This window comes from Pseudomonas alcaligenes (assembly GCF_041729615.1).
In the GTDB taxonomy this organism is placed as follows: domain Bacteria; phylum Pseudomonadota; class Gammaproteobacteria; order Pseudomonadales; family Pseudomonadaceae; genus Aquipseudomonas; species Aquipseudomonas alcaligenes_B.
This window is the reverse complement of sequence record NZ_CP154874.1, coordinates 1,288,956-1,340,384: the sequence shown is the minus strand read 5'-3', so window position 1 is coordinate 1,340,384 and position 51,429 is coordinate 1,288,956. Positions and strand designations below refer to the sequence as shown.

Below are 51,429 nucleotides of genomic sequence, written 5' to 3'. Positions count from 1 at the left end.
CGCCGGCTTCCAGGGCCTGGAGGAAGGCCTGGGTGTTGTGTTCCACGCCGGGGCTGCCGGCGGCGAAGGCGTTACCGATGGCGGCTGCGAGAACAGCGCCGGAAAGCAGTTTGCTGACGTTTTTCATGATTCTGTTCCTCGTAGCTTGGGTTATCGCGGCGGGCACTGCCGTGCAGGCCCGCCCGGTTCGGTTCAGACGGCGACGTTCAGGCGCACGTCGATGTTGCCGCGGGTGGCGTTGGAGTAAGGGCAGACCTGGTGAGCGGCGGCGACCAGCTCTTCGGCGACGGCGCGGTCGATGCCCGGCAGGCTGATGTTCAGCTCCACTTCCAGGCCGAAGCCGCCGGGGATCTGGCCGATGCCGACCTTGCCGGTGATCGAGGCGTCGGCCGGGAAGGCCTGCTTCTTCTGGCTGGCGACGAACTTCAGGGCGCCGATGAAGCAGGCGGAGTAGCCGGCGGCGAACAGCTGCTCGGGGTTGGTGGCTTCGCCGCCGGCGCCGCCCAGTTCGCGCGGAGTGGTCAGCTTGACGTCGAGGAAGCCGTCGGAAGAAACGGCGCGGCCGTCGCGGCCCCCGGTGGCGGTGGCGGTGGCGGTGTAGAGGGCTTTGATGGTTTGCATGGCGATGTCTCCGTTTGATTTGCTGTCTAAAGTTTTGCGCGCTAAGTAAGTGCGTGATGCAGAATCTAGTGCGATTTATTTTTGCGCGCAAGATAATTTTTAGATGAATTCAGCCTAGAGCTGCGGCGATTTGGGTATAAGCGAGGCGGCGTGCCGCCCGCGGCGGGCGGCGGCGGGGGTCAGGCGGACTTCTGCAGCTGGTCGCGCAGGGCGACTATCTGCTCCTTGAGGGCGCCGATCTGCTCCAGGGTCATGCCGCTGGCTTCGAGTATGCAGGCGGGGAAGCGCTCGGCCTCCTGCTGCAGGTTGCGGCCCTTGTCGGTCAGACGCAGCTCCACCACGCGCTCGTCGGCGCTGCTGCGGGTGCGGGTGATCAGACCTTCGGCTTCCAGGCGCTTGAGCAGGGGGGTAAGGGAGCCGGGATCGGTGAGCAGGCGCGCGCTGATCTCGCCCACGGTGATGCCGTCGCCTTCCCATAACACCAGCATGGCCAGGTACTGCGGGTAGGTCAGGCCGATGCCCTGCAGCATGGGCTTGTAGGCCTTGGTCATCAGCAGGGAGGTGGAGTGCAGGGCGAAGCACAGCTGGTTGTCCAGCTGCAGGGCAGCACAGGATTGCGGCTGTTTCATGACGGGGACCTCTGCTCGGTATCTGCACAACAATTTATCGCGCAAATTAACGCTGAGCAAATTTTGCACAGCGGAAATGATAAAGGCGCCTTGCGGCGCCTCGTTCAAACGGGATTCAGGGGCTGTCTAGGATCTTGCGAGCTAGAGCCGGGCCAGGCGTTAAGGGCCGAAGGCGCGGAGTTTACACAGAGTAGATGAGCGGACCCGCTGCGCTTGGCCCTACGGGCGTTCAGTGGCAAGGCACTTTCCGGGCCTTTTCCAACCACGGCTGATCGCCGCGCAGCAAATCGTCAGGGGCGGATCTCGATCAGCGTGCCGTCCTGCACCAGGTTCCACACCTCGCGCATGTCGGCGTTGCGCATGGCGATGCAGCCTTCGGTCCAGTCCAGGGTGCTGAAGAACCACTCGGGATACTCATCGTCCAGCGGGGTGCCGTGGATCATGATCATGCCGCCGGCGGGCACGCCCTGCTTGCGCGCGTTGGCAGCATCGCGGGCGTTGGGGTAGGAGATGTGCATGGACAGGTTGAATTTCTCGCTGGTCTTGCGCCAGTCGATCCAGTAGAAACCTTCCGGAGTGCGCAGGTCGCCTTCACGCACCTTGGCGCCGGTGGGCTGCTTGCCGAGGGAGATGCGGTAGGACTTGAGGACCTCGCCGCGCCCCATCAGGTGCAGCTTGCGCTCGGATTTGACCACCAGCACCTTGTCCACGGCCTTGCCGCGGAGCGTCGGCGCGGTCGAGGCCTGGGCGAGGCCGATGAGGGTGCAGCAGAATAGGGCGAGCAGCCAGCGCATTGCGATGTTCCGAGGTGTTTCTGTGTTGGCCCTGATACTTCAGGTTGTTATAGCGCGAGAGTCTGCCTATGCCGAGGGGTATGTTCAATCCTCGCCAGCCGGACGGAGCGCCGCGCGGGCTTATTTCTACTCCCCAGGAGGCCTGTATGTCGCAACCCAAGCTGCTGCGTGAGCTGACCCTGGCGCCCGCCGAGCATCCGCACGGTCGCGCCCACCTCAGCGCCGCCAGTGCCCTGGTGCGGGTCGCCGAGCGCCTCTACGTGGTGGCCGACGATGAGCTGCAGCTGGGGGTGTTCGGCGTCGACAGCGGGCACGGCCGCCTGCTGCCTCTGTTCGATGGCGAGCTGCCGCTGGACCAGGCTGCGCGCAAGGCGGCCAAGCCGGACCTGGAGACCCTGGCCCTGCTGCCGGCCATGCCCGGCCATGCGCAGGGCGCGCTGCTGGCGCTGGGCTCGGGTTCGACCCCGCGGCGCCAGCGTGGTGTGCTGCTGGGCTTGGAGGAGGGCGCGCGGCCACGACAGATCGACCTGGCCCCCCTGTACCTGCCGCTGCGCCAGCATTTCGCCGATCTGAACATCGAGGGCGGCTTCCTCCTCGGCGAGGAATTCCTCCTGCTGCAGCGCGGTAACCAGGGCGGCTCGCCGAATGCGGCGCTGCGCTACGCCTGGGCGCCGTTGCGCGACTGGCTGCTGGGCATGGGGCCGCTGCCGCAGCCGCCGGGCATCCAGGCGCTCGACCTCGGCGAGCTGAGCGGCGTGGCGCTGGGATTCACCGACGGCGCGGCGCTGGGCGAGGGGCGCTGGCTGTTCAGTGCGGCGGCAGAGAATACCTCCGACAGTTACAACGACGGTGCCTGCCTGGGTTCGCTGATCGGCCTGGTGGAGGCCGATGGTCGACTGCAGCGTCTGGCCGAGCTGGAGGGGCACTGGAAGGTCGAGGGGATCGCCCTGGCGGCCGATGGCAGCCTGCTGATGGTTACCGATGCCGACGATCCGGCGCTGGCCGCCAGCCTGCTCGAACTGCGCCTCACGGCGATAGCAGCAGCGCCAGTTCGTCGGCCAGCTCCGCCCAGTCCGAATCCTCCTCCAGCGCTTCGCTGAGAAACTGCGCCTGGGCCCTGTTCCAGAAGGGGGCCCTGGGCAGAGCCTGGCCCTCGGCCAGGCGGTGCTCGCGCAGGAAAGCTTCGATCTCGGCCCTGCCGGCTGGCAGGCCGAGCTGCTTGAACAGGCCGCTGAGACTGTGTTCGCTGGTATCCATGGTTCCTCCTGCTGGCCGGTCAAGGGTGCAGGAAGACTATAGACCTCATCGGCTGTGTGGGCGCAGTGGCGCGATGCCCTCGTTGCGGATCGGATAGCGCTGCTCGCGGCGGTCGGCGAAGTAGCACCTGAGGGTGCGCCCGACGGTGGGGAAGGCCAGTTCCTGCCAGGGGATCTCGTGCTCGTGGAACAGTTGCACGTCGAGGCTCTCCTCGCCGGCGCGGAAGTCCAGGTCGATCAGTTCGGCGCGGAAGAACACATAGAGCTGGCTGATGTGCGGCAGGTCGAACAGGGTGTAGAGGTGCAGGTCGCGCACCCGTGCGCAGGCTTCCTCGTCGGTCTCGCGCATGGCCGCCTCGGCCATGGTCTCGCCGTTCTCCATGAAGCCGGCCGGCAGCGTCCAGAAGCCACGCCGTGGCTCGATGGCGCGGCGGCACAGCAGCACCTGCTCGCCCCACACCGGCAGGCAGCCAGCGACGATGCGCGGGTTCTGGTAGTGGACGGTCTGGCACTGCGGGCAGACGAAGCGCAGGCGATTGTCGCCCTGGGGAATGCGCTGCTCCACCGGACCACCGCACTGGCTGCAGAATTTCATGCCGCTCTCTCCTGATTCGTTGCCCATGTTGGCGCCGCAGGGCGAGCTCGGCAAGCCGGTCGATGCAGGGTGGGTATTGGGCGGGCCGCGCCTTCGTGCCATGATGCCGGGCAGAAGAAAAGAACCCTGAAGAACCGAGAATCATCATGCTCGACGAGCTCCTGCAGCGCGTGCGCGGCCACAGTCCACGCATCCTGGAGACCGACCGGCAGCACCCGCAGGCGGCCGTGCTGGTGCCGCTGACCCGCAGCGACGACCCGGAGCTGGTGCTGACCCTGCGCGCCAGCGGCCTGTCCACCCACGGTGGCGAGGTGGCCTTCCCCGGCGGCCGCCGTGATGCCACCGACCCCGACCTGGCCTTCACCGCCCTGCGCGAGGCGGAGGAGGAGGTGGGCCTGCCGCCCGGCCTGGTGGAGATCGTCGGCCCGCTCAGCCCGCTGGTGTCGCGCTTCGGCATCCATGTCACGCCCTATGTCGGGGTGGTGCCGGACTATGTCGAGTACCGCGCCAACGACGACGAGATCGCCTCGGTGTTCTCGGTGCCGCTGCGCTTCTTCCTGGAGACCCCGCGCGAGGTCACCCACCGCATCGACTACGAGGGGCGCAGCTGGTATGTGCCCTGCTATCACTACGACAACTACAAGATCTGGGGCCTGACGGCGGTGATGATCGTCGAACTGGTCAATGTCGCCTTCGGCGCCGGCATCGACCTGACGCAGCCGCCGCAGCCGTCGGTCCGGGTCATCAAGGTCTGAGAGGATTCGCCATGAAGTACCGCCTGGGTGACGCACGCGTCGAGGCCCATCCCGAGAGCTGGATCGCGCCGACTGCCGCGGTGATCGGCAAGGTGCGCCTGGACAAGGGCGCCAGCGTCTGGTTCGGCGCCGTGTTGCGCGGCGACAACGAGCTGATCCACATCGGCGAGAACAGCAACGTGCAGGACGGCAGCGTGATGCACACCGACATGGGCTTCCCGCTGACCCTCGGCAAGGGTGTCACCGTCGGCCACAACGTGATGATGCACGGCTGCACGGTGGACGATTACAGCCTGATCGGCATCAACGCGGTGATCCTCAACGGCGCCCGGATCGGCAAGTACTGCATCATCGGCGCCAACAGCCTGATCCCCGAGGGCAAGGTGATCCCCGACGGCAGCCTGGTGATGGGCAGCCCGGGCAAGGTGGTGCGCGAGCTCACCGAGCAGCAGAAGAAGATGCTCGAAGGCAGCGCCGCCCACTACGTGCACAACGCCCAGCGCTACGCCCGCGACCTGGCCGAGGACGAAGCGTGAGCGACGAGCGCCCGGTCAAGTCGCCCTGCGTCAGCGTCTGCGCGCTGGACGAGCAGGACATCTGCATCGGCTGCCAGCGCACGGCGGCCGAGATCACCCTGTGGGGGCGCATGAGCAACGACGAGCGGCGCGAGGTGCTGCAGCGCTGCGCCGAGCGTACCCGCGCCGCTGGCCAGTTCCTGCAGCAGCCCGCGCGCCCCTGAATTCCCTTTCTCTATTTTCCGAGGACATCCGCATGCCCCGTATCGGCACCCCCTTGTCGCCCACCGCGACCCGCGTCCTGCTCTGTGGCTCCGGCGAGTTGGGCAAGGAAGTGGTGATCGAGCTGCAGCGCCTGGGCTGCGAAGTGATCGCCGTCGACCGCTACGCCAATGCCCCGGCCATGCAGGTGGCGCACCGCAGCCATGTGCTCAGCATGCTCGACGGCGCCGCCCTGCGCGCGGTGATCGAGGCGGAGCAGCCGCACTACATAGTCCCGGAGATCGAGGCCATCGCCACCGACACCCTGGTCGAGCTGGAAGCCGAGGGCTTCACCGTGGTGCCCACCGCCCGCGCCGCCAGGCTGACCATGAACCGCGAGGGCATCCGCCGCCTGGCCGCCGAGGAGCTGGGCCTGCCGACTTCGCCCTATCACTTCGCCGACACCTTCGAGGCCTATGTCGAGGCGGTGAAAGCGGTCGGCTACCCCTGTGTGGTCAAGCCGATCATGAGCTCCTCCGGCAAGGGCCAGAGCGTGCTGAAGAGTGACGCCGATCTGCGTTCTGCCTGGGACTACGCCCAGGAAGGCGGGCGAGCCGGCAAGGGTAGAGTGATAGTGGAAGGCTTTATCGATTTCGACTACGAGATCACCCTGCTCACCGTGCGCCACGTCGGCGGCACCTCGTTCTGCGCGCCGGTCGGCCATCGCCAGGTCAAGGGCGACTACCACGAGTCCTGGCAGCCGCAGGCGATGAGCGCCAAGGCCTTGGCCGAGTCCGAGCGGGTGGCCCTCGCCGTCACCGAGGCCCTCGGTGGCCGTGGCCTGTTCGGCGTGGAGCTGTTCATCAAGGGCGACCAGGTGTGGTTCAGTGAAGTCTCGCCACGTCCGCACGACACCGGTTTGGTCACCCTGATCTCCCAGGACCTCTCCGAGTTCGCCCTGCACGCGCGAGCCATTCTCGGCCTGCCGATCCCGGCGATCCGCCAGTTCGGCCCCTCGGCCTCCTCGGTGATCCTGGTGGAAGGCACCTCGCAGCAGGTGGCCTTCGCTAACCTCGGTGCCGCCCTGGCCGAGCCGGACACCGCGCTGCGTCTGTTCGGCAAGCCGGAGGTGGACGGCCAGCGGCGCATGGGCGTGACCCTGGCCCGCGACGAAAGCATCGAGGCGGCTCGGGCCAAGGCGGTGCGCGCGTCCGAGGCGGTCAAGGTCGAGCTGTGAGCCGCCTGCGCGCCGGACTGTGGTGGGGCCTGGCGCTCGCCTCATTGCCGCTGGCCTTACCGCTGGCGCTGCACACCCGGCGCACCGCGTTGCGCCTGCCGCCCGCCGCCGGGGCGCAGAGCGGCCTGGCGGGCGCGGGGCTGGTCGGTGCGCCGCTGCGCCTGCTGCTGATCGGCGAATCCACGGTCGCCGGCGTCGGCGTCGAGGCCCAGGAGGCGGCGCTGGCCGGCCAGCTGGCCCAGGCCCTGGCGACGCGCCTGCAGCGCCCGGTGGCCTGGCGCGCCTGCGGCGAGAACGGCATCACCGCGGGCGAGGCCTACGAGCGCCTGTTGCCGCTGGCGCTCAGCGAGCCGGCGGACCTGGTGCTGCTGGTGTTCGGCGTCAACGACACCACCCACCTGAGTTCGCTGGCGCGCTGGGAAGACTCGCTGCGTGCGCTCAGTCGGGCTTTGAGTGCGCGCGGGGAGCGGGTGGTGTTCACTGGCGTGCCGCCGATCCAGCACTTCAGCGCCTTGCCCTGGCTGCTGCGGCGTCTGCTGGGGCTGCGTGCGGCCTTGCTGGATGCCGAGTTGCGCCGCATCAGTGCGCAGGAAGGCGCGCAGTATGCGCGGCTGGAGCTGGAGTTCGCCGAGGAGTACCTGGCGCGCGACGGCTATCACCCGTCGGCGCTGGGTTACCGGGTGTGGGGCGAGGGCCTGGCCGAGCGGCTCAGGCCGTCGCTCGATTGAGCCGGCCCTGCCAGATGCGCACGCTCTTCACCCGGTTGTCGCCGGATTCGAGGATTTCCAGGCGGTAGGGGCCGATCTTCAGGCACACCGGGCTGTCCGGGATGCTTTCCAGGGCCTCGGTGACCAGGCCGTTGAGGGTCTTCGGGCCCTCGCTGGGCAGATGCCAGCCGAGCAGCTTGTTCAGCTCACGGATGCTGGCGCTGCCGTCGATGATCTGGCTGCCATCGTCCTGGGGCTGGATATCGGCGTGCTGCTGCTGATCCTGGCCGCTGAGGTCGCCGACGATTTCTTCCAGCACGTCCTCCAGGGTGATCAGCCCCTGGATGTCGCCGTATTCGTCGACCACCAGGCCGAGGCGGCGCTTTTCCTTCTGGAAATTCAGCAGCTGAGTGGCCAGCGGGGTGTTTTCCGGCACGAAATAGGCGGGCTGGCAGACCTGCAGCAGCAGCTCGTGGGTCATCTGGTCATGGGCCAGGCGGCGCGCCAGCTGGCGCATGTGCACCATGCCCTCGATCTGGTTGATGTCCTGGCGGTACACCGGCAGGCGGGTGTGGCGGGTGTTCTGCAGCAGCTCGACGATGCGCTCGATCGGCTGTTCCAGATCGATGCCGATGATCTCGTTGCGCGGGATCATGATGTCGTTGACCGACACGGTTTCCAGGTCGAGCACGCCGAGCAGCATGTTCTGCCGGCTCTCCGGCAGGGCGTGGGCGGACTCGCGTACCACGCTGCGCAGTTCCTCGGTGGTCAGGCTGTCACTGCTGCGGCTGCTGGGGTCGATGCCGAACAGGCGCAGCAGCAGGTTGCTGATGGCGTTGAGCGCCACCACCAGCGGATAGAACAGCTTGAGCAGCACCTGCAGCGGCAGGCTGGCGGGGTAGGCGATGGCTTCCGGGCGCAGCGCGGCCAGGGTCTTGGGCGTGATCTCGCCGAAGATCAGCAGGATGATGGTCAGCGCCACGGTGGCGATGGCGATGCCGGCCTCGCCCCAGATCTGCATGGCCAGCACGGTGGCGATGGCCGAGGCGAGGATGTTGACGAAGTTGTTGCCGATCAGAATGGTACCGAGCAGGCGGTCCGGGCGGCTCAGCAGGGCGCTGGCGCGTTTGGCGCCGCGGTGTCCCTCGCGTGCCTTGTGCCGCAGGCGATAGCGGTTGAGGCTGATGATGCCGGTCTCGGAGCTGGAGAAGAACGCCGAGCAGATGATCAGGAAGGCGAGCAGGCCCAGCAGGAAGCCAGGGTGGAGTTCGGCCACGGGGATCGCCTCAGATGTGCAGGATGAATTCGCGGACCAGCTTGCTGCCGAAGTAGGCCAGCATCAGCAGGCAGAAGCCGGCCAGGGTCCAGCGAATCGCCTTGTGCCCGCGCCAGCCCAGCTGGTGGCGGCCCCACAGCAGCACGGCGAAAACCACCCAGGCCACGCACGACAGCACGGTCTTGTGCACCAGGTGCTGGGCGAACAGGTCCTCGAAGAACAGCCAGCCGGACAGCAGCGACAGCGACAGTGTCACCCAGCCGGCCCAGAGGAAGCCGAACAGCAGGCTCTCCATGGTCTGCAGCGGCGGGAAGTTGCGGATCAGCCCCGACGGGTGCTTGTGCTTGAGCTGATAGTCCTGCAGCGACAGCAGCAGGGCCTGGAACATGGCGATGGTCAGCAGGCCGTAGGCCAGGATCGACAGCAGGATATGGGCAAGGATGCCGGCCTCCTCGTCGATCGGCTGGCTGGTGCCGACCGGGGCGAACTGGGCCAGCAGGGCGGTCAGGGCGCCCAGCGGGAACAGCAGGAGCAACAGGTTCTCCACCGGGATGCGCGTGGTGCCCAGCAGGATCAGGGCGATCACCGCGCAGGCGATCAGGCTGGCGGCGTTGAAGAAGTCCAGGTTGAGGCCGCTGCCCGGCAGCAGCTGCAGGTGCAGGGCCAGGGCGTGGGCGATCAGGGCGAGCACGCCGAGCAGGCCCAGCAGGCGCTTGTCCGGCACCTGGCGATGGGCGAGACGCAATCCCTGGTAGAGGGTGGCGCCGGCGTACAGACCGGCGGCGGCGAGGCTGGGCAGCAGAGGGTGCATAAATCCTTGTAACGCAGGGCCCGAAAGGCCGTGAGTGTGGCACACAAGAAGCGTTCCACGAAAGACCGCCGGCGGTGTCGGCGGCACCTGCTCTTGGTTATACTCCGCGGCCTGCTGCAAGCCCCCGTTCAAAGGATCGCGCATGTTCGAGAACCTAACCGACCGCCTGTCACAGACGCTGCGCCATGTCACCGGCAAGGCCAAGCTGACCGAGGACAACATCAAGGACACCCTGCGCGAGGTGCGCATGGCCCTGCTCGAGGCCGACGTGGCCCTGCCGGTGGTCAAGGACTTCGTCAACAAGGTCAAGGAGCGTGCGGTCGGCACCGAGGTGTCGAAGAGCCTGACCCCGGGCCAGGCCTTCGTGAAGATCGTCCGTGCCGAGCTGGAAGAGCTGATGGGCGCGGCCAACGAGGACCTCGCCCTGAACGTCGCGCCGCCCGCCGTGGTGCTGATGGCCGGCCTGCAGGGTGCCGGTAAGACCACCACCGCCGGCAAGCTGGCGCGCTTCCTCAAGGAACGCAAGAAGAAGTCGGTGATGGTGGTGTCCGCGGACGTCTACCGCCCGGCGGCGATCAAGCAGCTGGAGACCCTGGCCGGCGACATCGGCGTGACCTTCTTCCCCTCCGACATCAGCCAGAAGCCGGTGGCTATCGCCCAGGCGGCGATTGCCGAGGCCAGGCTGAAGTTCATCGACGTGGTGATCGTCGACACCGCCGGTCGCCTGGCCATCGATGCCGAGATGATGGCCGAGATCCAGGCCGTGCACGCCGCGATCAAGCCGGCCGAGACCCTGTTCGTGGTCGACGCCATGACCGGCCAGGACGCCGCCAACACCGCCAAGGCCTTCGGCGAGGCGCTGCCGCTGACCGGCGTGGTGCTGACCAAGGTCGACGGCGACGCCCGTGGCGGTGCCGCGCTGTCGGTGCGCCAGATCACCGGCAAGCCGATCAAGTTCATCGGCATGGGCGAGAAGAGCGAGGCGCTGGAGCCCTTCCACCCGGACCGCATCGCCTCGCGCATCCTCGGCATGGGCGACGTGCTCAGCCTGATCGAGCAGGCCGAGCAGACCCTCGATCGCGAGAAGGCCGAGAAGCTCAGCAAGAAGCTGAAGAAGGGCAAGGGCTTCGACCTCGAAGACTTCCGTGACCAGCTGCAGCAGATGAAGAACATGGGCGGCCTCGGCGGCCTGATGGACAAGCTGCCGTCCATCGGTGGGGTCAACCTGTCGCAGATGAGTGGCGCGCAGGGCGCGGCGGAGAAGCAGTTCAAGCAGATGGAGGCGATCATCAACTCCATGACTCCGGCCGAGCGCCGTGACCCCGAGCTGATCAGCGGTTCGCGCAAGCGCCGCATCGCCCTTGGCTCCGGCACCCAGGTGCAGGACGTCGGCCGGCTGATCAAGCAGCACAAGCAGATGCAGAAGATGATGAAGAAATTCACCAGCAAGGGCGGCATGGCCAAGATGATGCGTGGCCTGGGCGGCATGATGCCGGGCGGCCTGCCCAAGCTGTGATGTCCGCCGCCGATGGGTGGCGGAAAAAGAGATTTGCAAACGGCCGGATAATCCTTAGAATATGCGGCCTTTCGGGCCTTGGCCCCTCAAAGTGTGTGCCTCAAGTTAGCACCGATTACAGGAACGAAGTTCAATGGTAACCATCCGTCTTGCTCGTGGCGGCTCCAAGAAGCGCCCCTTCTACCACCTGACCGTGACCAACAGCCGCAATGCGCGCGATGGTCGCTTCGTCGAGCGTATCGGCTTCTTCAATCCGGTCGCTACCGGTGCCGAAGTGAAGCTGTCCGTCGACCAGGAGCGCGCTGCCTACTGGCTGAGCCAGGGCGCCCAGCCGTCTGAGCGCGTTGCTCAGCTGCTGAAGGAAGCTGCTAAGGCCGCAGCCTAAGCGATATGAACGCAACGCCGACCGCCGAGGACCTGGTCGTTCTCGGCAAGATCACTTCGGTGCACGGCGTGCGTGGGGAAGTGAAGATCTATTCCTTCACCGACCCGATTGACAACCTGCTCGACTATCGGCACTGGACGCTCAAGCGCGATGGCGAAGTCAAGCAGGTGGAGCTGGTCAGCGGCCGCCTGCAAGGCCGGGTGCTGGTAGCCAAGCTCAAGGGGCTCGATGACCGCGAGGTGGCACGCACCTACGCGGGTTTCGACATTTGTGTGCCCCGCGAGCAGCTGCCCGACCTCGAGGACGGCGAGTTCTACTGGCATCAGCTGGAAGGACTGAAGGTGATCGACCTGCAAGGGCAACTGCTCGGGCGCATCGACCATCTGCTGGAAACCGGCGCCAATGATGTGATGGTGGTCAAGCCCTGCGCGGGCAGCCTGGATGACCGCGAGCGTCTGCTCCCCTATACCGAGCAGTGCGTACAGCAGGTCGACCTGGCCGCCGGCGAGATGCGGGTGGACTGGGACGCGGATTTCTGAGCCTCGGCCCATGCGCGTTGAAGTCATCAGCATCTTCCCGGAGATGTTCGCCGCCATCAGTCAGTACGGCATTACCAGTCGTGCGGTGAAGCAGGGGCTGCTGCAGTTGAACTGCCGGCAGCTGCGTGACTACACCGACGACCGTCACCAGACGGTGGACGACCGCCCCTTCGGCGGCGGTCCGGGGATGGTGATGAAGATCGAGCCCCTGGAGAAAGCCCTGGCCGCGGCCAAGGTGGATGCCGGTGGAGCGGCGAAGGTCATCTACCTGTCGCCGCAAGGCCGCCAGCTGAACCAGCAGGGCGTGCGTGAACTGGCTAGCGAGCAGGCGCTGATTCTCATCGCCGGCCGCTACGAAGGCATCGACGAGCGTTTCATCGAGACGCACGTCGATGAGGAATGGTCGATCGGCGATTACGTCCTCTCCGGCGGTGAGCTTCCGGCGATGGTGCTGATCGATGCTGTTACGCGGCTGCTCCCGGGTGCGCTCGGGCATGCAGATTCCGCCGAGGAGGACTCGTTCAGCGACGGCCTCCTCGATTGCCCGCACTACACCCGGCCCGAGGTGTACGAAGGCAAGCGTGTTCCGGACGTGCTGCTCAGCGGCAACCACGAACACATCCGGCGCTGGCGTCTGCAGCAAGCCCTCGGGCGGACCTGGGAACGTCGAGCCGATCTTCTGGATAGCCGCTCGCTTTCTGGAGAAGAGAAGAAGCTGCTGGAGGAATACATCCGCCAGCGGGACGATAGTTAAGGTATCGATGGCAGACCGCGTCTGTCTTAGGAGCACAGCATGACCAACAAGATTATCCAGATGCTCGAAGCCGAGCAGATGAACAAAGAAATCCCGGCTTTCGCCCCGGGTGACACCATCATTGTTCAGGTGAAGGTGAAGGAAGGCGACCGTTCCCGTCTGCAGGCCTTCGAAGGCGTGGTGATCGGCAAGCGCAACCGTGGCCTGAACAGCGCCTTCACCGTGCGCAAGATCTCCAACGGCGTGGGCGTGGAGCGTACCTTCCAGACCTACTCCCCGCTGATCGACAGCGTCAGCGTCAAGCGCCGCGGCGACGTGCGCAAGGCCAAGCTGTACTACCTCCGCGACCTGTCCGGCAAGGCAGCGCGCATCAAGGAAAAACTGTCCTGATCGGACGGTCTTCCGACTTGAAAAAAGCAGCCTCCGGGCTGCTTTTTTCGTTTCTGGGCCCGTCGACCGGTGGGTCCGCAGTCCTGCCGAGCCATGACAAGTACAACAGCGCAGCACAGGCAGCCACATTTTCAGCAGAGCAGTAGTGGCATGACCCCGAGAGAGCAAGAAATCCAGCGCCGTATCGAGCTGTCGGAAACCCGTGTGACCAAGGCGGTTTTCCCGCCCTCGACCAACCACCACAACACCCTGTTCGGCGGCACTGCGCTGGCCTGGATGGACGAAGTGTCCTTCATCGCCGCCACGCGCTTCTGCCGCCTGCCGCTGGTGACCGTGTCCAGCGATCGCATCGACTTCAAGCATGCGATCCCCGCCGGCTCCATCGTCGAGCTGGTCGGCCGGGTGATCAGGGTCGGCAACACCAGCCTCAAGGTCGAGGTGGAGGTGTATGTCGAGGGGATGTACTGCGGTGGTCGCGAGAAGGCCATCAGCGGGGTGTTCAGCTTCGTCGCCATCGGCGAGGACAAGAAGCCGGTGGCGGTGTTGCCGGGCTTCGCCTGAGCTCCGCGGTGGCGCTTCCGGGGCGGGCCCGCTTGTGGAAAACTGGGTCGCCTTTTTTGCGAGAACGCCCATGCCCGTGCTGGATCACCCGCTGATCGACCGTTTCCTCGATGCCCTGTGGCTGGAGAAGGGGCTCTCGCCGCATACGCGGGCGGCCTATCGTAGCGACCTCGGGCATTTCCATGCCTGGTTGCGGGAACGCGGCATCGAGCTTGCCAGCGCCGGGCGCGAGGCCATTCTCGATCACCTGGCCTGGCGCCTCGAGCAGGGCTACCAGGCCCGCTCCACCGCGCGCCTGCTGTCCGGGTTGCGTGGTTTCTATCGGCACCTGCTGCGCGACGGACTGATCGTCGAGGACCCGACCCTGCAGGTCGAGTTGCCGCAGATCGGCCGGCCGCTGCCCAAGTCGCTGTCCGAGGCGGACGTGGAGGCGCTGCTGGCCGCGCCGGAGCTGGACGATCGGATCGGCCTGCGCGACCGCGCCATGCTTGAGGTGCTCTACGCCTGCGGCCTGCGGGTGACCGAGCTGGTGTCGCTGACCTTGGAGCAGGTCAACCTGCGCCAGGGCGTGCTGCGGGTGTTCGGCAAGGGCAGCAAGGAGCGCCTGGTGCCGCTGGGCGAGGAGGCCATCGCCTGGGTCGAGCGCTACCTGCGCGAGGCGCGGCCCTTTCTGCTCGACGGCAAGCCCAGCGACGTGCTGTTTCCCAGTCTGCGCGGCGAGCAGATGACCCGGCAGACCTTCTGGCATCGCATCAAGCACCAGGCTCGGGTGGCCGGCATCGCCAAGCCGCTGTCGCCGCATACCCTGCGCCACGCCTTCGCCACCCACCTGCTCAACCACGGCGCTGATCTGCGCGTGGTGCAGATGCTGCTGGGCCATAGCGACCTGTCCACCACGCAGATCTACACCCATATCGCGCGCGCCCGCCTGCAGGAGCTGCATGCGCGCCACCACCCCCGCGGCTAACCGTTACGTCTGCAGCCTGTCCGCCCGTGGCGCCCACCCGGCGTCTGCGGTCGGCGGCGCGGACCCGCTGTGGTAGGCTTGGGCCACTGTTCATAGGAGTGCCTCATGTCCGTTTTTCGTGTTCTGAGCGGTACCGTTCTCAGTCTCTCGGCTGCCGTCGCCCTGGCCGCCGATCCCGACCAGGCCATTCGCGCCAGCCTGACCAAGCTGCAGCCCGACATGCCCATCGAGGCCATCGCCGAGAGCCCGATGAGCGGCCTGTATCAGGTGCACCTGAAGGGCGGCCGCCTGCTTTACACCAGCGCCGATGGCCAGTTCGTACTGCAGGGCAACCTCTACCAGGTCGAGGGCGCCGAAGCCGTCAACCTGACCCGTCAATCCGAAAGCAAGGGTGTGGCCAAGGCCATCAACTCCATTCCCGCCAGCGAGATGGTGGTGTTCTCGCCCAAGGAACCGGCCAAGGCACATATCACGGTGTTCACCGACACCGACTGCGGCTACTGCCAGAAGCTGCACAGCGAAGTGCCCGAGCTCAATCGTCGGGGTATCGAGGTGCGCTACGTGGCCTTCCCGCGCCAGGGCGTCGGCAGCCATGGCTACAACACCCTGGTCAGCGTCTGGTGCGCCAAGGATCGCCAGGACGCCATGAACAAGGCCAAGGCCCGCCAGGAACTGCCGGCGGCCAGCTGCGCCAATCCGGTGACCAAACAGTACGAGCTGGGCCAGATGATCGGTGTCAATGGCACCCCGGCCATCGTGCTTGGCAACGGCGAGCTGATTCCGGGCTACCAGCCGGCGCCGCAACTGGCCGAGATCGCCCTCAAGGCCAAGTGATCCGGCCGTCGCGCCGATTGACCTGGAGGGCTGGCGCTTCGTAAAGTGCGGCTCTTTTGTGCGGCCGGGGCATGCCCCGGCCGTTTCGTGCAGTGCAGATGGGGAAAACAACGTGAAACCGGTGAAAGTGGGCATCTGTGGGCTGGGCACCGTCGGTGGCGGTACCTTCAACGTACTCAAACGCAACGCCGAGGAGATTGCCCGCCGTGCCGGGCGTGGAATCGAAGTCGCGCAGATTGCCGCCCGTCGCCCCAACCCGAAGTGTGAAACCGGCGCTACCCCCATCACCGCCGACATCTTCGACGTGGCGAACAACCCGGAAATCGACGTGGTCATCGAGCTGATCGGCGGCTACACCCTGGCCCACGAGCTGGTGCTCAAGGCCATCGAGAACGGCAAGCACGTGGTCACTGCTAACAAGGCGCTGATCGCCGTGCATGGCAACGAGATCTTCGCCAAGGCGCGCGAAAAGGGCGTCATCGTCGCCTTCGAAGCCGCCGTGGCCGGCGGCATCCCGGTGATCAAGGCGATCCGCGAGGGTCTGGCCGGCAACCGCATCAACTGGCTGGCCGGCATCATCAATGGCACCGGCAACTTCATCCTCACCGAGATGCGCGAAAAAGGCCGTGCCTTTGCCGATGTACTCAAGGAAGCCCAGGCCCTGGGCTATGCCGAGGCCGACCCGACCTTCGACGTCGAGGGCATCGACGCCGCGCACAAGCTGACCATCCTGGCCTCCATCGCCTTCGGTATCCCGCTGCAATTCGACAAGGCCTACACCGAGGGCATCAGCCAGCTGACCAGCGCCGACGTCAACTACGCCGAGGCCCTGGGCTACCGCATCAAGCATCTCGGCGTGGCCCGTCGCACCGAGGCCGGTATCGAGCTGCGCGTGCATCCGACCCTGATCCCGGCCGATCGCCTGATCGCCAACGTCAACGGCGTGATGAACGCGGTGATGGTCAATGGCGATGCCGCCGGCAGCACCCTGTTCTATGGCGCCGGTGCCGGCATGGAGCCGACCGCTTCCTCCGTGGTCGCCGACCTGGTCGACGTGGTGCGGGCGATGACCGCCGACCCGACCAACCGCGTGCCGCACCTGGCCTTCCAGCCGGATTCGCTGTCCGACCACCCGATCCTGCCGATCGGCGAGTGCGAGAGCGCCTACTACCTGCACATCCAGGCCAAGGACCACCCGGGCGTGCTGGCCCAGGTGGCGAGCATCCTGTCCGAGCGCGGCATCAACATCGAATCGATCATGCAGAAAGAGGCCGAAGAGCACGACGGTCTGGTGCCGATGATCCTGGTCACCCACCGCGTCAAGGAAGCCCGCATCGACGACGCCATCGCCGCCCTCGAAGGGCTGGCCGATGTGGTCGGCAAAGTGGTGCGCATCCGCGTCGAGCAACTGGTCTGAGGTAGAAGAGTCATGCGTTATATCAGCACCCGCGGCCAGGCCCCGGCCCTCAACTTCGAAGACGTCCTGCTCGCCGGCCTGGCCAGCGACGGCGGCCTCTATGTGCCGGAAAACCTGCCGCGCTTCACCCAGGAGGAGATCGCCTCCTGGGCTGGCCTGCCGTACCACGAGCTGGCTTTCCGTGTGATGCGCCCGTTCGTCGCCGGCAGCATCGCCGACGCCGACTTCAAGAAGATCCTCGAAGAGACCTACGGGGTGTTCGCCCACAACGCCGTGGCGCCGCTGCGCCAGCTCAACGGCAACGAATGGGTGCTGGAGCTGTTCCACGGCCCGACCCTGGCCTTCAAGGATTTCGCCCTGCAGCTGCTCGGCCGCCTGCTCGATCACGTGCTGAGCAAGCGCGGCGAGCGCGTGGTGATCATGGGCGCCACCTCCGGTGATACCGGATCGGCCGCCATCGAAGGCTGCAAGGCCTGCGAGCACGTTGACATCTTCATCATGCACCCGCACAACCGCGTGTCCGAGGTGCAGCGCCGGCAGATGACCACCATCCTCGGCGAGAACATCCATAACATCGCCATCGAAGGCAACTTCGATGACTGCCAGGAGATGGTCAAGGCCAGCTTCGCCGACCAGGGCTTCCTCAAGGGCACCCGCCTGGTGGCGGTCAACTCGATCAACTGGGCGCGGATCATGGCCCAGATCGTCTACTACTTCCACGCGGCCCTGCAGCTGGGCGGTCCGCTGCGCTCGGTGGCCTTCTCAGTGCCGACCGGCAACTTCGGCGACATTTTTGCGGGGTATTTGGCTCGCAATATGGGCCTGCCGATCAGCCAGTTGATCGTCGCCACCAATCGCAACGACATCCTGCACCGCTTCATGAGCGGCAACCAGTACGTCAAGGACACCCTGCACCCGACCCTGTCGCCGTCGATGGACATCATGGTGTCCTCCAACTTCGAGCGCCTGCTGTTCGACCTGCACGGCCGCAATGGCGCCGCCATCGCCAGCCTGATGGACACCTTCAAGCAGGGCGGCGGCTTCAGCGTCGAGCAGGATCGCTGGACCGAGGCGCGCAAGCTGTTCGACTCGCTGGCGGTGAATGACGAGCAGACCTGCGAGACCATCGCCGAGGTGTATGCCGAGTGCGGCGAGCTGCTCGACCCGCACACCGCCATCGGAGTGCGCGCCGCGCGCGAATGCCGGCGCAGCCTGGCCATCCCCATGGTGACCCTGGGCACCGCGCATCCGGTGAAGTTCCCGGAAGCGGTGGAGAAGGCCGGCATCGACGCGGTGCCGGCGCTGCCGCCGCACCTGGCCGACCTGTTCCAGCGCGAGGAGCGTTGCACCGTGCTGGCCAACGACCTGAAGACCGTGCAGCAGTTCGTCGCCGCCCACGGCAATCGCGGCAAGCCGCTCTAAGCGGCCCGGCTGTGCAGAAAAGCCCCGCCCAGTGCGGGGTTTTTCGTTTCTGGCGGGCGCTGTAGTAGCCAGCTGTTACCCTGAATGAGGCGAGGCGGCGCAGACTGGCGCCACATTCACCCAGAGGAGGCCATTGCCATGGCGGCGAAGAAGATCCTGATGCTGGTCGGCGACTACGCCGAAGACTACGAGACCATGGTGCCGTTCCAGGCCCTGCAGATGGTCGGCCACAGCGTGCATGCGGTGTGCCCGGGCAAGAGCGCCGGGCAGACCGTGCGTACCGCGATTCATGACTTCGAGGGCGATCAGACCTACAGCGAGAAGCCGGGGCACAACTTCGCGCTGAACTTCGACTTCGCCAAGGTGCGCGCCGAGGACTACGACGGCTTGCTGATCCCCGGTGGCCGCGCCCCCGAATACCTGCGCCTGAATGCCGAGGTGATCGCCCTGGTGCAGGCCTTCGCCAAGGCCGCCAAGCCGATCGCCGCGGTCTGCCACGGTGCCCAGCTGCTGGCCGCCGCCGACGTGCTCAAGGGCCGTGGCTGCAGCGCCTATCCGGCCTGCGCGCCGGAAGTGCGCCTGGCCGGTGGCGAGTATGTGGAGGTGCCGATGGATGGTGTGCATGTCGACGGCAACCTGGTCACCGCCCCGGCCTGGCCGGCGCATCCGGCCTGGCTGGCGGCGTTCCTGAAAGTGTTGGGTTAAATAAAAAAAGAGAATCTCGCGAGCTAGAGCCAGGCAAGGCGAGAAGGGGCGAGGGCGCGGAGTTTACGAACGGTAAATGAGCAGCCCGAGCCACTTCTCAACGTGTGCAGGTGTGAGAAAGATCAGAGTAGGAAAGCGAGATAATTGCGGGATATAGCGAGCGAGGGCGGGAAATAGCGGGACGGGTAATGAAACGGTGTTGCCATGATGGAAACAGCGTCGGCCCGATCAGATCAGGCCGTCACCGAGGTCGAGGGAGTGCTGGTTTTCGTCGATGCGACGTTTCTGGTGCTTGCGGATGACCGAGTAGATCCAGCCCTCGGTGACGCCGTACTTCCGCACCAGGTGGTCGGCGTTGGTGCCGTCGTACTCCTCCATGATGTGCAGCTCCAGGCGGGCCATCGCCAACTCGTCCTTCACCGGGAACGTGAAGGTAATTCCGGCCCAGCGCCGATGGAGCTGGTACGCCAGCTCCTCGGCTTCGTTGGTGGCCTTCTCCTCGGCCACGCCGTGCTTCTGCAACGATGCAACCACCATCTCGGAGAGTTCTCGGAGCATTCCATTGCGCCGGCGGATCTGCTGTGGGCGAATCTTCGCCATGGCTTACCCCCTTGCCTTTGCGCGCCGTCGTTCGGCTTCTTCTTGATCTATCAGGCCCAGACGCAGGTCGGCGTCGATCCGACCGAACTCTTCCTGGAGCACCTGCATGGCTGTGGGCATTGAGGCCCTTCCTGGTTTCGCAGCGCCAACCTGGGCGGCCTGGGCCGGGTCAGAGGCGAGCCCCCACACCACCGCGCGCAGATAGTTGTGGTTCTCCAACGGCAGCTGCAGGCGCTCGCGGGTCAGCACCATCTGCTCGATACCGGCCGCCCATAGACGAGGCGCCGCTGGCTTGCTGTCGAATGTACGGGAATCCCGCTGCACCTGGCCGGCCTCGACCAGGGCGAGCAGCTCCTCCACCAGCCTGATCGCCTTGACCATACGCAAGCCGCGCTTGGCCGGGCTGAACAGGCGCAGGTAATTCAGCACCGCCTTGCCCAGCCGCGGCTCCATGGCTGCCAACAGCGCTGCCAGGCGCTTGCCATCGGCATCGGCGAAGCCAGCCTCAACCGGAAACTGCTCGCCGCAGCACGGGCACTGCAGCTGCATCAGGCCTCCCTCCGCGCTACCAGCGCTGCGCTCAGGGCTTCCACAAGGGCCTTGAGGATTGGACGTTGCCGCTGCCAACCCTTCGGCAGCTGTTCCAAGCCAGCCACCACTTCTGGGCCAGCCACCCCCAGCTCTTTGCAGAGTTCTTCCACCTGCATCAGGAGCCCACGCTTTTCCTGCTCGACGTGGAGCGCAGCCAGCACCGCCTTGAACTGGTCGGGCTTCTTCAGCCACGCCACCTTCTGGATGCCGTACATCTGCTTGGCGATCGAGTCGGCGTAGCTCCAGGACAACTTCATGTCGGCCAGCAACGCCTCGATCTTCTCGACCTCGCCAGGCAGCTGGTTGAAGTTGTGCGGTTTGCCCCTGGTACGCTTGCTCGGCAGCGGTTTGAAACCGAGCCGCTCGAACTCGCGCAGCACCGCGCCAGCCTGGCGATCATTCAGCTCCTTGGCCGAACGGACGCCAGCCACCCGAGCCAGCAGCCCTCTATATATGTCGTCATCCATGGCAAGCTGCTGCTTGGCGATGTGGATCTTGCTGAGCGTGCCCTTGTTGATAGCCATGGTCACCTCACGCATGGAATTGAACGTGGTACTGCTTGGCGATCGCCCGGCAGCGCGGCAGTGGGATCTGCAGGTTGCGCGCGATCACCCGGGGCGATCCGCCCAGGGCGGCCTCGATGATGATCTTCACCGCCAAGCGTTCATCGCTCTGCTCAGCCTCTACTGACTCAACCGGGGCAGACTCCTGTAGGAGTACTTCAGGCTGCGGGGCGGCAACCTCAACAGCCGGTGAAAGCGGCTTTGGCGCTGGAGCAGGCTTGGCCTGAGCCTTGGCAGGCTTAGCCTTGGCCGCTGGCACCTTCGCTGGCCCTTGCCGGGCCGGGTGGATCGATTGGGAGCACCACGGGCTGCTCTCTACCGGCCGAGAGAAGTTGTCGAACGCCCTGATCTCGCCGCCCTTGGCCAGGAAGGCTTCGATTGCCGCATCCAGCTCAGCCTGGCGCTCCTGGGCCAGCGTCATGTCCCTGGAGGGAGCATCGGGGAAGATGGAGTGTCCCATGGCTATACCTCCCGACCGACAATCAGCCACCGGCTCATGCCCGGCTTGTCGCCGGGCTTGAGGTCGATGCGCTCGACATGGTCGAGTTGGTCACCGAACAACTTGGCGCCCAGGTGGCGCGCCGCCTCGTCTTCGGCGTGGCTGCAGCTGGCGCGCTGGCCGCGCACGGTGTTGGTCTGGTAGGCACCGGTGGTGTACTGCACGGTGCATTCAAGGGTTTGCATGTCACACCCCCTGAGTCAGTCGGGCGACTGGCTTATGGCCGAGGCCGTGGTGTAGTTGGGCGCTCTTGCCTGCGCGATAGCCGGCGTCACTGGCCACCTCGTCGCGGGCCTTGAGCTTGCGGCGCTTCATCTTGGCGGTACCCAACTTTGGATAGTGCTTGGCCATGTAGGCCTGGATGGCCTCGGCGATGCTGTCCTCAACGCCGGCGAACTCCTGTACTTTCAAGTACACGGCATCAATCCAGCCATGGGCGAAGGCATCACCGCGGGCGACCTTGGTCGATCGCTTGCACCGCTTCTGAGTGGCCAGGAATTCCTTGCGCGCCTTCTGCAGCTGGCGCTCCAGCACCTGGTAGGCGTAGCCGGAAAGCTCCGGGGCTGCACCGCAGCCGATGAACTTGAACGCGGCCGGCTCCAGCCAGTGGGTGGTGATGATCAGATGGCTACCGAACGCATCACCGCAGACGCCGGCCAGGCGGGTGCGCCAGGCCGGTGGCTCACCGTCCGAACCCGCCGGCACCTTGGCCTCGCCTGCCATGCTGGCCAGCACATCACCCATCTCCAGGTTGTAGGACTCCATCAGCTTGTGCGCCTGGCGAAGCGCAATCTCAGCCTCGTTCGGGTTGGAGCCCTTGCCCTTGGCCATTTCCAGGCATTTCTTGATCTTTTCGAGGATGCGGTCCTGGTCCATTTCACACCGCCGCGATATTCAGGTTGATGGGCTGGTACTGGTCGGTCTGGCCGATGCGCTGGTACACGCGGATGTACACCGCGGTACCGTTGACCTGGATGGAGTCCTTCAGGGCCTCCATGGCGCGCTTCCAGTCGGGATCGTCGATCTCGACGCGCAGCAGGCTGAGCACGTCGCCTGTCTTGATCTGACCCTGCCGGTTGGCGCGGAAGGCGCGATCGACGAGCACGCGCAGATGGTTATTGGCGCCTTCGCTCCACTTGCGGATGCACTGGTCGATCAGTTCCTTGGCCGCGAGAATCTCCTCGGTGAAGGTGATCCGTTCGGCCATGGCGCGCTCGATCTTGAACTGGCCGTCGTAGGTGGTTATCGAGGCGTTGCCCTTCTTCCCGCCGATGGTCACGCCGTAACGGGCGCTGGAGATCGCGATCAGGTCGTCGATATCGGCCAGGGCCTTGGCCTTGAATGCAGCCAGAGCCTTGTTGATGTCCAGCGCGATGGTGGAAAGATCACGCGCCACGCTGTCACGCAGCTTGTCGTGCTCGCGCACCTGGTGCTCGGGCACCAGGTGGCCAACAGCGTTCTTCACGAACCCGGACGGGATCTGAATTTCTTGTGCTTCAGCCATGGGGTTGCTCCTCGCGCGGGTGCCGAACTTCAGTCATCTCGTCCAGAGAGATGAAGGCGTTGAGGGTGTGGCCGCAGTGCTCGCAGGTGACGACGATGTCGATCAGATCGGGATTGTGTGCGGCAGAGCTAGCTGTGATGGTCGGGTACGGCGTGTTGCAACGCCGGCAGACGGTGTCGAGTTCATCCATGGGTTTCTTCCTCCAGGATCAGGTCGGCGGAGCGGACGCGGTGGTCGTAGTCGGCCAGCAGCACACGCAGGTGCTGCATGGCCTCGCCCCAGAACAGCGTCGGGTTCTCGCTGTTGGCGGCATCGCGGAGCACGGCCAGGGCGTGCTCGACTTCAGATGCATGGGGCACATCGGCCTCTTGGTGGGCCAGGGTCTCGGTGATGCGGACGCTGAGCTGCTGGGCGCCGATGCTGGTGCAGCGCCCAACGAACACCTTGGCGTCACGCAGCAGCGCCTCGAGGCACCGCACACGGGGTACTTGGCTGGTCATCAATGGACGCTCCCGCCAGCAGGCTTGGTGAAACGCTTGTAGTTGGCGGCGAGCTGACCGAGCTTGTGCAAGGCCAGCACTGTGTCGTTGGCCAGGTAGGCTTCGCATGCGATAGCCACCTCCATGCAGAGTGCGTTTGTCGCCCTGGTGGTGTGCTCCAGCTGGAGCATCGCCTGGTTGTAGCGATCGTCAGACCGCTGCAAGGCCTCCTGCAGCTCCTGGATGGTTTGTTGAGCGTCCATCAGCCTTGCTCCTGCAGAACGGAGTGCCAGACCACGTCGATGCCGCGGATGGTCGCGGTGCGGCGGGCAATGCGCCCGCCGGTACCGGCCTTCGTGCGAACCGAGCGGATCTCGTGACCGAAGGCGCGTGAAAGCAGGTCGGCGTGCTCCTCCTCGATCACCAGGCAGTTGTCCGGGAAGTCGGCGCCGACCACGGCAATACCCTTGGCGCGCATGTCGCGGGTGAGCTGGTTGAAGCGCTCCAGATCGGGTAGGAACGTGTCGGCCAGGATGCTCAGCGGTGCCTTGACGATCGGCGCCGAGGCGCCGACCAGGTAGAGACGGGCTACTTGGGCCATGTCACACCTCCGCGAAGATGTCAGGGGTCAGCCTGGGGGCGCCCACGGAGGCGGCCAGGTTGATGGCGGCGGTCACCACGTTGTGAACCGCCAGGGGATACAGCACCGAGAAGGCGCCGTTGGCGCCGTTGCCGGTGAGCTTCTTGCGCAGGGCCTCCACGGCCGGCTCGTCCATCAGGCTCTCCAGCTCGATGCCGGCATTCTTGAAGCGGTGCTTAAGGTATGGCCCCAGATGCTGATCCAGCGGCTGGAGGTGGACCACCTCGCAGCGCTGGACCACCTCGCGCACATCGGCGCGCTTCTCGCTGAGCTTGTTGCCCAGCTCGGGCTGGCCGATCAGGACGATGGAGAGCAGCTTCTCGAAGCCGTCCTCCAGCTCGAAGAAGCGCTTCAGATGCTTGAGCGTCGGAACCGGGATCGCGTGGGCCTCTTCGATGATCAACACGTGACGGTTGCCGGCACGGTGGGAATCCCGGAGCGCGGTATGGACTGCACGGAAGCGTTGCTCCTGGCCGCGCGGCATCTTGGCGCCCGGCGTGACGGTGGCCAGAATCGCCTCACAGATGTGAATTGCCTTCAGGGTCTTGCCCTTGAAGTCGTCATCCTCCATGCCGAGGATGTAGGGCTCGATGATGATCACGGCCTTGTCGTCAGCATGTAGGCGCGCATGCAAATCCTTGCGGATCGTGCTCTTGCCCGAGCCGGACTCACCGACGATCGCCATGAAGGTGCCGTAGCGGGTGACCTGGTAGAGGTTTTCCCGCACGTAGCGGATCTCCGGGGAGATGAAAAGCTCGGCGCTGCTCCGAACCTCGGCGAAGGGGTCGCGGGTCAGGCAGAAGGCCTGCCGGGCCTGGGGTGTGAGGTTCTGCTTTCGTAGTAGCATGTTGTCGGGCTCCTCGATGGTCCTATCGTTGTGGTGCTCTGCTCGGCGGGCGTTGCCGCGCCCGCCGGGCGTCTTGTGTTCTCGTTTCTCGGTACCGGGGGACTCCTCCTCGAAAATGCCGATCAGGCGCATCCCCTCGACCCCTTCCTTCTCCAGCCAGGCGACTATCCGCGCGCGCAGATCAGCCTGGTCGATTGTCTTGGGCCACATGCTGTGGTTGATCAGTTGGGAAATGGTTGGTCGGCTGAGCTTCAGCGCGCGGGCTAGATCCGCCTGGCCGAGGTTGTGGTAGCGCAACAGTGCCTTGAGCTTGAGCATCAGGCTCCCCCCTACGACGCTGAGCGTCGGGCGTTTGGTAAAGGCTGCCCGCAGGGCGGCCTCAATATCGTTGAGTTCTTCCTCCGGCACGCCGCCGGGCCGGTGCTGGCTCAGCCAGGCGTAGTGCTCCGGGCTCCAGTCGGCGAAGCGCGGCTGCAGGCGCTTGACCACCGCCACGACGCTGAGCGGCGGGCTGACCACCGTGGGCGTGACCAGGTCGTGCTGGGTACCGCGGCGCGGCATGAAAGTGGGCAGCTCGGCCTCGTCCATCTGCTTGTAGGGCTGCAGCTTGCCGCCGAAGGGCACCTGCTTGGCCTTGCGGGCAGCGGCCACCTCCTCCTCGGTCTCGGCGCCCATGGCCAGCTTCGCCGCGTCCTTGCGGGCGGTCTGCGCCGGGGTGTCGGCCTGTCGCTTGAACGCCTGCCCAATCACTGGCGCGCTGATCTCGAAGCCCAGCTCGTTGCGCTTCACCTCGGGCACCACGTAGAACACTTCGTGCCCGGCCGAGTCGGTGGCCACCACCTGGGCGGCGTCGCTGGCCCAAGGGTTGCGGGTGACCATCAGTCGATCGCCGACCATCACATTCGGCACCATCGACACGTCGTACTCGTTGCCCTGGAAGGACACGCGCAGCTTGGTGTTGACCTTGCGGCTTTCTGGCTCGGCCACCGCCAGCTGGCGGCAGACCTCGACGCTCGGCACTTTGATTAGCTGCTCCTGGCGAATGGTCATCCAGGCGGCGGTGCGGTTCTTGCCGTGGCGGCTGTGGATGGCGGTGGCGTTGAACCATTCCCGCCAGCGCTTGGCCAGGGCATTCAGCTCTATCAGGTCGGCCACCGGCTGGAAGCGCAGACCAGCCTCGAACTTGCGCTCGATGATGTTCCGCGCGTTCTCCACCTGGCCGGTGACGCGGGCAGCGCCGGGGGCGTGGACAATCATCTGGATGCCCAGCGAGCGGCACAGGTTACGGGCCATGGCCGAGGTGTTCGCAGAACCGGGGTCCATCATCAGGATCTCCGGCCGGCCGTGCATCACGTCGGCGCCGCCGCGCTCCTGCATGGCGTTGATCAGCACCGAGCAGAGGTTTTCCCCGCTCTCGGCGCCCATCACGTATTCCAGGTAGATCCAGCCGGACGAGTGCGAGGTGATCTCGTAGGACCACACGCGGTCGGCGGCAATGCGCGCCAGGTTCTTCGGCTTGTTCTTGTAGAACTGGTCAGCCTCCATCACCTGCAGGCCGTTGGCCCGCGAGTCCGGGCCGGGCTTGAGGTAGTAGAGAACGCAAAGCGAGGCGTCAATCTGCCAGACGTGGTTCGGGTGCAGGCTCGCCAGCTCGGTGACCGGCGCCGGCGCCAGCAGTTGGTCCGGGTGCAGCTTGTAGCTGCGCAGCGCGCGGCCGATAGCGCTGATGGACATGGGGCGCAGCTCGCCGGTGCCCTTGTCGACGGCCTCGGCGCGGACCATGCCGCTGGCGCGAAGCGCCTCCACGGCATCCTCCAGGGAATACAGACGCTTCTCGTTGCGGCGGGCCGACTCCATCAGGGCGGCGCTGATTGTCAGCGCCTCCTCACGGGCCAGGCCACTGGTGCCGGCATCGGAGCGACGTTTGCGGGTGGTGGTGGCCACGGAGACCTCCTCCAGTCGGCGGTAGATGGTGGCAAGAGACAGGCCCAGCTCCTGCGCCGCGGCCTGGCACAGCGCGGTACGGCGGCCCTTGCCCTCGCGCTGAAGCGCGCGGGCAAGGTCGACGAGGCGCTGGGTGATCACGGCGCTCATGGATCAGGCCTCTCCCGGTTCCTGCTGCAGCCAGGGGAAGTTCTGGATGCCGTCGCCAGCCTCCACCTCGGGCAGGTGGAACTCGCTCTTGATGGCCTTGAGCATCCGCTCCAGATGCGCCACCAGGCTGGCCTTGAAGCTGGTGTGGTCGGCGCCATGCGCCTCGCCATGCTCCTGCAGCTTGGCGAAGCCCTCGCGCAGCTTGCCGGTGATGTCCGCCTCGGCCTCGAAGGCCAGCGCGACCACCTCCTGACGCAACGCCTTGGCGTGCTGGTCGGGGGTCATGGCCTGCACCTGGTGGCGCAGCTTCTCCATGCTGGTTTCCAGGTCGTTGACCCGTGCCGCCTTGGCGCTGAGTACTTGGTCCTTGGCGCGCAGGTCCTCCTTCGCCTCGCGCAGGGCCTTGCGCAGCGTGCTTACCGGCATGCGGTCGATGTCATCCAGTTCCAGGCCGGCGACGGTTCCGCCGTCGTTGAGCGCCTGCAGGTCCTCGTCGTCCAGCACCATCAGCTCGAACAGCTTGGACTTGGACTTGGCGGCCTCAATCAACTTGGTCGGAGGCTCGATGCCACCGAACTTCAGTGCGGCCTGCATCATGCGTTGAGCGAGGCGCGGCTCCAGGCTGAGCTCGCCCAGGATGTGCATCCACTCGCCATGCGGCTCGGCTTCCTTCATCACCAGCAGGCAGCGCCCGGCATGCAGGGCCTCTTCGGCGCTACGGGCCATGTGCTTGCGGGTGTTGTCGATGTAGCGAAGGCGGTCATACGGCAGGCCGTCCCCGAAGGTGGCCATCACCTCCTGCAGGTGCTCGCCCATGGCATTCTGGCTCTGCTGCAGGACCTCGCCATCCAGTGGAGCATCCGGTGCCAGCTCGGTGCCGGCTTGTGCACGACGAGCCATTACGCAGCCCTCCGATCGATGCCGGCCAGTTGCTGAAGGCGGGCAATAGCCTCGGTACGGTCACCATTGGCCTCCACCAGGGCATTACGGAACTCGTCCGCCCCACGACGGCAGCCGTAGAAATAGGCATCGAACTCCAGGCTGCCCTGTGGGTAGGTGCAGACGGAGGGCTCGTTCTCGATGCGCAGGCGCAGGGCGGCACACATCCCGTCGACATAGACAGGGCTGTGTCGATCGCCGCCACGCAGCAGGCGTTGGGCCAGTTTGCGGTAGTCCATCTGGTGCTCCTTGTTGTCAGCGGCCGGCACCGGCCAGCACGCGTTGGTTGATCTCGTTGATGCGCGCCTGGGCATTGGCCATCTCGTTGGCATGGGCCTGGGCGATTTGCAGGAGGGCGATACCCGGCGCAAAACGCCCAGTTTCCAGGCGAGTGGCCAAGCCGGCTTCGATCAGGGTGTCCATGCAGCGAGTGATGTTGGCCGGGCTCTCGCCCAGGGCCTTGGCCAGCTCCCCATTGCTCAGGCCGTGCAGGCTGTGGCCCTTCAGGGCCTTCATGACGCGCAGCACGCGCAGGGCGCTCTCGCTGGTGCGGGGTTTGCTCATACGCTCTGCTCCTGGCTGTGCTGGAGATATCGGTACTGGCGCAGTCCTTCCTCGCATCCCGCTATCCAGGCGTCGGCCTGGGCGCTGGGCATGTGGTAAGGGCAATCCTTCTTCCCTATGCCATCGAGCTTGCGGCGGAGGATGTACAGGCAACCTTCCTGGTACTCGGCACTGCGCGGGTCGCGCGGGCCGTCGAATAGGGTCTTGAACAGTGCTAGGGCCTTACTCATCGCCAAGCTCTCCAAGTTCGAGTTGTGGGTGGGCGTGCTGCGCGACATTCCCGCGGTGCCAGGCCAGTGCCTCCAGGCCGCTCTGCAGGGCACCGAGGGTGGCGTCCGCATCTGCGGTGCCGTTGTAGAAGGCCATCAGGGCGCCGGTGGTGTGATGCAGCACCACCTGCAGCTCCTGCATGTCGTCGGCGGTGCAGTTGCGGCCGGTGGGCAGATCCACCAGCAGCTTGCCGCTGGTGGAGGCCAGCCAGCGGCTGACCATGTTGATGCCGCAGGCGTGCTCGAACGCGGGGATCAACACTGCCGGCATGCGCCCTTCGCTGGCCCACTTGTAGATCACCCAGTGACTGGGCAGCCCCATCCGCTCGGCAATGCGCTCGGCGTTTAGCCGGTGCTCCAGGGCGAACTCCAGCGACCACTCAACCGCCTGGCACATCGTCCGCGGCTGGGCTCTTTTCCAATTGCGCTTCCTCATTGGAGGGCCCTCAGGCGCAAGCCAGAGCGGCCCGCCAAATAAATTCCCGTTTTGCTGCTGGGCAAAACCGTTACCAATTGGCCACCATGGCGGTGTACATTCTCGACAGGAGCCATGGTCATGACCGATCAGGCAGGAAATCTGATGGCGCAGGTGAATGCCCTGTCTCAGGCATGGCTTCACCTGGCCGCAGCTGTTGAACAGGCCGGCGTTGTTCGGCCGGGCCAGTTGCAGGAGTCGCTGCAGGCCCTGAGCTGGGATGCAACGTGGGATGCAGATGCACGCGCCTTGACGAGCTGGCTATGTGATCAGCTGGATGAATCACACCGGCGGCGCGCTGTTGATCCAGGCGCTGGCCAACCAGCTTCCCGGCACCAATCAGCATCAGGCGGTCGATCAGCTTCACTTCGCCTTGTGTGGCCGAGAAGGAGCGGCACACCAGAGTCTTCTCGCGGGCATCCTTGAGGTGCCAGGCGATATCGACCGCAGTGCCGGGTGCCACGGCGATCAGCGCATTAAGCGCCATACGCCAGGCTTCGAGCGGGTGCGGGATGAGTTCGATCTCCTCGAAGGAGATCTGCGGCTTGTTGGACATGGCGGTGTCCTCAAGCTGCAGCAGCTGCGGGCTTGAGCCCCAGCTTGACCGCGATTTCATGGGCTTTGCCATAGTTGGCTTTGGCCTGGCCGTTGAGGACGCGGTACACCTCGTTACGGGTGTAGCCGTTCTCCTCGGCCCATGCGGTGAAGGTTTTTCCGGCTTGGCGAAAGCGCTCTTTCACCTGGTCGGCGGTTAGGGCTTTGGTTGCAGTGGCCATGGCGGTGGCTCCTGTGATGCAAAGATATTTCGGGTTTGTGTGAAGGATGATGGTGCCAAATATTGCACCTGTCAAGGTATTTAAGTGCCAGATATTTCACTAGGAGAAAGGCTGAAAGCGGAGCGCGAACGGCTGGGCTACAACCAGACGGATTTCGCTGCATTCGTTGGGGCCTCAAAGCGGACCCAGATCGGCTGGGAGCAAGATCGCTCTGCGCCTGATGCGAGGGCTCTGGCTGTATGGGTTGGAGAAGGCCTTGATTCGAACTTCTTGCTGACCGGGGAGCGATCAAATGCGGCGACGTCGACGCATTTGCCTGCCGACGAGCAGCTGCTGCTGGAGGCTTACAGAGGAATGGCTGCACCGGCTCGCAAGGCACTGCTGGCCGAGCTGCTGATGGGCGGCAAGAAGGCCAAGCCCAAGGCGCCGACCGCGGAAGCAGGGATCAAGGTTTCTGGAAGTGGCCACCGGGTTGCAGGCAGGGATTTCAAGGAGCGCAAGGAGTAGTTCGTGAGTGACATTGAAGTAGATGGAGATCGCAATCGGGTTGCCGGCCGGGACTATATCGAGGTGCATGTCTCGCCAGACCAGGAGCCTCTATCCCCGGAGCAGCGTCGGCGCTTAAACCGGCTAGTGACGGAAATCAGCACCGATTATGGGGTTGATCCGCGCCTGCTCTGGAAGGATGTCGTCCACACGCAGACAGGCGTCAGCAAGATCGACGAGATCCCGCGAGAGAAGTTCTCCTTGGCCGAGAAGGCCCTGCTCGACCATGCGGAGCAGCTGCATGCACATGCCCATGCCAAGCGGCTGGTGGCCGAAGTGCTGGAGGTGGCGAACCAGCGGGGCGTCTACCAGGAGATGACGCGCTTCTGCTCTCGCGAATTCGGCAGCGCAGTGCTGAACAAACTAAGCCCCGAGCAGCTAAAGGGCGTACTGCGCTTTGTCGAGGAGCGTGAGCAGCCGAAGCCCGCTCGCTCCGCCTCTGCTTTCAGCTGGTGGGAGCAGATGGTGCAACTGTGGAAGCGCTATCCATCGCATCTGATCACGCTGATCATCGTGTCCGCCATCGCAGGGCGGATTTTCATCTAACTGGGAGCGCCGCAGACGGCGCAGGGATGGCCAAGATGCTCAAACAGTTCGGAGTTGCAGCTGCAGCGTTGATGATGGTGGGCTGCAGCATCAAGCAGACGGTGGATGCTCCTGACCTCAATCCCCAGCTGGCTCCAGATATCTGTCTGATCCCGGCCAAGGGTGTGCGCCAAGGGTTCACGGATGTGTACACCGCCAACCTGGAGTCCAAGGGTTTCACCGTTCACCTGCTGCGCGCGGGCGCCAGCCCCTCGCGCTGCCCTCTGGCGACCACCTACATCGGCACCTGGAACTGGGATGCTGCGCTCTACATGAATTTCGCCGACATCCGCGTGTACGAGAACGGCCGCAAGGTCGGCCAGGCACTGTACGACTCGCGTGACGGCGGTGGCCGCCCGGACAAGTTCATCAGCGCTGAGAACAAGATCAACGAGCTGGTGGATCAGCTTTTCCCGAATGGGGCCGCCGGCCTGGGCCAGAAGCCAGTCGCCAAGACGCCAGAGGAAGCACAGTCGCTATCCGTCCAGGAAAAGCTCCAGGAGCTCGACAGTCAGTCGCTGAGCTACGAGGAGTACATGCGGCGGTACAAGCAGATTCAACAAGGGCAGTAACTGCCGAAACAATAGAGGTAGAGCTAGGAATGAAGTCGGAATTGGATGCGCTGTTTGCAGCCAGAGAGCAGCAGCGTAAGAGCGAGGAAGCGGCAGCGCGACAAAAGGCTCAGGCAGCGTCTGAGCGTAAAGAGCGGGTCATCCGCATTTTCCAGACTCAGGTTGAGTCGGTGCTCGGCCAAACGGTAAACGAGCTTTTGCAACGAGGGGAAGAGGCGAATATCTCGCACAGTTTCGACGCCCCCAATCCATTCGTTACTCTGGAGGTGCGAATTGGGAACGGCTCCCGGCCGAGCTACCAGCATTCCACTCTCAAGTTCCAGATGCTCATGAATGGATACATCCAAGTGACCTACGTGGTCTGGGGCGTCAAGGGAAAAAACGAGTCCTTCGAGCCGAATGCTCCGACCATTAGCTCGGAGGAAATCTCTCAGGAGTGGTGCAAGAAGCATGTGCTGAACTTTATCGCAGAAGTGCTGAGTCGAATCTGAGCGTGGCAGAAGGCACCCCGGGCGCCTTCTTCTCTCGATTGATTTTTCGCCCCCCAAAAATACTTTCCGCGCGCGCGTGACGATGATCGTCCTGCCTGCTGATGCAGGACGGACCATCAACCCGGCCATGGACGGCCACCAGCGCGGAGAGCCCCATGTCTCGTTCCCCCCATTCCCGCCGGCGCCTGCGTGCGCCGCGCATGACGCTCTGGACCATCATCGCCCTGTGCCTGCTGCTGGCCCTGGCGGCGGTGCGCCCGGAGCAGCTCCAGGTGGTGCTGTACAAGGCCGGCCTGGTGACCCTGGCCGCCGTGATCGGCTACTGGATCGACCGCAGTCTGTTTCCCTACCCCGAGGACCGCCCGCATGAGTGCATCGGCGGCATCCACATCGTCGGCGCCTGGCTGCGCCGCGCCCTGATCGTCCTGGCCGTAGTGCTGGGCATGACGCTGGGGCTCTGACTATGCGCATAATGATCGTCAGCTGCGCTGTAGCCCTGCTAAGCGGCTGCCATCCGGCGTTCGCCGCCGACGAGATTCCGCTCGCCGCCGAACAGCACCACCGGCTCCTGGTGCGCGCCGCCCATGCCGAGTGGGGCCTAGGCGCACCGGTGGCCACGCTGGCCGGCCAGGTACACCAGGAGAGCCGCTGGCGCAGCCAGGCGCGCTCGCCGGTAGGTGCCCAGGGGCTGGCCCAGTTCATGCCGGCCACGGCCGACTGGATGGCCGAGCTGTACCCCAGCAGCCTGGGCCCCGCGCAGCCTTACAACCCGGGCTGGGCCCTGCGCGCCATGGTCACCTACGACCGCTGGCTGTATGAACGCAACCAGGCATCCAGCGACTGCGATCGCTGGGCATTCGTGCTCTCGGCCTACAACGGCGGGCAGGGATGGGTGAATCGCGACCGCGTGCTGGCCTCGGCTAAAGGGGCCGACAAGCTGGCCTGGTTCGATTCCGTCGAGCGGCACAACGCCGGCCGCTCGACTGCCAACTTCCGTGAGAACCGCCACTACCCGCGCGCCATCCTGCTGCGCTGGGAGCCCATGTACGCGGCTGCCGGCTGGGGCTCTGGCGTGTGTGCCGAGAGGTACCACCGTGAAAGTGCCACTGCTCTGCCTGGCGATGAGCATCGCCACCACGTCACCTGCCGCGTGTTCCCTGAACTGGCTCGCTGCCAGCGAGCTGTACGCCTCGCCTCCGCACCGAGAACCGCCGCCGCGGCTGGACGCCCGCAGGCACAGGCGTAAGGGGCAGCGCAGATGAGGACCTTCTTCGGCTGGCTCGGCGAGAACATCTGGCTACTGCTGATCCTCCTCTTCGCAGTGGCGTTCTGGCTGCATGGCTCCGGCATGTACGACAGTGGCTACGGCAAGGCCCAGGCCGAAGGTGAATCCGCCCTGCAGAGTCTGCGCCTGGAGTACGCCGAGCAGAGCCTGCGTGCCTCCCAGGAGAACCTGGCGAGCTACCGCCTGCAGGTGCAACGCGCCAACGAGGCCGAGCTGCGGTACCTGGACGCCCAGGGCGAGATCCGCCAGCTGCAGCAACAACTCACCAGGGAGCGCATCGCTCATGTCTCGACTCAGTACCGCCCAGCGCCAGGCACTGCACCTGTGCCTGCTCCTCGCTTCGTTATCACTTGCGGCTGGCTGCGCGACTTCAACGCCGCCCTCGGCGCCCGTATGCCCGCCCCAGCCGGATGCCGAGGTGCCGCCGGCGCTGCGCCGGGAGCCTGGCCCGCCGCCGGCTCTGACGCCGAACTACTGGAAAGCGGCGTCAGCGCGGCTGACATCCTGGCCCATGCCCGCGACTACGGCGCCTGGGCCCTCACCAACCTGGCGCAGCTGAACGGGTTTCGCCGCCTGCACAAGGAATCTCCCTGATGGATTTGGACTTCGCGCTGCGCGCCGGCCAGTTCGCCTTCACCGCCCTGGTGGGCCTGTACTCCCTGATGGCCGCCAGGCGCTCCAGCTCGAAGGCCGAGGCCGAGCAGCTGGCCACCCGCCTCACCGGGCAGGACAACCGCATCCTGGTGCTCGAGCAAAGCATGAAGCACCTGCCTGACAGCGAGCAGCTGACCGAGCTGGCTGGTGAGCTCGCCGATCTGGCCGGGGACATGAAAGCGATCAAAGTCGAGCTCGCGGGGGTGGCCAAAGCGCTCGACCCTTTGACCCGCAGCGTCGACCGCATCAATGACTACCTGCTGAACAACGCGAGGCCGTGATGAGCAACCAACAATTCGCCGACTACCTGCGCCAGGACCAGCGCCTGGTGATGCTGCGCATCCTCTCGGAGCTGCCGCAGTACCGCTCCAACTCTTCCGTGCTGACCAGTCTGCTGGGCGAGTTCGGGCACCACCCGAGTCGCGACCAGGTGAAGGCCGAGCTCACCTGGCTCGGTGAGCAGGGCCTGGTCAAGGTCGAGGATATCGGCTCCGTCCTGGTAGTCACCCTGACCGAGCGCGGCGCCGACGTAGCCGCCGGCCGCGCCTCGGTACCGGGCGTCAGCAAGCCGAGGCCCTGACCATGGGGCGCAAATCCAGCATCGACAAGCTCGACCCGGCGGTGCGCTCGTATATCGAGCGCAGCCTGCGCGAGAACCGCCTCACCCTGGACGAGCTCATCGAGGAGCTGCAGTCTCGCTTCCCCAGCGAGGACCGGCCCAGCCGATCGGCGATCGGCCGCTACAAGGTCAGCTTCGACGAGATGACCAAGCGCCTGCGCGAGCAGCAGGCGATGGCCAGCCTGCTGGTGGAAGAGCTGGGCGAGAACCCGGACGATAAGGCCGGCGCTCTGATGGTGCAGTCCATCACCACGCTGACCACACATGCCGCTCTGGGCGCGCAGGTGGATGAAGAGACCACCGTTGACGACGTGCGCAAACTGGCCCGCGCCGCCAAGGATGTGCTGGCTGCCCGCAAGGTGAGTCGCGAGGAACGCCGCGCCATCGAGAAGGAAGCCCGCGAGGCCCTGCTGGCCGAGCAGGAGCAACGCCTGGAAGAGCTGCGCGGCAGCGACGGCATGAGCGAGCAGCTCGAAAACCGCATTCGCGGCATCCTGCTGGGGAAAGCCTGATATGAGCCTCAAGGCCACCAGCCCGGCCCGCAAGATCGATCTGCAGGAAGAGATGGCCCTGCACGGCGTGGAGGTTCCGCAGGATATCGCCCAGGCCGTGCCGGGCAGCGATGCGGTGTTCCTGCCGTACCAGCAGAAGTGGTTCGAGGACGAGAGCCAGATCATGATCGCGGAGAAGTCCCGCCGCACCGGCCTGACCTGGGCCGAGGCCGGGCGCAACGTGATCAACGCCGCCAAGCCGCGCCGCCGTGGTGGCTGCAACACCTTCTACGTCGGCAGCAAGCAGGAGATGGCGCTGGAGTACATCGCCGCCTGCGCGCTGTTCGCCAAGGCCTTCAACGAGCTGGCCGAGGCTGACGTCTACGAGCAGACCTTCTGGGACTCGGGCAAGAAGGAAGAAATCCTCACCTACATGATCCGCTTCCCCAAGTCGGGGCGGAAGATCCAGGCGCTGAGCAGCCGGCCGAGCAACCTGCGCGGCCTGCAGGGCGACGTAGTGATCGACGAGGCGGCCTTCCATGAGTCCCTGGAGGAACTGCTCAAGGCGGCCCTGGCGCTGACCATGTGGGGCAACAAGGTGCGCCTGATCAGTACCCACAATGGCGTCGACAATCCCTTCAACACCTACATCCAGGACGCCCGCGAAGGCCGCAAGGATTACAGCATCCACCGCATTACCCTGGACGATGCGATCGCCCAGGGCCTCTACAGGCGGATCTGCTATGTCACTGGCCAGGAGTGGTCGCCCGAGGCCGAGAAGAAGTGGCGAGACGGGCTGTACAAGAACGCCCCGAACATCGAGAGCGCCGACGAGGAATACGGCTGCGTGCCGAAGAAGAGCGGCGGTGCCTACCTGACCCGTGTGCTGATCGAGCAGGCGATGGTGGCCGACCACTCCATCCGCATTTACCGCTACGAGGCCCCGGAGGGCTTCGAGAGCTGGACGCCGGAGATGCGCACGGCCGAGATTCGCACCTGGTGCGAAGAGAACCTGCTGCCCGAGCTGGCCCGCCTGAGCGACCGCAACCGCCACACCTTCGGCGAGGACTTTGCCCGCCGTGGCGACCTGACCGTGTTCACCCCACTGCAGATCGATCCGCTGCTGCGCAAGCGCGTGCCGTTCCAGGTAGAGCTGCGCAACCTCACCTACGAGGCGCAGCGCGACATCATGTTCTTCATCTGCGATCGCCTGCCGCGTCTCACCGGCCTGGCGTTCGACGCCACCGGCAACGGCGGCTACCTGGCCGAGCAGGCGGCGCTGCACTATGGCGCTGGCCTCGTCGAGCAGGTGCAGCTCAACCTGGCCTGGTACGCGCTGTGGATGCCCAAGCTCAAGGGCGAGTTCGAGGCGTTCAACCTGCAGATCCCGCGGCACCAGAACACCCTGGACGATCTGCTCTCGATCAAGGTCGAGAAAGGCGTGCCGGTGATCGACAAGGGCCGGACCAAGGATCTGGAGAGCACCAGCGCCAAGGCCAAGCGCCACGGCGACTCGGCCATTGCCCTGGTCATGGCCGTGCGCGCCAGCTTCATGGAGGGCGGCCTGATCGACTTCACCGCCTTGCCCCGCCACAGCCGCGGCTTCGACAACGTGGGCAGCAACGACAGCGACATCGAACTACCGGAGTCTTCAGCATGGTGACCACTTCTCGCATCCTTGGTCCCGATGGCCAGCCCATCCGCATCGGCGAGCTGCGCGAACCGCAGACCGCCCACCTGACCAGCCTGCACCATGAGGTCGGCAATCACCCGTCCCGTGGCCTTACGCCTAGCAGGCTTGCCCAGATTCTGGATGCCGCTGAGCAAGGCGATATCGTCGGCCAGTACGAGCTGTTCGAGGACATGGAGGAGAAGGACGGCCACATCCACGCCGAGATGGGAAAGCGCCGCCGCGCGGTGCAGGGCCTGGAGTGGCAGATGGTGCCTCCGGCCAACGCCACCAAGGCCGAGAAGGATGCCGCTGTTGCGCTGGCCAGCCTGCTGGAGGGCCTGGACGACTTCGATGATCTGCTGTTCGACGTCACCGACGCCATCGGCAAGGGCTTTGCTTGCCTGGAGTACGATGGCTGGCACCGGGTCGATGGTAGCTGGTTGCCGCGGGCCGCCATCCACCGGCCGCAGTCCTGGTTCCAGCTGGTGCGTGGCCAACAGCAGGAAATCCGCCTGCGCGGCGCGGCCGGCGGCGAGCCGCTGCAGCCGTTCGGCTGGCTCGTGCATACCCACAAGGCCAAGAGCGGCTATCTGGAGCGCTCGGCGCTGTTCCGCGTGCTGGTGTGGCCGTACCTGTTCAAGAACTACAGCGTGGGCGACCTGGCCGAGTTCCTGGAGATCTACGGCATCCCCATGCGGGTGGGCAAATACCCCTCGGGTGCCACCGAGAGGGAGAAGCTGACCCTGCTGCGCGCCCTGGCCGCGCTGGGCCACAACGCGGCCGGCATCATCCCGATCGGCATGGAGCTGGACTTCCTGAACGCCGCCGAGGGCGACCCGGCAGCCTTCCAGCTGATGATCGACTGGTGCGAGCGCACCCAGAGCAAAGCCATCCTCGGCGGCACGCTGACTAGCCAGGCGGACGGCAAGAGCAGCACCAACGCCCTGGGCAACGTTCACAACGAGGTGCGTCAGGAGCTACGCAACTCGGACGCCAAGCAGATCAGCCTGTCGATCAGCCGCCAGCTGGTCTACCCGATCGGCCTGCTCAACAACCTGGTCAGCGACTGGCGTCGCTGCCCGCGACTCCAGCTCATCACCCGCGAGCCGGAGGATCTGGCGCACTACGCCGAAGCGCTGCCGCCCCTGGTGAAGATGGGCGTAAAGGTACCGCGGCAGTGGGCCCAGGAGCGCCTGGCGATTCCCGAGCCCGAAGGTGATGAGGACGTCCTGGTGCTCGCCGCCGAGCCGGCAGCGCTGCCGCCCGCCGCTCCACCGGCGGCCAAGGCGGTGACCACCGCCCAGCGCCCCGCGGCGACCGCCGCCGAGCAGCTCGACGATCAGCTGCAGCCTGCGACAGGGGCCTGGATCAAGCAGATCCGCGACCTGGTGCAGCGGGCCGAGTCCCTAGAGCAGATCCGCGACGGCCTCGAGCAGCTGCTGCCGGACATGAGCCTGGAGCAGTACGCCGATGCCATGGCCCAGGCCCTGGCCGCCGCTGCGCTGCAGGGCCGGCTGGAGATCCTGCAGGAGGCCGCCGGTGGCCGTTAGTGCCGTGTCGCTGCCGTTCCAGGAGCAGAACGAGTTCCTGCGGCGCAAGCTGAACCTGCCCACCGATGGCTGGACGGACGTTTACGGCCGCGAGCACGACTGGGCCTTCGTCGTCGCGGGCGCCAACCGCGACGAGCTGGTGGCCGACTTCCGCCTGGCGGTACAGCGCTCGATCGAAGAGGGCCGCACCCTAGAGGATTTCCGCCGGGACTTCGACCGCATCGTGGCCAAGCATGGCTGGAGCTACAACGGCGGCCGCAACTGGCGCTCGCGGGTGATCTACGACACCAACCTGCAGAGCAGCTACATGGCTGGCCGCTATGAGCAGCTGATGGCGGTGCGCGAGCAGCGGCCGTTCTGGCAGTACATCCACAGCGATGCGGTGGAGCACCCGCGGCCCGAGCATGAGGCCTGGAACGGCATGGTCCTGCGCTGGGACGATCCCTGGTGGCAGTACCACTTCCCGATCAACGCCTGGGGCTGCCAGTGCAGCGTGCGCGCACTGAGCATGAATGATCTGGTGCGCATGGGTAAGACCGGACCGGATACGGCGCCGGCCATAGTTTGGGAGCAACGCACCATCGGCCAGCGCAGTGCCACCGGGCCGCGCACCGTCACCGTACCCCAGGGCATTGACCCCGGCTTCGAGTACACCCCAGGCCGGGCCAGGCTGGAGAGCGCGGTACCGCGTCCGCGCCCTGACGAGGAGCTGATCCCTGCACCCGCGCCGGGCCTGCCCAATCGCCTGGCCGGCGACCCGCTGCCGCCGCCCAGGGTGACCCCGGTCGAGCGCCTGCTGCCGGAGGGCTTGACCGACGAGGCCTACGCCAGCAGCTACCTGGCCGAGTTCGGCGCCACCCTGGAGCGCCCTGCGGTGTTCCGCGACGTGCTGGGCGAAGGCTTGGTGATAGGGAAAGAGCTTTTCACGGAGCGCAAGACTGGCCAGTTGAAGGCCAACAAGAACGGCCGCGGTTGCTGGCTGCGCCTGCTGGCGGATGCCCTGAAGGCCCCGGACGAGGTGTGGACGCGCTTGGAGTGGCTCGGCGCTCTTGGCCAGGCGGTGGTGCGCCGCCGCTACGTTGCGCGCTTCCTGGTTGAAGGCTCGCAGGTGCCGGCCGTGGCGGTGTTCGAGGTGGGTGCGGATGGCTGGCTGGGCGTGACCACCTTCCCGCCGCACAAGGATGAGTACCTGGAGACGGTGCGCCAGGGCGTGCGGCTGTATCGCAGGCAAAACTAAACCCGGCGCTGCCACATCGGGTTTCCCGCGAGCGTAGGGTCGGAGGCCCTGGCAGGGGCTCTCTCGCTCGATCAGGTGATTTCAGTATAGGAGCAGAACATGGCCGGAGCCACACTGGAGTTCGATGCCGCCGGCGCGCTGGCGGTGATCAACGAGGCCGCGCAGGCGATGGGCCGGCCCGAGCCGCTGCTGCGCGATATCGGCGAGTACCTGCTGATCGCCCACGACCAGCGCTTCGCCAGCCAAACCTCGCCAGACGGCACACCGTGGCAGGCCTTGTCGCCGGCCTACCAGCGGCGCAAGCGCAAGAACCAGGACAAGATCCTGGTACTGGACGGCTACCTGAAGAACACCCTGCGCTACCAGGTGAGCAACGACGAGCTGCTGTTCGGCACCAACCGCCAGTACGCGGCGATCCATCACTTCGGCGGCACAATCGATGTCGCGGCGCGCAGCCAGCAGACCTATTTCCGCCAGGGCAAGAATGGCGAGGTGGGCAACCTCTTCGTCAACAAGCACAAGAGCAACTTCGCCCAGTGGGTGACCATCGGCGCCTACCAGATCCGTATACCGGCTCGTCCATTCCTGGGCGTGAGCGACTCGGACGGTTACGCCATCGCCGGAGTCGCCATGAGGTACCTTTTTCCCACCCGCTGAAAACGGCCGCAGAAGGCCCTTATCTAGGGTTACCCGCGGCGGATGTTCGTCCTTGGAGCGATACCCCCCGTTTTTAGCGTTTATAAACACGCCTAGCGGCATTGCCATTGCCCCCCTCGGCGTGCTTCTGTAGAAAAGGCCCCACCGAACACCCCGCCTGCGATTTTTCGCCAGCCAAAAAGACTCCCCCCTCCTGCCGCCCCACTCTGGCGGCATGAAGACCAAGACCCTCTCTCTCGCCGTCGCCATCGCTGCCTGCTCCTTCGAGCTGGGCCAGGCTGATGCCGACAACACCATCTGGCTGCAGGTAACCCCTGCCGGCCACTTCAAGCCGTCCGATGGTCGTGAGATCAAGGTGCCGAGCTGGCATATCAACGCGGCGGTCGCCACCAAGGTCATCGAGCGTTTCCATGCGCGCAAAAACAAGCGCGTGGTCGACTACGAGCACCAGACCCTGCTCAAGGAAGAGAACGGCCAGCCAGCTCCCGCTGCTGGCTGGTACATCGACCTGGAGTGGCGCGAGGGCGAAGGTCTGTTCGCCAAGGTGCAGCTGACTGCACGCGCGGCTCAGTACATCGCCACCGGCGAGTACCAGTATTTCTCTCCCGTCTTCCTTTACAACCCGACCACTGGCGACGTCCTGGACGTACAGATGGGCGCGCTCACCAATGCCCCGGCTATCGACGGCATGCAGGAACTCAGCCTGCGCGCTGCGGCGTCGTTCGGCTTGTTCGATGAACCCTCAGAGGAAAAACCCGTGAACCCACTGCTGCTTGCGGTATGCGCCGCGCTCGGCCTGGCCGACACCACCACCGAAGAGCAGGCGGTCGCCGCGCTCTCCGCCCACAACACCGATCTGCGCAAGCTGCTGGGCCTGGATGACAAGGCTACCGGCGAAGCGCTGCTGGCCGCCTGCACCGGCCTGAAGGCCAAGGCCACCGCCGGCGCCCCCGATCCGTCGAAATTCGTTCCGGTATCGGTCGTCGATGGCCTGAAGGGCGATATCGCCGCGCTCACTGCTCGCCTCGGAGAGCGTGACCAGAAGGACCTGGACGCCGAGATCGCTGGCGCTCTCGAAGACGGCCGCCTGCACGCATCCATGGAGACCTGGGCGCGTGACCTCGGCAAGTCCGACCGAGCCGCCCTGACTGCCTACCTGGACAAGGCTGCGCCGATCGCGGCCCTGCTCGGCAGCCAGACCAATGGTCAGCGGCCGGTGCCTGACGAGAAGACTGGCCTGACCCAGGAAGAGCAGGCCGTGTGCTCGCAAATGGGCCTGACCCCGGAACAGTTCAAAGCCGCGAAGGAGGCCTAAGCCATGACCGCGCTCGCCAAGGATCGCAACACCAAACGCCGCGACGCCAAGGTCTTCAGTGACCCGGTCGCGGCCACCACCAAGATCTACGCCGGCTCGCTGGTGTGCATCAACGCCTCGGGCTACGCCGTTCCGGGCAGCACCTCGACCACCCTCAAGGCGCGCGGTGTTGCCCAGGAACAGGTGGACAACTCCACTGGCGCCGCTGGTGACAAGCGGGTGGAGACCAGCCGCGGCTGCTTCCCCTTCGCCAACAGCTCGGCCGGCGACGAAGTCACCCGCGCCGACATCGGCGGCACGGCCTACATCGTCGATGACCAGACCGTGGCCAAGACCAATGGCACCAACACCCGATCGGCCGCTGGCGTTATCCGCGACGTGGATAGCGATGGCGTCTGGGTCGAGATCTAAAGGAGCAAGACTCAGATGATCATCAATAAAGCCAACCTGGCCATCCTTCACACCGGCTTCAAGGCGGCCTTCGCCAATGCCTTTGCCAGCGCTCCGATCGACTACGACCAGCTGGTGCTGGAAGTGAAGTCCGGCACCGCCATCGAGACCTACGGCTGGCTTGGCGCCACGACCCGATTCCGCGAGTGGATCGGTGACCGCGTGGTGCAGAACCTCGGCCTGCACGAGTACTCGATCAAGAACAAGAGCTTCGAAAACACCGTGGGCGTGCCCCGCGAGGCGATCGAGGACGATCAGTACGGTGTGTACTCCCCGCTGATGGCCCAGCTGGGCCAGGACGCCAAGGAACACCCGGCCGAGCTGGTCTATGCCCTGCTGGCCGGCGGTTTCACCGGCAAGTGCTACGACGGCCAGTACTTCTTCGACACCGACCACCCGGTGCTCGGCGCCAACGGCCAGGAAACCTCGGTGAGCAACTTCCAGGGCGGCGCCGGCACCGCGTGGTACCTGCTGGACACTACCCGGATGATCCGTCCGCTGATCCTGCAGAAGCGCAAGCCCTACAACTTCGTGGCCAAGACGGCCGAGACCGACGACAACGTGTTCGATCGCAAGGAATACGTGTGGGGCGTGGATGCGCGCCTGAACGCCGGCTACGGCCTCTGGCAGTTGGCCTACGCCAGCAAGCAGACCCTGGACGCGACCAACTTCGGCGCGGCCTATGCCGCAATGCAGGGCCTCAAGGGTGACCATGGCCGCCCGCTGGGCATCCGGCCGAAGCTCCTGGTCGTGCCGCCGAGCCTGCGTGAGAAGGCCCTGGAAGTGGTCAAGGCCGAACGCAACGCCGCCGGCGCCACCAACATCAACCGCGACGTGGTCGACGTGCTCGTCACCCCGTGGCTGGCCTGATCGGAGGTAAGCCATGGCTAAGCGCGGCGCAAAACAGAAGGCAGGCACGGGAGCCGCACCGGCACCCACTGCCCCCGCCGAACAGCAGGAGACTCTGCCGGCGGGCACTACCCACGTCGACGCTCAGGCGCCGACCGACACCACTGGAGCGGCGGCTGCGGCCGGCGTCTCCACCGAGCAACCCACCGCGAGCGAGGCGCCCTCGGGCGCCGCCCCGGCCGTTGATGGTGCCGGGGGTACTGCCGGGCAGGATGCCCTCCTAAATACAGCTGAGCCTGCGGCCGGTGCCGAGGCTCCGGCGCCGACTGAGCCTTTGCCGTACCCGGACGGCGTGTCGCCCGGTGCAGACCCGCTGGCGGCTGCCCAGGCTGAGCTCGAAGACGACGGCGAGGTCGAAGGCCTGTGGGTCGTGGCCATCCCCGAGCAGGGTTTTCGTCGGCTCGGCTATCGCTTCACCCGCGAGGGCTTCGGCATTGCCTTGTCGGCGCTGACGCCGGAGCAGGTCGAGATACTGGAGAGCGAGCCGAACCTCAAGGTCGAGCGCGGCGTGTTCTCGGGCATGGTGGAGTAACCCATGCAGTACATCACCGCCGCTGCACTGGCCGAACGTCCTGGGGCGCGCGAGCTATCCCAGGTGGCCACTGCGAGCCACTTGCGCCCGGTTGCCTGGGAGCTGATGGAGGCCACCCTGCGCGGTGGCGACCGCAGCACCTGGACAGCCGAGCAGCAGGCGGAGGCGGATGATGCACTGCGCCGAATCGAAGATGCCGTTGCCCAGGCTGAAAGCCTGGTCGACGGTTACCTGGGCAAGCGTGGCCACAGCCTGCCGCTGAGCCCGGTACCCGAACTGGTGACCGGCTGGGTGCGCGATATCGCCCGGTACTTGCTTCATAAGGACCGGGGCGGCAAGGAAGACAGCGATCCGATCGTGCGTGCGTACCGCGATGCGCTGAAGTTTCTGCAGCAGATCGCCGCGGGCCAGTTCTCCCTGGGCGCCAACGACCCGGTAACGGCCAGTCCGAGCGCCATCGACGTGCGCTTCGAGGCCGACGACAACGTGTTCAGCCGCGAGCAACTGAGGGGCTTTCGATGAGTTCGGCGCCGTTCCCGGTCAGCACTGTGATCGCTCGCCTGCAGGAGCTGGTGGCAGACCTCCAGGTGGTCCAGGGCGCTGCGGAGTACTCCCGGATCAAGAGCTTCACCGAGTTTCGGCCATCCAGTGCCTATGTACTGCTGGCCAACGAGCGGGGCGACAGCGAAGGCGCCCGAACTGGCCGGCAACGCGCCGTGGCGACCTTCGGTGTGGTGATCGCCGTACAGAATTACCGCGACCTCACCGGGGCTGAATCGATGGAGGAGATCAGCCCGCTGATCGGTCAGGCTCGCGCCGCAATCATGGGATGGACCCCGCCGGTGAACGGCGGCCGCCCCTGCTGGTGGCTCCAGGGCGATGTGCTGGATTTCAACGACAGCATGCTGCTCTGGGCCGACGTTTTCCAAACCCAACACTTCATAGGTGTGACCCCATGAGTAAGACCGAGGCCCAGGCCGAACAGCAGAAGTTGGAGAAAGTAACCCTCCTGAAGGACCACACCCATGGCGGGAAGCCCTTCAAGAAGGACGACAAGATCGAGGTCAACGAGGCCGACAAGGCCTGGCTGATCGCCAACGAAATCATCTCGGCCCCGGCCGCAAAGTGAGGAATGACCGATGAGCCTCTTTTCCTTCCAGGGCAAAGTTTTCGCGGGCGAGCGTCTTTCCAACGGCAAGCTGTCCAAGCCGGTCTGGGCTGGCAACGTGCCGGCCATGAACCTGCAACTGGCCACCGAAAGCACCAACAAGACCGAGTCCTTCAGTGGCAACCGCCTGCAGTACGGCCGCCTGCAGCGTGGCAAGACCGCCACCCTGAACATGACCTTCGACGAGTGGTTGCCGCAGAACATCGCCCTGGCGATCTGGGCCTCGGAGCTGCCTGTGGTCGGCGGCAGCGTGACCGGTGAAACTTTCCCGACGGGGCTGGCCGTTGGTGACCAAGTGAAGCTGGACCACCCGTTCGTCTCGGCCCTGGCCATCACCGACAGTGCCGGCACCCCAGCCACCCTGCCTCCGGCCAACTACAGCCTGGAGTCGGCGAACGCCGGCCTGATCAAGCTGCTCAACCTCGGCGCCCTGGTACAGCCGTTCAAGGCCGCGTACACCTACGCTGCTCGGACGAGCTTCACCATGTTCACTGCTGCGCCGCCGGAGCGTTACATCCTGCTCGACGGTATCAACACCGAGACCAACGAGCCGGTGATCGTCACCCTGTACCGCTGCAAGTTCGACCCGGTGAGCGACCTCGGCCTGATCCACGACGAGTATGGCAGCTTCCAGCTGTCCGGCAGCGTGCTGTACGACGTGGTGAACGCGGCCGACGCCAACCTGGGCGGCTTCGGCCGGATCGACCAGAAGGTCGCCTAACCATGGCCGAAAAGGTTGTGAAACCCTCGGCAGCAGCACCTGGTGCGGATGATCTGCAGGTGCTTCACCCCGAGCGCTCGGCGACCATCGCCGGGCGCGAGCTGGTGGTGCGCGAGTACGGCTTCATCGAAGGCCTGGGACTGCGCCCGAAGGTGCAGCCGCTGCTCGATGACCTGTACGCGCAGATATCCGGCGGTGGTGTGCCGGCGCTCGAGCAGATCCTGGTCATGCTGGGGCAGCATCACCAGCTCATCCAGGAGCTGGTGGCGACCGCCGCCGATGTCGAGCCGGAGTGGGTCGCTGGCCTCAACCAGTACGACGGCCACCTCTTGCTGATGATGTGGTGGGGCGCAAACGGCCCTTTCTATGTGCGCAGCGTGCTCAACCGGGTGGTGGCCGAAAAGGCCGAAGCAGCGGTGCGCGCTGGTCGGACGTCTACGCCACCCTTGTCACCGCCGGATACGGAAAGCCCGTCGACATCGGCCGAATGACCCAGCGGCAGATCCTGCTGTACTACGAGGCCGAACTGCGCCGCCAGCGGCGCGAGCGGGCCGAGCGGATGACTGATATCAACCTGGCGTTCGCCGGTGGCAAGGATGCCGAGCAGCACCTGAAGGCCCTGCTAAAGCCATGAAGAGGAAAGCACCATGAACCATGCCATTGCGCAACTCGGGATCGCCGCCGATATCGCAGAGCACAACCTGCCCTACAGCGAGCAGGCCGGCCATGCCGAGCAGGCCGCGCTGCAACGCGAGGTGGCCGGCGACTGCCGCGAGGCCATCGAACAGCTGCAGAGTGAAGATCAGGGCTCCGAACAGGGACACTGATCGAGGAAAGAAAGAGGGCTCCCGGCCCTGGTGTTGGAGCACCAGGACCGGGCGCCGAACCGGCAACACCAGTGCCAGCCAGCCTAGGCCCTCCGCTCACGCGTGAGCGCGGCGAGCCTAGCAAATTGGTAAGGGTGTTGCCGAGGATGAAAGATATTCGTTGCGGCGGCTGTGACCGCTTGTTGGCCCGAGTCGGCCGGTTCGATGCTCTACAGATCAAGTGCCCGCGCTGCCGGACCTTGAATCACCTGAAGGCCGAGAGCCTCCCCGACGCGCCATCGAGCGCACGCACGGAGGCACCATGCAGGCCCAACCCATCATCCCCTGGATAGGGGGCAAGCGACGGCTCGCCGATCGCATCTTCCCGCTGTTTCCCCGTCACTCCTGCTACGTCGAGCCGTTCGCCGGCGGCGCTGCGCTGTACTTCCTCCGGCCGGTACCGGCCGAGGTGGAGGTGCTGAACGACGTGAACGGCGACCTGGTCAACCTGTACCGGGTCGTCCAGCACCACCTAGAGGAGTTCGTCCGCCAGTTCAAGTGGGCGCTGAGCAGCCGCCAGGTCTTCAAGTGGCTACAGGAGACCCGGCCGGAGACGTTGACCGATATCCAGCGTGCGGCCAGGTTCTACTACCTGCAGCAGTCGGCCTTCGGCGGGCGAGTAGATGGGCAGAGCTACGGCACCGCCACCACCCAGCCGCCTGGGCTGAACCTGCTGCGCATCGAGGAGAGCCTGTCGGCGGCGCACCTACGGCTGAGTAACACCTACATCGAGCACCTGCCCTGGCAGGACTGCTTCCGCCGCTACGACCGGCCGCACACACTGTTCTACTGCGACCCGCCATACTGGCAAACCGAGGGCTACGGCGTGCCGTTCGGCTTCGAGCAGTACGAGGAGATGGCCGAGGTGTTGGGGCAGATCAAGGGCAAGGCCATCGTCAGCCTGAACGACCACCCCGATATCCGCCGGGTGTTCGGTCGGTACCAAATCGAGAGCACCGACATCACCTACACCGTAGGTGGCGGCAAGGGCTCCGAGGCGCGTGAGGTGTTGATCTTCAGCTGGGATATCCAGGCTGAGCCGGCGGGCCTGTTCTAGCGATTTTTCGCCAGCCAAAAAGAACTACCTCCGCGCGCGCGCGAGGATCAGGGCTCCCTCAAGCAATGATCCCTGCCCGCCATGGCCAATCGCTCCGATCTCGAACTTGCACTGCGCCTGAAGGCTGACCTGGATCAGGGCCAGCAGGCCCTGCAGGCGCTCGAACAGACCGTGCGCGATGTTGGCGAAGCCTCCCAGCAGGCCAGCAGCCAGCTGCAGAACACCACTCAAGCCGCCGACCAGCTGGCCAGCGAGAGCCAGGCCGCGGCCGCTGCAGCTAAACAGCTCGGCGCTGCCGCCGCGGGCGCCGCGGGCGGCCTGGACAAGGGCGCCGGCGCGGCCGAAAAGCAGGCCCGCGAACTGGCTGAGCTGCTGGGCCAGATCGATCCGGTGATCCGCGAGCTGGACCGTCTGGACGATATGGAGCAGCGCCTGCGCTCCGTCCGCGGCCAGGGGCTGATCGACGCCGAGGGCTTCGACCTCTACAACGCCAAGCTCAAGGAGAGCCGCGACCGTCTGACGGGCAGCACCGAAACCATGCGCGTCGCCGGCCTCACCGCTGGGCAGTACAAGCAGGCCATGGCCCAGCTGCCTATGCAGATCACCGACGTCACCACCAGCATCGCCAGCGGCATGCCGGTGTGGATGGTGGCCATCCAGCAAGGTGGCCAGATCCGCGACAGCTTCGGCGGCATCGGCAATGCCGGCCGGGCGCTGGTCAGCGTCATGAACCCGCTGGCACTGGCCATCGGTGCAGCCGTGGCGGCGGGGGCCGGCTTGCTGCTGGCATACCAGCAGGGGGCTCGAGAGGGCTACGAGTTCAACAAGGCCATCATCATGACCGGCAACTCTGCCGGTACCAGCGCCGACCAGCTGACCAACATGGCCTCCCGGATCGACGGCATCTCCGGCACCCAGCGCCAGGCCGCCGCCGCGCTGGCCGAGGTGACCAAGGCCGGCAAGTTCACCGCCGAGCAGATCGAGCAGATCGCTACCACCGCTGTGGTGATGGAGAACGCGATCGGCCGGGCTGTGAGCGAGACGGTCGACGAGTTCAAGCGCCTGGCCGACGAGCCTGCCCAGGCCGCCGCCGAGCTGAACGAGCAGTACAACTTCCTCACTGCGGCGGTGTATGAGCAGATCGCCGCCCTGGAGGCTCAGGGCGACCAGGCCGCCGCCGCGCAGATGGCGATGGATGCGCTGGCCGGCACCATGCAACAGCGTGCCCAGGAGATCGCCGGCAACCTGGGGCTGATCGAGAGCGCCTGGCAGGGCATCAAGAACGTCGCGGCCGAGGCCTGGGACGCGATGCTCGATGTGGGCCGCGAAGAGACCCTGGAAGACAAGCTCGCCGAAGTACTGCGCCGGCGCAACGAGGCGCGCTTCGGCGTACGCGGCGATCGTCTCGGCAACAGCATCGACCCCGAGGTCGCTGCTGGACTGGATGCCGAGGAGAACAAGCTGCGCCTGCAGATCCAGCAGCGCGATCAGGAGGCCGCCTGGGCGGCCGAGGTGGCCAAGATCAATGAGGAGTCGATCGCCGCGCAGCAAGAGCTGGCGAAGATCCGCGAGCAGTCGCTGACAAAGGCCGAGCAGAAGGAAAAGGCGATCGCCGAGTACCGGTCCAATGTGGAGAAGATCCGCGCGGCCAACCCGGACTCCGCGCTGATCAGCGAAGACCAGGTCGCCAGGGACATCGCCGCCATCGAGGCGCGTTATGCCGAGCGCGAGAAGAAGGTGCGCACTCCGAAGGCGAAGACTGACCAGGAGCTGAAGCGCCAGGAGCAGTACGTTTCTCAACTGGAGCGCCAGGCGGCCACCCTGGGCAAGAGTGCCGAGGAGGTGCGCCAGTACGAGCTGGCCGAGAAGGGCCTGACGGGCGCCCTGCATGAGCGCGCCGCAGCCGCCCTGGCGCTGATCGACCAGGAGGAGCGCAAGCGCCAGGCGGACGCCGATGGCAAGCAGCTCGCGACCATCCAGGCCCAGCTGCTGTCAGGCCAGGGCCAGCAGGCTGCTGCTGCAGCCCTGCAGATCGAGCAGCAGTACGGTGAGCTGATCCAGCGCCTGCAGGAGCGTGGCGACCAAGCCGGGCTTGACCTGGTGAACAGCCTGATCAATGTCGAGCAGGCATCGGCCCAGCTCGGCGAGCTGCAGGCCCAGGTCGACCGCATCTTCGCCGAGCAGGGCCGCCAGGAGAGCAGCATTCAGGCGCAGCAGCAGGCAGGCCTTCTCAGCGAGATCGGCGCCCGCCAGCAGATCGTCGACCTGCATGCCGCCACCGCTGCCGAGGTTGAAAAGCTGTTGCCGCAGATGCAGCAGCTAGCCGCCGCCACCGGAGACCCGGCGGCGATCCAGCGCGTTCGCGACCTGCAGGCGCAGCTTGAGCAGACCCGCTACACCGCCGACGAGCTGGGCAATGCACTGAAGAATGGATTCGAGACTGGCCTGACTGGTGCGCTCGAAGGTCTGGCAACCGGCACAATGGATCTGCAAGAGGCTGCTACCAGTTTCGTCAACAGCATCGCCAGCTCGATGGCGCAGTTGGCCGCTCAACGCCTGGCAGCTCAGGCAACTGATGGCCTGGCTGGCTTGCTCGGCGGCGGTGGTAATGGCGATGGGGCTCAGGCCACAGCCATTGCTGCCGCCAGTGCAGGCGGCGCCCAGGCGATGGGAACTGCGATCAGCGCCGCAAGCCTGCAAGGGGCCCAGGCCATGGCAGCCGCCATCACGGCTGCCAGCACAGGTCAGGCAACCTCCAGCGCAATCTCCAGTGCAGCCGGTAGTGCGGCCTCCTCGGGCGGCTCCAGCGGCGGTTCTGGGTGGCTTGGGCTGATTGCCAGCGCGGCCAGTATGTTTTTTGCGGACGGCGGTCAGGTGCGTGGTCCAGGTACTGGCACCTCTGACAGCATCCCGATCTGGGTGAGCGACACGGAGTTCATCACCCGCGCGGCCGTGGTCGCCCAAGACGGTGCGCTTCCGTTCCTGCAGGACTTCAACGCCCGCGGCATGTCGGCCCTGGATGACTGGGCCATGTCGCGCTGGGCGCGTCACGCGACCGGGGGCCTGGCTGGTGTTCCGGCGCCGTCGATGTCTGCGCTAGGTCTGTCGGGGGGTCGCCTGGCCGAGCCGGCTGCCGGTATGTCCGCCACTCTGCAGAACAGCCAGAACTTCTACCTGGTCGACGACCCCAGCCGGATCGCCGACGTGGCTTTCAACTCTCGCCAGGGGCAGGAGGCTCTGTTCGTGGCCATCTCCCGCGACCCCGGCAAATTCCGCTCACTCCTGGAACTCTGATATGCCACACGCCATTGGCTTCGTTGATAATTCGGGCGGTGTGCTCGCCCACTACAAGATGCTGGAGACCATCCGCGACTTCGCCTCGGCGAATGGCTGGACGGTGCTGCGCTATGACACGGCCGCGGCCGATCGCCATTTGATCCTGAGCGGTGTGGGTTACTCCGGCGAGGAAGAGATCTTCGTCGGCTTCCGGACATACCAGGATGTGGGTGCCGACTACTACAACCTGGTGGCGGCGACATTCACTGGGTACGTCGCGAGCAATACCTTCGACACTCAACCAGGTGCAGCGTTATCCGGTGTGCCGGCCCATAACAATCGGATCGACTACTGGCTGACCCTGAATCCCCAGCGGATTGCGCTGGCAATGAAGGTGGGGACTCCTGTCTACGAGAGCGCCTACGTCGGCAAGATGCTGCCCTATGCTCGGCCGAGCCAGTACCCATACCCAGTGATGTGCGCCGGGATGCTGGTTGGAACCCCAGCAACTCGCTTCAGCGAGACCAACCACTCAATGCCGTACAAGGGCCAGCGCGCCAACATGCTGCTGCGCACCAACGATGGGTGGATTCAGCCCAGGTGCTACCCATGGAGCAACACCTATCTGGCTGGCAACGCGCAGAACCTCCGCGACACCGGCAGCCACTACCACCTGCTGCCGATCGAGCTGCACGACGCGAACAGCAACTGCTGGGGCGCGCTCGATGGCATCGCCTACATCACCGGTTTCAACAACGCCGTGGAGAACACGCTGGTGGCAGATGGGAACACCTGGGTGGTGATGCAAGACGTTTCGCGCACCGGGCACACGGACTACTACGCGATGAGGATGGACAGCTGATGGGCTACTACACCAACGCCGTTGCCGACCTGGATGCCTTTCGCAGCGCCATCATCGATGCGTGTGTCGCGGAGGGATGGACCTTGTCAGGCGCCATTCTCTCGAAGGCTGGCATGTTCCTGACTCTCCAGGTCGTTAGCGGCCAGCTCAAGCTACGCGGCGGTACAGGCGCAGCTGCTGGGGCTCT

Annotated in this window: 73 protein-coding genes and 1 pseudogene (2 of these 74 running past the window's edge); 47 read left to right on the top strand and 27 right to left on the bottom strand. The window is 65.6% G+C overall.

Annotated elements, in window-relative coordinates:
- From AAG092_RS06525 to AAG092_RS06510, 4 genes are all read right to left on the bottom strand, one after another.
- Positions 1-127, bottom strand: partial view of an alpha/beta hydrolase gene (locus AAG092_RS06525; RefSeq protein WP_373389050.1) — the 5' portion only. 893 nt of this gene lie to the left of the window's left edge; only the first 127 of its 1,020 coding nucleotides appear in the window; the start codon lies at positions 125-127; its stop codon lies beyond the left edge, outside the window.
- Positions 128-192: 65 nt separating this feature from the next.
- Positions 193-621, bottom strand: a complete 429-nt coding sequence (locus AAG092_RS06520; RefSeq protein WP_110680995.1) for an organic hydroperoxide resistance protein — start codon at positions 619-621, stop codon at positions 193-195.
- Between the two features lie 179 nt (positions 622-800).
- A complete protein-coding gene (locus tag AAG092_RS06515) occupies positions 801-1,250 on the bottom strand; it encodes a MarR family winged helix-turn-helix transcriptional regulator (RefSeq protein WP_373389049.1) in 450 nt (149 codons plus the stop codon).
- Positions 1,251-1,540: 290 nt separating this feature from the next.
- On the bottom strand, positions 1,541-2,044 hold the full coding sequence (locus AAG092_RS06510) for a murein L,D-transpeptidase family protein (protein WP_373389048.1): 504 nt from the start codon (positions 2,042-2,044) through the stop codon (positions 1,541-1,543).
- A 146-nt stretch (positions 2,045-2,190) separates the two neighbouring features.
- On the opposite strand from AAG092_RS06510, the gene AAG092_RS06505 reads away from it, so the two are divergent.
- Positions 2,191-3,144: a hypothetical protein gene (locus tag AAG092_RS06505; RefSeq protein WP_373389047.1), complete on the top strand. Its 954-nt coding sequence runs from the start codon at positions 2,191-2,193 to the stop codon at positions 3,142-3,144.
- Here the strand turns inward: AAG092_RS06505 and AAG092_RS06500 are convergent.
- Together AAG092_RS06500 and AAG092_RS06495 are read right to left on the bottom strand one after the other, a co-directional pair.
- Positions 3,071-3,301: a DUF2789 family protein gene (locus AAG092_RS06500; protein ID WP_373389046.1), complete on the bottom strand. Its 231-nt coding sequence runs from the start codon at positions 3,299-3,301 to the stop codon at positions 3,071-3,073. The two genes, AAG092_RS06505 and AAG092_RS06500, sit on opposite strands and share 74 nt — an antisense overlap.
- Positions 3,302-3,346: 45 nt before the next feature.
- Positions 3,347-3,895 (bottom strand): NUDIX hydrolase, encoded by a 549-nt coding sequence (locus AAG092_RS06495; RefSeq protein ID WP_373389045.1) that lies wholly within the window; start codon positions 3,893-3,895, stop codon positions 3,347-3,349.
- 146 nt (positions 3,896-4,041) lie between these two features.
- On the opposite strand from AAG092_RS06495, the gene AAG092_RS06490 reads away from it, so the two are divergent.
- Genes AAG092_RS06490 through AAG092_RS06470 form a run of 5 tightly spaced genes read left to right on the top strand, consistent with a single transcriptional unit; the run spans position 4,042 to position 7,331 of the window.
- Positions 4,042-4,650, top strand: coding sequence for a CoA pyrophosphatase (locus tag AAG092_RS06490; RefSeq protein WP_373389044.1), 609 nt, complete (start codon positions 4,042-4,044; stop codon positions 4,648-4,650).
- An 11-nt stretch (positions 4,651-4,661) separates the two neighbouring features.
- Positions 4,662-5,186: a gamma carbonic anhydrase family protein gene (locus tag AAG092_RS06485; RefSeq protein ID WP_373389043.1), complete on the top strand. Its 525-nt coding sequence runs from the start codon at positions 4,662-4,664 to the stop codon at positions 5,184-5,186.
- A complete protein-coding gene (locus AAG092_RS06480; RefSeq protein ID WP_373389042.1) occupies positions 5,183-5,389 on the top strand; it encodes a DUF1289 domain-containing protein in 207 nt (68 codons plus the stop codon). The genes AAG092_RS06485 and AAG092_RS06480 overlap by 4 nt, the downstream gene beginning before the upstream one ends.
- 32 nt (positions 5,390-5,421) lie before the next feature.
- Positions 5,422-6,603: a formate-dependent phosphoribosylglycinamide formyltransferase gene (purT, locus tag AAG092_RS06475; RefSeq protein WP_373389041.1), complete on the top strand. Its 1,182-nt coding sequence runs from the start codon at positions 5,422-5,424 to the stop codon at positions 6,601-6,603.
- Positions 6,600-7,331, top strand: a complete 732-nt coding sequence (locus tag AAG092_RS06470; RefSeq protein WP_373389040.1) for an SGNH/GDSL hydrolase family protein — start codon at positions 6,600-6,602, stop codon at positions 7,329-7,331. Before purT ends, AAG092_RS06470 begins: the two co-directional genes overlap by 4 nt.
- Here AAG092_RS06470 and AAG092_RS06465 read toward each other — a convergent pair.
- Positions 7,312-8,586, bottom strand: a complete 1,275-nt coding sequence (locus AAG092_RS06465; protein ID WP_373389039.1) for an HlyC/CorC family transporter — start codon at positions 8,584-8,586, stop codon at positions 7,312-7,314. The genes AAG092_RS06470 and AAG092_RS06465 overlap by 20 nt on opposite strands.
- A 10-nt stretch (positions 8,587-8,596) precedes the next feature.
- A complete protein-coding gene (locus tag AAG092_RS06460; protein WP_373389038.1) occupies positions 8,597-9,397 on the bottom strand; it encodes an inner membrane protein YpjD in 801 nt (266 codons plus the stop codon).
- A gap of 142 nt (positions 9,398-9,539) precedes the next feature.
- Here AAG092_RS06460 and ffh point away from each other — a divergent pair, with 142 nt between their 5' ends.
- From ffh to AAG092_RS06405, 11 genes are all read left to right on the top strand, one after another.
- Complete coding sequence (gene ffh, locus AAG092_RS06455; protein ID WP_373389037.1) at positions 9,540-10,913, top strand: signal recognition particle protein; 1,374 nt, start codon at positions 9,540-9,542, stop codon at positions 10,911-10,913.
- 133 nt (positions 10,914-11,046) lie between these two features.
- A complete protein-coding gene (gene rpsP / locus AAG092_RS06450; RefSeq protein WP_110681007.1) occupies positions 11,047-11,298 on the top strand; it encodes a 30S ribosomal protein S16 in 252 nt (83 codons plus the stop codon).
- Positions 11,299-11,303: 5 nt separating this feature from the next.
- Positions 11,304-11,837: a ribosome maturation factor RimM gene (gene rimM / locus AAG092_RS06445; protein ID WP_373389036.1), complete on the top strand. Its 534-nt coding sequence runs from the start codon at positions 11,304-11,306 to the stop codon at positions 11,835-11,837.
- A gap of 10 nt (positions 11,838-11,847) precedes the next feature.
- Positions 11,848-12,591: a tRNA (guanosine(37)-N1)-methyltransferase TrmD gene (gene trmD, locus AAG092_RS06440; RefSeq protein WP_110681009.1), complete on the top strand. Its 744-nt coding sequence runs from the start codon at positions 11,848-11,850 to the stop codon at positions 12,589-12,591.
- Positions 12,592-12,630: 39 nt separating this feature from the next.
- Positions 12,631-12,981, top strand: a complete 351-nt coding sequence (gene rplS, locus AAG092_RS06435; RefSeq protein ID WP_043308640.1) for a 50S ribosomal protein L19 — start codon at positions 12,631-12,633, stop codon at positions 12,979-12,981.
- A gap of 150 nt (positions 12,982-13,131) precedes the next feature.
- Positions 13,132-13,542, top strand: a complete 411-nt coding sequence (locus tag AAG092_RS06430) for an acyl-CoA thioesterase (RefSeq protein WP_373389035.1) — start codon at positions 13,132-13,134, stop codon at positions 13,540-13,542.
- Between the two features lie 70 nt (positions 13,543-13,612).
- Positions 13,613-14,509: a site-specific tyrosine recombinase XerD gene (gene xerD, locus AAG092_RS06425; protein ID WP_373389033.1), complete on the top strand. Its 897-nt coding sequence runs from the start codon at positions 13,613-13,615 to the stop codon at positions 14,507-14,509.
- A gap of 105 nt (positions 14,510-14,614) precedes the next feature.
- A complete protein-coding gene (locus tag AAG092_RS06420; RefSeq protein ID WP_373389032.1) occupies positions 14,615-15,343 on the top strand; it encodes a thioredoxin fold domain-containing protein in 729 nt (242 codons plus the stop codon).
- A 112-nt stretch (positions 15,344-15,455) separates the two neighbouring features.
- Positions 15,456-16,760, top strand: a complete 1,305-nt coding sequence (locus AAG092_RS06415; protein ID WP_373389031.1) for a homoserine dehydrogenase — start codon at positions 15,456-15,458, stop codon at positions 16,758-16,760.
- Positions 16,761-16,772: 12 nt separating this feature from the next.
- A complete protein-coding gene (gene thrC, locus AAG092_RS06410) occupies positions 16,773-18,182 on the top strand; it encodes a threonine synthase (RefSeq protein ID WP_373389030.1) in 1,410 nt (469 codons plus the stop codon).
- A 138-nt stretch (positions 18,183-18,320) separates the two neighbouring features.
- Entirely contained in the window at positions 18,321-18,887 is a 567-nt protein-coding gene (locus tag AAG092_RS06405) for a DJ-1/PfpI family protein (RefSeq protein ID WP_110681015.1), read from the top strand.
- Positions 18,888-19,115: 228 nt separating this feature from the next.
- On the opposite strand, the gene AAG092_RS06400 is transcribed toward AAG092_RS06405, so the two are convergent.
- The 19 genes from AAG092_RS06400 to AAG092_RS06310 all read right to left on the bottom strand — a co-directional run bounded on the left by AAG092_RS06400 (position 19,116) and on the right by AAG092_RS06310 (position 29,727).
- Positions 19,116-19,445, bottom strand: a complete 330-nt coding sequence (locus AAG092_RS06400; protein WP_373389029.1) for a Mor transcription activator family protein — start codon at positions 19,443-19,445, stop codon at positions 19,116-19,118.
- Between the two features lie 45 nt (positions 19,446-19,490).
- Entirely contained in the window at positions 19,491-20,036 is a 546-nt protein-coding gene (locus AAG092_RS06395) for a hypothetical protein (RefSeq protein WP_373389028.1), read from the bottom strand.
- Positions 20,036-20,617, bottom strand: coding sequence for a gp16 family protein (locus AAG092_RS06390; RefSeq protein WP_373389027.1), 582 nt, complete (start codon positions 20,615-20,617; stop codon positions 20,036-20,038). Before AAG092_RS06390 ends, AAG092_RS06395 begins: the two co-directional genes overlap by 1 nt.
- Positions 20,610-21,101, bottom strand: a complete 492-nt coding sequence (locus AAG092_RS06385) for a hypothetical protein (protein WP_373389026.1) — start codon at positions 21,099-21,101, stop codon at positions 20,610-20,612. Before AAG092_RS06385 ends, AAG092_RS06390 begins: the two co-directional genes overlap by 8 nt.
- A gap of 2 nt (positions 21,102-21,103) precedes the next feature.
- A complete protein-coding gene (locus AAG092_RS06380) occupies positions 21,104-21,325 on the bottom strand; it encodes a hypothetical protein (RefSeq protein ID WP_373389025.1) in 222 nt (73 codons plus the stop codon).
- A 1-nt stretch (position 21,326) separates the two neighbouring features.
- Positions 21,327-22,016 (bottom strand): DUF2786 domain-containing protein, encoded by a 690-nt coding sequence (locus tag AAG092_RS06375; RefSeq protein ID WP_373389024.1) that lies wholly within the window; start codon positions 22,014-22,016, stop codon positions 21,327-21,329.
- A 1-nt stretch (position 22,017) separates the two neighbouring features.
- A complete protein-coding gene (locus tag AAG092_RS06370) occupies positions 22,018-22,644 on the bottom strand; it encodes a DUF3164 family protein (RefSeq protein ID WP_373389023.1) in 627 nt (208 codons plus the stop codon).
- Positions 22,637-22,834 (bottom strand): hypothetical protein, encoded by a 198-nt coding sequence (locus AAG092_RS06365; RefSeq protein WP_373389022.1) that lies wholly within the window; start codon positions 22,832-22,834, stop codon positions 22,637-22,639. The genes AAG092_RS06370 and AAG092_RS06365 overlap by 8 nt, the downstream gene beginning before the upstream one ends.
- Positions 22,827-23,144, bottom strand: coding sequence for a hypothetical protein (locus AAG092_RS06360; protein ID WP_373389021.1), 318 nt, complete (start codon positions 23,142-23,144; stop codon positions 22,827-22,829). Before AAG092_RS06360 ends, AAG092_RS06365 begins: the two co-directional genes overlap by 8 nt.
- On the bottom strand, positions 23,144-23,386 hold the full coding sequence (locus AAG092_RS06355) for a hypothetical protein (RefSeq protein WP_373389020.1): 243 nt from the start codon (positions 23,384-23,386) through the stop codon (positions 23,144-23,146). Before AAG092_RS06355 ends, AAG092_RS06360 begins: the two co-directional genes overlap by 1 nt.
- Complete coding sequence (locus tag AAG092_RS06350) at positions 23,386-23,724, bottom strand: hypothetical protein (RefSeq protein WP_373389018.1); 339 nt, start codon at positions 23,722-23,724, stop codon at positions 23,386-23,388. The genes AAG092_RS06355 and AAG092_RS06350 overlap by 1 nt, the downstream gene beginning before the upstream one ends.
- A 1-nt stretch (position 23,725) precedes the next feature.
- Positions 23,726-26,704: an AAA family ATPase gene (locus AAG092_RS06345; protein WP_373389017.1), complete on the bottom strand. Its 2,979-nt coding sequence runs from the start codon at positions 26,702-26,704 to the stop codon at positions 23,726-23,728.
- Positions 26,705-26,707: 3 nt separating this feature from the next.
- Entirely contained in the window at positions 26,708-27,604 is an 897-nt protein-coding gene (locus tag AAG092_RS06340; RefSeq protein WP_373389016.1) for a DUF3102 domain-containing protein, read from the bottom strand.
- Complete coding sequence (locus AAG092_RS06335) at positions 27,604-27,882, bottom strand: hypothetical protein (protein ID WP_373389015.1); 279 nt, start codon at positions 27,880-27,882, stop codon at positions 27,604-27,606. Before AAG092_RS06335 ends, AAG092_RS06340 begins: the two co-directional genes overlap by 1 nt.
- 16 nt (positions 27,883-27,898) lie before the next feature.
- Positions 27,899-28,207, bottom strand: coding sequence for a helix-turn-helix domain-containing protein (locus AAG092_RS06330; RefSeq protein ID WP_373389014.1), 309 nt, complete (start codon positions 28,205-28,207; stop codon positions 27,899-27,901).
- Positions 28,204-28,437 carry a hypothetical protein gene (locus AAG092_RS06325; RefSeq protein ID WP_373389013.1) on the bottom strand — a complete coding sequence of 78 codons (234 nt, stop codon included), beginning with the start codon at positions 28,435-28,437 and terminating at the stop codon, positions 28,204-28,206. The genes AAG092_RS06330 and AAG092_RS06325 overlap by 4 nt, the downstream gene beginning before the upstream one ends.
- On the bottom strand, positions 28,430-28,873 hold the full coding sequence (locus tag AAG092_RS06320; RefSeq protein ID WP_373389012.1) for a hypothetical protein: 444 nt from the start codon (positions 28,871-28,873) through the stop codon (positions 28,430-28,432). Before AAG092_RS06320 ends, AAG092_RS06325 begins: the two co-directional genes overlap by 8 nt.
- 157 nt (positions 28,874-29,030) lie before the next feature.
- The gene (locus AAG092_RS06315; protein ID WP_373389011.1) at positions 29,031-29,507 is read right to left on the bottom strand and encodes a hypothetical protein; all 477 of its coding nucleotides are present in this window, start codon (positions 29,505-29,507) and stop codon (positions 29,031-29,033) included.
- 10 nt (positions 29,508-29,517) lie between these two features.
- Positions 29,518-29,727: a DNA-binding protein gene (locus tag AAG092_RS06310; RefSeq protein ID WP_373389010.1), complete on the bottom strand. Its 210-nt coding sequence runs from the start codon at positions 29,725-29,727 to the stop codon at positions 29,518-29,520.
- Positions 29,728-29,811: 84 nt separating this feature from the next.
- On the opposite strand from AAG092_RS06310, the gene AAG092_RS06305 reads away from it, so the two are divergent.
- From AAG092_RS06305 to AAG092_RS06160, 30 genes and pseudogenes are all read left to right on the top strand, one after another.
- Positions 29,812-30,234, top strand: coding sequence for a helix-turn-helix domain-containing protein (locus AAG092_RS06305; protein ID WP_373389009.1), 423 nt, complete (start codon positions 29,812-29,814; stop codon positions 30,232-30,234).
- Positions 30,235-30,237: 3 nt separating this feature from the next.
- Positions 30,238-30,819 (top strand): hypothetical protein, encoded by a 582-nt coding sequence (locus AAG092_RS06300; RefSeq protein ID WP_373389008.1) that lies wholly within the window; start codon positions 30,238-30,240, stop codon positions 30,817-30,819.
- A 35-nt stretch (positions 30,820-30,854) separates the two neighbouring features.
- Positions 30,855-31,430, top strand: coding sequence for an Sbal_3080 family lipoprotein (locus AAG092_RS06295; RefSeq protein ID WP_373389007.1), 576 nt, complete (start codon positions 30,855-30,857; stop codon positions 31,428-31,430).
- 29 nt (positions 31,431-31,459) lie between these two features.
- Positions 31,460-31,921: a hypothetical protein gene (locus AAG092_RS06290; RefSeq protein WP_373389006.1), complete on the top strand. Its 462-nt coding sequence runs from the start codon at positions 31,460-31,462 to the stop codon at positions 31,919-31,921.
- Positions 31,922-32,076: 155 nt separating this feature from the next.
- On the top strand, positions 32,077-32,382 hold the full coding sequence (locus AAG092_RS06285) for a putative holin (RefSeq protein ID WP_373389005.1): 306 nt from the start codon (positions 32,077-32,079) through the stop codon (positions 32,380-32,382).
- Positions 32,383-32,384: 2 nt separating this feature from the next.
- Positions 32,385-33,011, top strand: a pseudogene (locus tag AAG092_RS06280) (transglycosylase SLT domain-containing protein); the annotation flags it as partial.
- Positions 33,012-33,179: 168 nt separating this feature from the next.
- The gene (locus tag AAG092_RS06275; RefSeq protein WP_373389004.1) at positions 33,180-33,800 is read left to right on the top strand and encodes a lysis protein; all 621 of its coding nucleotides are present in this window, start codon (positions 33,180-33,182) and stop codon (positions 33,798-33,800) included.
- The gene (locus AAG092_RS06270; protein ID WP_373389003.1) at positions 33,800-34,141 is read left to right on the top strand and encodes a DUF2730 family protein; all 342 of its coding nucleotides are present in this window, start codon (positions 33,800-33,802) and stop codon (positions 34,139-34,141) included. The genes AAG092_RS06275 and AAG092_RS06270 overlap by 1 nt, the downstream gene beginning before the upstream one ends.
- Complete coding sequence (locus tag AAG092_RS06265) at positions 34,141-34,440, top strand: ArsR family transcriptional regulator (protein WP_373389002.1); 300 nt, start codon at positions 34,141-34,143, stop codon at positions 34,438-34,440. The genes AAG092_RS06270 and AAG092_RS06265 overlap by 1 nt, the downstream gene beginning before the upstream one ends.
- Before the next feature lie 2 nt (positions 34,441-34,442).
- Entirely contained in the window at positions 34,443-34,991 is a 549-nt protein-coding gene (locus AAG092_RS06260) for a phage protein Gp27 family protein (protein WP_373389001.1), read from the top strand.
- Position 34,992: 1 nt separating this feature from the next.
- Positions 34,993-36,633 carry a hypothetical protein gene (locus AAG092_RS06255; protein ID WP_373389000.1) on the top strand — a complete coding sequence of 547 codons (1,641 nt, stop codon included), beginning with the start codon at positions 34,993-34,995 and terminating at the stop codon, positions 36,631-36,633.
- Positions 36,627-38,192 carry a DUF935 domain-containing protein gene (locus tag AAG092_RS06250; protein ID WP_373388999.1) on the top strand — a complete coding sequence of 522 codons (1,566 nt, stop codon included), beginning with the start codon at positions 36,627-36,629 and terminating at the stop codon, positions 38,190-38,192. Before AAG092_RS06255 ends, AAG092_RS06250 begins: the two co-directional genes overlap by 7 nt.
- Complete coding sequence (locus AAG092_RS06245) at positions 38,182-39,429, top strand: PBECR2 nuclease fold domain-containing protein (protein ID WP_373388998.1); 1,248 nt, start codon at positions 38,182-38,184, stop codon at positions 39,427-39,429. The genes AAG092_RS06250 and AAG092_RS06245 overlap by 11 nt, the downstream gene beginning before the upstream one ends.
- A 99-nt stretch (positions 39,430-39,528) precedes the next feature.
- Positions 39,529-40,086: a phage virion morphogenesis protein gene (locus AAG092_RS06240; RefSeq protein ID WP_373388997.1), complete on the top strand. Its 558-nt coding sequence runs from the start codon at positions 39,529-39,531 to the stop codon at positions 40,084-40,086.
- A 214-nt stretch (positions 40,087-40,300) separates the two neighbouring features.
- Entirely contained in the window at positions 40,301-41,401 is a 1,101-nt protein-coding gene (locus AAG092_RS06235) for a phage protease (RefSeq protein ID WP_373388996.1), read from the top strand.
- Between the two features lie 3 nt (positions 41,402-41,404).
- Entirely contained in the window at positions 41,405-41,812 is a 408-nt protein-coding gene (locus AAG092_RS06230) for a hypothetical protein (RefSeq protein ID WP_373388995.1), read from the top strand.
- A 15-nt stretch (positions 41,813-41,827) separates the two neighbouring features.
- On the top strand, positions 41,828-42,721 hold the full coding sequence (locus AAG092_RS06225) for a Mu-like prophage major head subunit gpT family protein (RefSeq protein ID WP_373388994.1): 894 nt from the start codon (positions 41,828-41,830) through the stop codon (positions 42,719-42,721).
- A gap of 13 nt (positions 42,722-42,734) precedes the next feature.
- Positions 42,735-43,292, top strand: coding sequence for a hypothetical protein (locus AAG092_RS06220; protein ID WP_373388993.1), 558 nt, complete (start codon positions 42,735-42,737; stop codon positions 43,290-43,292).
- Between the two features lie 3 nt (positions 43,293-43,295).
- Positions 43,296-43,814 carry a gp436 family protein gene (locus AAG092_RS06215; RefSeq protein WP_373388992.1) on the top strand — a complete coding sequence of 173 codons (519 nt, stop codon included), beginning with the start codon at positions 43,296-43,298 and terminating at the stop codon, positions 43,812-43,814.
- Positions 43,811-44,251: a hypothetical protein gene (locus AAG092_RS06210; protein WP_373388991.1), complete on the top strand. Its 441-nt coding sequence runs from the start codon at positions 43,811-43,813 to the stop codon at positions 44,249-44,251. Before AAG092_RS06215 ends, AAG092_RS06210 begins: the two co-directional genes overlap by 4 nt.
- The gene (locus tag AAG092_RS06205; protein WP_373388990.1) at positions 44,248-44,421 is read left to right on the top strand and encodes a hypothetical protein; all 174 of its coding nucleotides are present in this window, start codon (positions 44,248-44,250) and stop codon (positions 44,419-44,421) included. Before AAG092_RS06210 ends, AAG092_RS06205 begins: the two co-directional genes overlap by 4 nt.
- A 10-nt stretch (positions 44,422-44,431) precedes the next feature.
- Positions 44,432-45,181, top strand: a complete 750-nt coding sequence (locus AAG092_RS06200; protein WP_373388989.1) for a hypothetical protein — start codon at positions 44,432-44,434, stop codon at positions 45,179-45,181.
- A 2-nt stretch (positions 45,182-45,183) separates the two neighbouring features.
- On the top strand, positions 45,184-45,672 hold the full coding sequence (locus tag AAG092_RS06195; protein ID WP_373388988.1) for a DUF6631 family protein: 489 nt from the start codon (positions 45,184-45,186) through the stop codon (positions 45,670-45,672).
- On the top strand, positions 45,669-45,815 hold the full coding sequence (locus tag AAG092_RS06190) for a hypothetical protein (protein ID WP_373388987.1): 147 nt from the start codon (positions 45,669-45,671) through the stop codon (positions 45,813-45,815). The genes AAG092_RS06195 and AAG092_RS06190 overlap by 4 nt, the downstream gene beginning before the upstream one ends.
- Before the next feature lie 13 nt (positions 45,816-45,828).
- Positions 45,829-46,008: a hypothetical protein gene (locus tag AAG092_RS06185; RefSeq protein ID WP_373388986.1), complete on the top strand. Its 180-nt coding sequence runs from the start codon at positions 45,829-45,831 to the stop codon at positions 46,006-46,008.
- 146 nt (positions 46,009-46,154) lie between these two features.
- The gene (locus tag AAG092_RS06180; protein ID WP_373388985.1) at positions 46,155-46,340 is read left to right on the top strand and encodes a Com family DNA-binding transcriptional regulator; all 186 of its coding nucleotides are present in this window, start codon (positions 46,155-46,157) and stop codon (positions 46,338-46,340) included.
- Positions 46,310-47,104, top strand: a complete 795-nt coding sequence (locus AAG092_RS06175; RefSeq protein ID WP_373388984.1) for a DNA adenine methylase — start codon at positions 46,310-46,312, stop codon at positions 47,102-47,104. The genes AAG092_RS06180 and AAG092_RS06175 overlap by 31 nt, the downstream gene beginning before the upstream one ends.
- An 81-nt stretch (positions 47,105-47,185) precedes the next feature.
- Positions 47,186-50,398: a phage tail length tape measure family protein gene (locus AAG092_RS06170; protein ID WP_373388983.1), complete on the top strand. Its 3,213-nt coding sequence runs from the start codon at positions 47,186-47,188 to the stop codon at positions 50,396-50,398.
- A 1-nt stretch (position 50,399) separates the two neighbouring features.
- Positions 50,400-51,242: a hypothetical protein gene (locus tag AAG092_RS06165; RefSeq protein ID WP_373388981.1), complete on the top strand. Its 843-nt coding sequence runs from the start codon at positions 50,400-50,402 to the stop codon at positions 51,240-51,242.
- Positions 51,242-51,429 carry the 5' end (the start) of a hypothetical protein gene (locus AAG092_RS06160; protein ID WP_373388980.1) on the top strand. 685 nt of this gene lie beyond the right edge of the window, so only the first 188 of its 873 coding nucleotides appear in the window; it begins with the start codon at positions 51,242-51,244; the stop codon falls past the right edge of the window. Before AAG092_RS06165 ends, AAG092_RS06160 begins: the two co-directional genes overlap by 1 nt.

What these genes read in the sequence shown, in the direction of transcription:
- AAG092_RS06520 (WP_110680995.1), bottom strand. Translation starts at nt 621, where the DNA reads ATGCAAACCATCAAAGCCCTCTACACCGCCACCGCCACCGCCACCGGG.
- AAG092_RS06515 (WP_373389049.1), bottom strand. Translation starts at nt 1,250, where the DNA reads ATGAAACAGCCGCAATCCTGTGCTGCCCTGCAGCTGGACAACCAGCTG.
- AAG092_RS06510 (WP_373389048.1), bottom strand. Translation starts at nt 2,044, where the DNA reads ATGCGCTGGCTGCTCGCCCTATTCTGCTGCACCCTCATCGGCCTCGCC.
- AAG092_RS06505 (WP_373389047.1), top strand. Translation starts at nt 2,191, where the DNA reads ATGTCGCAACCCAAGCTGCTGCGTGAGCTGACCCTGGCGCCCGCCGAG.
- AAG092_RS06500 (WP_373389046.1), bottom strand. Translation starts at nt 3,301, where the DNA reads ATGGATACCAGCGAACACAGTCTCAGCGGCCTGTTCAAGCAGCTCGGC.
- AAG092_RS06495 (WP_373389045.1), bottom strand. Translation starts at nt 3,895, where the DNA reads ATGAAATTCTGCAGCCAGTGCGGTGGTCCGGTGGAGCAGCGCATTCCC.
- AAG092_RS06490 (WP_373389044.1), top strand. Translation starts at nt 4,042, where the DNA reads ATGCTCGACGAGCTCCTGCAGCGCGTGCGCGGCCACAGTCCACGCATC.
- AAG092_RS06485 (WP_373389043.1), top strand. Translation starts at nt 4,662, where the DNA reads ATGAAGTACCGCCTGGGTGACGCACGCGTCGAGGCCCATCCCGAGAGC.
- purT (WP_373389041.1), top strand. Translation starts at nt 5,422, where the DNA reads ATGCCCCGTATCGGCACCCCCTTGTCGCCCACCGCGACCCGCGTCCTG.
- AAG092_RS06460 (WP_373389038.1), bottom strand. Translation starts at nt 9,397, where the DNA reads ATGCACCCTCTGCTGCCCAGCCTCGCCGCCGCCGGTCTGTACGCCGGC.
- ffh (WP_373389037.1), top strand. Translation starts at nt 9,540, where the DNA reads ATGTTCGAGAACCTAACCGACCGCCTGTCACAGACGCTGCGCCATGTC.
- rpsP (WP_110681007.1), top strand. Translation starts at nt 11,047, where the DNA reads ATGGTAACCATCCGTCTTGCTCGTGGCGGCTCCAAGAAGCGCCCCTTC.
- rimM (WP_373389036.1), top strand. Translation starts at nt 11,304, where the DNA reads ATGAACGCAACGCCGACCGCCGAGGACCTGGTCGTTCTCGGCAAGATC.
- trmD (WP_110681009.1), top strand. Translation starts at nt 11,848, where the DNA reads ATGCGCGTTGAAGTCATCAGCATCTTCCCGGAGATGTTCGCCGCCATC.
- rplS (WP_043308640.1), top strand. Translation starts at nt 12,631, where the DNA reads ATGACCAACAAGATTATCCAGATGCTCGAAGCCGAGCAGATGAACAAA.
- AAG092_RS06430 (WP_373389035.1), top strand. Translation starts at nt 13,132, where the DNA reads ATGACCCCGAGAGAGCAAGAAATCCAGCGCCGTATCGAGCTGTCGGAA.
- xerD (WP_373389033.1), top strand. Translation starts at nt 13,613, where the DNA reads ATGCCCGTGCTGGATCACCCGCTGATCGACCGTTTCCTCGATGCCCTG.
- AAG092_RS06420 (WP_373389032.1), top strand. Translation starts at nt 14,615, where the DNA reads ATGTCCGTTTTTCGTGTTCTGAGCGGTACCGTTCTCAGTCTCTCGGCT.
- thrC (WP_373389030.1), top strand. Translation starts at nt 16,773, where the DNA reads ATGCGTTATATCAGCACCCGCGGCCAGGCCCCGGCCCTCAACTTCGAA.
- AAG092_RS06405 (WP_110681015.1), top strand. Translation starts at nt 18,321, where the DNA reads ATGGCGGCGAAGAAGATCCTGATGCTGGTCGGCGACTACGCCGAAGAC.
- AAG092_RS06400 (WP_373389029.1), bottom strand. Translation starts at nt 19,445, where the DNA reads ATGCTCCGAGAACTCTCCGAGATGGTGGTTGCATCGTTGCAGAAGCAC.
- AAG092_RS06395 (WP_373389028.1), bottom strand. Translation starts at nt 20,036, where the DNA reads ATGCAGCTGCAGTGCCCGTGCTGCGGCGAGCAGTTTCCGGTTGAGGCT.
- AAG092_RS06390 (WP_373389027.1), bottom strand. Translation starts at nt 20,617, where the DNA reads ATGCGTGAGGTGACCATGGCTATCAACAAGGGCACGCTCAGCAAGATC.
- AAG092_RS06385 (WP_373389026.1), bottom strand. Translation starts at nt 21,101, where the DNA reads ATGGGACACTCCATCTTCCCCGATGCTCCCTCCAGGGACATGACGCTG.
- AAG092_RS06380 (WP_373389025.1), bottom strand. Translation starts at nt 21,325, where the DNA reads ATGCAAACCCTTGAATGCACCGTGCAGTACACCACCGGTGCCTACCAG.
- AAG092_RS06375 (WP_373389024.1), bottom strand. Translation starts at nt 22,016, where the DNA reads ATGGACCAGGACCGCATCCTCGAAAAGATCAAGAAATGCCTGGAAATG.
- AAG092_RS06370 (WP_373389023.1), bottom strand. Translation starts at nt 22,644, where the DNA reads ATGGCTGAAGCACAAGAAATTCAGATCCCGTCCGGGTTCGTGAAGAAC.
- AAG092_RS06365 (WP_373389022.1), bottom strand. Translation starts at nt 22,834, where the DNA reads ATGGATGAACTCGACACCGTCTGCCGGCGTTGCAACACGCCGTACCCG.
- AAG092_RS06360 (WP_373389021.1), bottom strand. Translation starts at nt 23,144, where the DNA reads ATGACCAGCCAAGTACCCCGTGTGCGGTGCCTCGAGGCGCTGCTGCGT.
- AAG092_RS06355 (WP_373389020.1), bottom strand. Translation starts at nt 23,386, where the DNA reads ATGGACGCTCAACAAACCATCCAGGAGCTGCAGGAGGCCTTGCAGCGG.
- AAG092_RS06350 (WP_373389018.1), bottom strand. Translation starts at nt 23,724, where the DNA reads ATGGCCCAAGTAGCCCGTCTCTACCTGGTCGGCGCCTCGGCGCCGATC.
- AAG092_RS06345 (WP_373389017.1), bottom strand. Translation starts at nt 26,704, where the DNA reads ATGAGCGCCGTGATCACCCAGCGCCTCGTCGACCTTGCCCGCGCGCTT.
- AAG092_RS06340 (WP_373389016.1), bottom strand. Translation starts at nt 27,604, where the DNA reads ATGGCTCGTCGTGCACAAGCCGGCACCGAGCTGGCACCGGATGCTCCA.
- AAG092_RS06335 (WP_373389015.1), bottom strand. Translation starts at nt 27,882, where the DNA reads ATGGACTACCGCAAACTGGCCCAACGCCTGCTGCGTGGCGGCGATCGA.
- AAG092_RS06330 (WP_373389014.1), bottom strand. Translation starts at nt 28,207, where the DNA reads ATGAGCAAACCCCGCACCAGCGAGAGCGCCCTGCGCGTGCTGCGCGTC.
- AAG092_RS06325 (WP_373389013.1), bottom strand. Translation starts at nt 28,437, where the DNA reads ATGAGTAAGGCCCTAGCACTGTTCAAGACCCTATTCGACGGCCCGCGC.
- AAG092_RS06320 (WP_373389012.1), bottom strand. Translation starts at nt 28,873, where the DNA reads ATGTGCCAGGCGGTTGAGTGGTCGCTGGAGTTCGCCCTGGAGCACCGG.
- AAG092_RS06315 (WP_373389011.1), bottom strand. Translation starts at nt 29,507, where the DNA reads ATGTCCAACAAGCCGCAGATCTCCTTCGAGGAGATCGAACTCATCCCG.
- AAG092_RS06310 (WP_373389010.1), bottom strand. Translation starts at nt 29,727, where the DNA reads ATGGCCACTGCAACCAAAGCCCTAACCGCCGACCAGGTGAAAGAGCGC.
- AAG092_RS06295 (WP_373389007.1), top strand. Translation starts at nt 30,855, where the DNA reads ATGCTCAAACAGTTCGGAGTTGCAGCTGCAGCGTTGATGATGGTGGGC.
- AAG092_RS06290 (WP_373389006.1), top strand. Translation starts at nt 31,460, where the DNA reads ATGAAGTCGGAATTGGATGCGCTGTTTGCAGCCAGAGAGCAGCAGCGT.
- AAG092_RS06285 (WP_373389005.1), top strand. Translation starts at nt 32,077, where the DNA reads ATGTCTCGTTCCCCCCATTCCCGCCGGCGCCTGCGTGCGCCGCGCATG.
- AAG092_RS06275 (WP_373389004.1), top strand. Translation starts at nt 33,180, where the DNA reads ATGAGGACCTTCTTCGGCTGGCTCGGCGAGAACATCTGGCTACTGCTG.
- AAG092_RS06270 (WP_373389003.1), top strand. Translation starts at nt 33,800, where the DNA reads ATGGATTTGGACTTCGCGCTGCGCGCCGGCCAGTTCGCCTTCACCGCC.
- AAG092_RS06265 (WP_373389002.1), top strand. Translation starts at nt 34,141, where the DNA reads ATGAGCAACCAACAATTCGCCGACTACCTGCGCCAGGACCAGCGCCTG.
- AAG092_RS06260 (WP_373389001.1), top strand. Translation starts at nt 34,443, where the DNA reads ATGGGGCGCAAATCCAGCATCGACAAGCTCGACCCGGCGGTGCGCTCG.
- AAG092_RS06255 (WP_373389000.1), top strand. Translation starts at nt 34,993, where the DNA reads ATGAGCCTCAAGGCCACCAGCCCGGCCCGCAAGATCGATCTGCAGGAA.
- AAG092_RS06250 (WP_373388999.1), top strand. Translation starts at nt 36,627, where the DNA reads ATGGTGACCACTTCTCGCATCCTTGGTCCCGATGGCCAGCCCATCCGC.
- AAG092_RS06240 (WP_373388997.1), top strand. Translation starts at nt 39,529, where the DNA reads ATGGCCGGAGCCACACTGGAGTTCGATGCCGCCGGCGCGCTGGCGGTG.
- AAG092_RS06235 (WP_373388996.1), top strand. Translation starts at nt 40,301, where the DNA reads ATGAAGACCAAGACCCTCTCTCTCGCCGTCGCCATCGCTGCCTGCTCC.
- AAG092_RS06230 (WP_373388995.1), top strand. Translation starts at nt 41,405, where the DNA reads ATGACCGCGCTCGCCAAGGATCGCAACACCAAACGCCGCGACGCCAAG.
- AAG092_RS06225 (WP_373388994.1), top strand. Translation starts at nt 41,828, where the DNA reads ATGATCATCAATAAAGCCAACCTGGCCATCCTTCACACCGGCTTCAAG.
- AAG092_RS06220 (WP_373388993.1), top strand. Translation starts at nt 42,735, where the DNA reads ATGGCTAAGCGCGGCGCAAAACAGAAGGCAGGCACGGGAGCCGCACCG.
- AAG092_RS06215 (WP_373388992.1), top strand. Translation starts at nt 43,296, where the DNA reads ATGCAGTACATCACCGCCGCTGCACTGGCCGAACGTCCTGGGGCGCGC.
- AAG092_RS06210 (WP_373388991.1), top strand. Translation starts at nt 43,811, where the DNA reads ATGAGTTCGGCGCCGTTCCCGGTCAGCACTGTGATCGCTCGCCTGCAG.
- AAG092_RS06205 (WP_373388990.1), top strand. Translation starts at nt 44,248, where the DNA reads ATGAGTAAGACCGAGGCCCAGGCCGAACAGCAGAAGTTGGAGAAAGTA.
- AAG092_RS06200 (WP_373388989.1), top strand. Translation starts at nt 44,432, where the DNA reads ATGAGCCTCTTTTCCTTCCAGGGCAAAGTTTTCGCGGGCGAGCGTCTT.
- AAG092_RS06195 (WP_373388988.1), top strand. Translation starts at nt 45,184, where the DNA reads ATGGCCGAAAAGGTTGTGAAACCCTCGGCAGCAGCACCTGGTGCGGAT.
- AAG092_RS06190 (WP_373388987.1), top strand. Translation starts at nt 45,669, where the DNA reads ATGACCCAGCGGCAGATCCTGCTGTACTACGAGGCCGAACTGCGCCGC.
- AAG092_RS06185 (WP_373388986.1), top strand. Translation starts at nt 45,829, where the DNA reads ATGAACCATGCCATTGCGCAACTCGGGATCGCCGCCGATATCGCAGAG.
- AAG092_RS06180 (WP_373388985.1), top strand. Translation starts at nt 46,155, where the DNA reads ATGAAAGATATTCGTTGCGGCGGCTGTGACCGCTTGTTGGCCCGAGTC.
- AAG092_RS06175 (WP_373388984.1), top strand. Translation starts at nt 46,310, where the DNA reads ATGCAGGCCCAACCCATCATCCCCTGGATAGGGGGCAAGCGACGGCTC.
- AAG092_RS06170 (WP_373388983.1), top strand. Translation starts at nt 47,186, where the DNA reads ATGGCCAATCGCTCCGATCTCGAACTTGCACTGCGCCTGAAGGCTGAC.
- AAG092_RS06165 (WP_373388981.1), top strand. Translation starts at nt 50,400, where the DNA reads ATGCCACACGCCATTGGCTTCGTTGATAATTCGGGCGGTGTGCTCGCC.